52 protein-coding genes and 2 pseudogenes (2 of these 54 only partly in view) are annotated in these 57,013 nt (G+C 58.0%); 29 read left to right on the forward strand and 25 right to left on the reverse strand.

Annotation, left to right across the window (positions count from 1 at the left end; translation table 11 throughout):
- From Q6A51_RS18630 to gap, 8 genes are all read right to left on the reverse strand, one after another.
- A protein-coding gene (locus Q6A51_RS18630) for a sigma-54-dependent transcriptional regulator (RefSeq protein ID WP_304575446.1) crosses the window boundary here: on the reverse strand, window positions 1-670 show its 5' portion. It extends 833 nt beyond the left edge of the window; the window shows 670 of its 1,503 coding nt (coding positions 1-670); it begins with the start codon at window positions 668-670; its stop codon lies off the left edge, out of view.
- A gap of 97 nt (window positions 671-767) precedes the next feature.
- Window positions 768-1,124 carry a DUF5064 family protein gene (locus tag Q6A51_RS18635; RefSeq protein ID WP_201006002.1) on the reverse strand — a complete coding sequence of 119 codons (357 nt, stop codon included), beginning with the start codon at window positions 1,122-1,124 and terminating at the stop codon, window positions 768-770.
- Window positions 1,125-1,234: 110 nt separating this feature from the next.
- Window positions 1,235-1,696: a YbaN family protein gene (locus Q6A51_RS18640; protein ID WP_201018050.1), complete on the reverse strand. Its 462-nt coding sequence runs from the start codon at window positions 1,694-1,696 to the stop codon at window positions 1,235-1,237.
- Window positions 1,693-2,307: a biliverdin-producing heme oxygenase gene (locus tag Q6A51_RS18645; RefSeq protein ID WP_201018049.1), complete on the reverse strand. Its 615-nt coding sequence runs from the start codon at window positions 2,305-2,307 to the stop codon at window positions 1,693-1,695. Before Q6A51_RS18645 ends, Q6A51_RS18640 begins: the two co-directional genes overlap by 4 nt.
- Window positions 2,308-2,435: 128 nt before the next feature.
- On the reverse strand, window positions 2,436-5,006 hold the full coding sequence (locus tag Q6A51_RS18650) for a TonB-dependent receptor (protein ID WP_201018048.1): 2,571 nt from the start codon (window positions 5,004-5,006) through the stop codon (window positions 2,436-2,438).
- A 125-nt stretch (window positions 5,007-5,131) separates the two neighbouring features.
- Window positions 5,132-6,097 carry a FecR family protein gene (locus Q6A51_RS18655; protein ID WP_304575447.1) on the reverse strand — a complete coding sequence of 322 codons (966 nt, stop codon included), beginning with the start codon at window positions 6,095-6,097 and terminating at the stop codon, window positions 5,132-5,134.
- 76 nt (window positions 6,098-6,173) lie between these two features.
- Window positions 6,174-6,692 carry an RNA polymerase sigma factor gene (locus Q6A51_RS18660; RefSeq protein ID WP_201018044.1) on the reverse strand — a complete coding sequence of 173 codons (519 nt, stop codon included), beginning with the start codon at window positions 6,690-6,692 and terminating at the stop codon, window positions 6,174-6,176.
- A 95-nt stretch (window positions 6,693-6,787) separates the two neighbouring features.
- The gene (gene gap / locus Q6A51_RS18665) at window positions 6,788-7,789 is read right to left on the reverse strand and encodes a type I glyceraldehyde-3-phosphate dehydrogenase (protein ID WP_201005990.1); all 1,002 of its coding nucleotides are present in this window, start codon (window positions 7,787-7,789) and stop codon (window positions 6,788-6,790) included.
- 218 nt (window positions 7,790-8,007) lie between these two features.
- On the opposite strand from gap, the gene edd reads away from it, so the two are divergent.
- From edd to Q6A51_RS18685, 4 genes are all read left to right on the forward strand, one after another.
- Window positions 8,008-9,834 carry a phosphogluconate dehydratase gene (gene edd / locus Q6A51_RS18670; RefSeq protein WP_201018043.1) on the forward strand — a complete coding sequence of 609 codons (1,827 nt, stop codon included), beginning with the start codon at window positions 8,008-8,010 and terminating at the stop codon, window positions 9,832-9,834.
- A complete protein-coding gene (locus Q6A51_RS18675; protein ID WP_201018041.1) occupies window positions 9,831-10,796 on the forward strand; it encodes a glucokinase in 966 nt (321 codons plus the stop codon). The genes edd and Q6A51_RS18675 overlap by 4 nt, the downstream gene beginning before the upstream one ends.
- A gap of 76 nt (window positions 10,797-10,872) precedes the next feature.
- Window positions 10,873-11,610: a response regulator gene (locus Q6A51_RS18680; protein WP_201018040.1), complete on the forward strand. Its 738-nt coding sequence runs from the start codon at window positions 10,873-10,875 to the stop codon at window positions 11,608-11,610.
- Entirely contained in the window at window positions 11,600-13,063 is a 1,464-nt protein-coding gene (locus Q6A51_RS18685) for an ATP-binding protein (RefSeq protein ID WP_304575448.1), read from the forward strand. Before Q6A51_RS18680 ends, Q6A51_RS18685 begins: the two co-directional genes overlap by 11 nt.
- A 93-nt stretch (window positions 13,064-13,156) precedes the next feature.
- Here Q6A51_RS18685 and Q6A51_RS18690 read toward each other — a convergent pair whose 3' ends face one another.
- Window positions 13,157-14,479 carry a hypothetical protein gene (locus Q6A51_RS18690; protein ID WP_304575449.1) on the reverse strand — a complete coding sequence of 441 codons (1,323 nt, stop codon included), beginning with the start codon at window positions 14,477-14,479 and terminating at the stop codon, window positions 13,157-13,159.
- Between the two features lie 415 nt (window positions 14,480-14,894).
- Between Q6A51_RS18690 and Q6A51_RS18695 the strand changes: the two genes are divergently transcribed.
- The 6 genes from Q6A51_RS18695 to Q6A51_RS18720 all read left to right on the forward strand — a co-directional run bounded on the left by Q6A51_RS18695 (window position 14,895) and on the right by Q6A51_RS18720 (window position 21,641).
- On the forward strand, window positions 14,895-16,181 hold the full coding sequence (locus tag Q6A51_RS18695; RefSeq protein WP_304575450.1) for an ABC transporter substrate-binding protein: 1,287 nt from the start codon (window positions 14,895-14,897) through the stop codon (window positions 16,179-16,181).
- Between the two features lie 104 nt (window positions 16,182-16,285).
- Window positions 16,286-17,194 carry a carbohydrate ABC transporter permease gene (locus Q6A51_RS18700; RefSeq protein WP_201005981.1) on the forward strand — a complete coding sequence of 303 codons (909 nt, stop codon included), beginning with the start codon at window positions 16,286-16,288 and terminating at the stop codon, window positions 17,192-17,194.
- Complete coding sequence (locus Q6A51_RS18705; protein WP_201018037.1) at window positions 17,187-18,032, forward strand: carbohydrate ABC transporter permease; 846 nt, start codon at window positions 17,187-17,189, stop codon at window positions 18,030-18,032. Before Q6A51_RS18700 ends, Q6A51_RS18705 begins: the two co-directional genes overlap by 8 nt.
- Before the next feature lie 2 nt (window positions 18,033-18,034).
- A complete protein-coding gene (locus Q6A51_RS18710) occupies window positions 18,035-19,192 on the forward strand; it encodes an ABC transporter ATP-binding protein (RefSeq protein WP_201005977.1) in 1,158 nt (385 codons plus the stop codon).
- Between the two features lie 118 nt (window positions 19,193-19,310).
- A complete protein-coding gene (locus tag Q6A51_RS18715; RefSeq protein ID WP_201018036.1) occupies window positions 19,311-20,669 on the forward strand; it encodes a carbohydrate porin in 1,359 nt (452 codons plus the stop codon).
- 120 nt (window positions 20,670-20,789) lie between these two features.
- Window positions 20,790-21,641: a D-hexose-6-phosphate mutarotase gene (locus Q6A51_RS18720; RefSeq protein ID WP_405046163.1), complete on the forward strand. Its 852-nt coding sequence runs from the start codon at window positions 20,790-20,792 to the stop codon at window positions 21,639-21,641.
- Between the two features lie 131 nt (window positions 21,642-21,772).
- Here Q6A51_RS18720 and Q6A51_RS18725 read toward each other — a convergent pair whose 3' ends face one another.
- Window positions 21,773-22,639: a MurR/RpiR family transcriptional regulator gene (locus tag Q6A51_RS18725; RefSeq protein ID WP_201005971.1), complete on the reverse strand. Its 867-nt coding sequence runs from the start codon at window positions 22,637-22,639 to the stop codon at window positions 21,773-21,775.
- 207 nt (window positions 22,640-22,846) lie between these two features.
- Between Q6A51_RS18725 and zwf the strand changes: the two genes are divergently transcribed.
- The 3 genes from zwf to Q6A51_RS18740 are packed head-to-tail and all read left to right on the forward strand — an operon-like array spanning window position 22,847 to window position 25,708.
- Window positions 22,847-24,316, forward strand: coding sequence for a glucose-6-phosphate dehydrogenase (gene zwf / locus Q6A51_RS18730; RefSeq protein ID WP_201005968.1), 1,470 nt, complete (start codon window positions 22,847-22,849; stop codon window positions 24,314-24,316).
- Complete coding sequence (pgl, locus tag Q6A51_RS18735; protein WP_201018034.1) at window positions 24,303-25,016, forward strand: 6-phosphogluconolactonase; 714 nt, start codon at window positions 24,303-24,305, stop codon at window positions 25,014-25,016. Before zwf ends, pgl begins: the two co-directional genes overlap by 14 nt.
- A 17-nt stretch (window positions 25,017-25,033) precedes the next feature.
- Window positions 25,034-25,708, forward strand: a complete 675-nt coding sequence (locus Q6A51_RS18740; protein ID WP_117164408.1) for a bifunctional 4-hydroxy-2-oxoglutarate aldolase/2-dehydro-3-deoxy-phosphogluconate aldolase — start codon at window positions 25,034-25,036, stop codon at window positions 25,706-25,708.
- 161 nt (window positions 25,709-25,869) lie between these two features.
- On the opposite strand, the gene Q6A51_RS18745 is transcribed toward Q6A51_RS18740, so the two are convergent.
- The gene (locus Q6A51_RS18745; protein WP_025258777.1) at window positions 25,870-26,103 is read right to left on the reverse strand and encodes a DUF3820 family protein; all 234 of its coding nucleotides are present in this window, start codon (window positions 26,101-26,103) and stop codon (window positions 25,870-25,872) included.
- A gap of 218 nt (window positions 26,104-26,321) precedes the next feature.
- On the opposite strand from Q6A51_RS18745, the gene Q6A51_RS18750 reads away from it, so the two are divergent.
- Window positions 26,322-26,792 (forward strand): ferritin-like domain-containing protein, encoded by a 471-nt coding sequence (locus Q6A51_RS18750; RefSeq protein ID WP_304575452.1) that lies wholly within the window; start codon window positions 26,322-26,324, stop codon window positions 26,790-26,792.
- A 56-nt stretch (window positions 26,793-26,848) separates the two neighbouring features.
- On the opposite strand, the gene Q6A51_RS18755 is transcribed toward Q6A51_RS18750, so the two are convergent.
- The 5 genes from Q6A51_RS18755 to Q6A51_RS18775 form a co-directional block, all read right to left on the reverse strand.
- Window positions 26,849-28,360: a sensor domain-containing diguanylate cyclase gene (locus Q6A51_RS18755; RefSeq protein ID WP_304575453.1), complete on the reverse strand. Its 1,512-nt coding sequence runs from the start codon at window positions 28,358-28,360 to the stop codon at window positions 26,849-26,851.
- 170 nt (window positions 28,361-28,530) lie between these two features.
- Window positions 28,531-29,895 (reverse strand): heavy metal sensor histidine kinase, encoded by a 1,365-nt coding sequence (locus Q6A51_RS18760; RefSeq protein ID WP_304575454.1) that lies wholly within the window; start codon window positions 29,893-29,895, stop codon window positions 28,531-28,533.
- Window positions 29,885-30,562, reverse strand: coding sequence for a heavy metal response regulator transcription factor (locus Q6A51_RS18765; protein WP_201005960.1), 678 nt, complete (start codon window positions 30,560-30,562; stop codon window positions 29,885-29,887). The genes Q6A51_RS18760 and Q6A51_RS18765 overlap by 11 nt, the downstream gene beginning before the upstream one ends.
- Window positions 30,563-30,572: 10 nt before the next feature.
- On the reverse strand, window positions 30,573-33,674 hold the full coding sequence (locus Q6A51_RS18770; protein ID WP_304575455.1) for a multidrug efflux RND transporter permease subunit: 3,102 nt from the start codon (window positions 33,672-33,674) through the stop codon (window positions 30,573-30,575).
- Entirely contained in the window at window positions 33,671-34,831 is a 1,161-nt protein-coding gene (locus Q6A51_RS18775; protein WP_304575456.1) for an efflux RND transporter periplasmic adaptor subunit, read from the reverse strand. Before Q6A51_RS18775 ends, Q6A51_RS18770 begins: the two co-directional genes overlap by 4 nt.
- Window positions 34,832-34,947: 116 nt before the next feature.
- Here Q6A51_RS18775 and Q6A51_RS18780 point away from each other — a divergent pair, with 116 nt between their 5' ends.
- The 7 genes from Q6A51_RS18780 to Q6A51_RS18810 all read left to right on the forward strand — a co-directional run bounded on the left by Q6A51_RS18780 (window position 34,948) and on the right by Q6A51_RS18810 (window position 42,040).
- On the forward strand, window positions 34,948-35,559 hold the full coding sequence (locus Q6A51_RS18780; RefSeq protein ID WP_201018028.1) for a hypothetical protein: 612 nt from the start codon (window positions 34,948-34,950) through the stop codon (window positions 35,557-35,559).
- Window positions 35,560-35,867: 308 nt separating this feature from the next.
- Window positions 35,868-36,452: a fimbrial protein gene (locus Q6A51_RS18785; protein ID WP_201005956.1), complete on the forward strand. Its 585-nt coding sequence runs from the start codon at window positions 35,868-35,870 to the stop codon at window positions 36,450-36,452.
- A gap of 61 nt (window positions 36,453-36,513) precedes the next feature.
- Complete coding sequence (locus Q6A51_RS18790; RefSeq protein ID WP_201018027.1) at window positions 36,514-37,263, forward strand: fimbrial biogenesis chaperone; 750 nt, start codon at window positions 36,514-36,516, stop codon at window positions 37,261-37,263.
- Between the two features lie 145 nt (window positions 37,264-37,408).
- Window positions 37,409-39,973 (forward strand): fimbria/pilus outer membrane usher protein, encoded by a 2,565-nt coding sequence (locus Q6A51_RS18795; RefSeq protein WP_458296246.1) that lies wholly within the window; start codon window positions 37,409-37,411, stop codon window positions 39,971-39,973.
- Window positions 39,964-40,713 (forward strand): fimbrial biogenesis chaperone, encoded by a 750-nt coding sequence (locus tag Q6A51_RS18800; RefSeq protein WP_374063385.1) that lies wholly within the window; start codon window positions 39,964-39,966, stop codon window positions 40,711-40,713. The genes Q6A51_RS18795 and Q6A51_RS18800 overlap by 10 nt, the downstream gene beginning before the upstream one ends.
- Before the next feature lies 1 nt (window position 40,714).
- Window positions 40,715-41,713 carry a fimbrial protein gene (locus Q6A51_RS18805; RefSeq protein WP_201018024.1) on the forward strand — a complete coding sequence of 333 codons (999 nt, stop codon included), beginning with the start codon at window positions 40,715-40,717 and terminating at the stop codon, window positions 41,711-41,713.
- Window positions 41,714-41,815: 102 nt separating this feature from the next.
- Window positions 41,816-42,040 (forward strand): hypothetical protein, encoded by a 225-nt coding sequence (locus Q6A51_RS18810; RefSeq protein WP_201018023.1) that lies wholly within the window; start codon window positions 41,816-41,818, stop codon window positions 42,038-42,040.
- Between the two features lie 31 nt (window positions 42,041-42,071).
- Here Q6A51_RS18810 and Q6A51_RS18815 read toward each other — a convergent pair whose 3' ends face one another.
- The 4 genes from Q6A51_RS18815 to Q6A51_RS18830 all read right to left on the reverse strand — a co-directional run bounded on the left by Q6A51_RS18815 (window position 42,072) and on the right by Q6A51_RS18830 (window position 44,711).
- Complete coding sequence (locus tag Q6A51_RS18815; RefSeq protein ID WP_304575457.1) at window positions 42,072-42,824, reverse strand: YkgJ family cysteine cluster protein; 753 nt, start codon at window positions 42,822-42,824, stop codon at window positions 42,072-42,074.
- Between the two features lie 101 nt (window positions 42,825-42,925).
- Window positions 42,926-43,240 (reverse strand): hypothetical protein, encoded by a 315-nt coding sequence (locus tag Q6A51_RS18820; protein ID WP_201005948.1) that lies wholly within the window; start codon window positions 43,238-43,240, stop codon window positions 42,926-42,928.
- Window positions 43,241-43,284: 44 nt separating this feature from the next.
- Window positions 43,285-43,746 (reverse strand): GNAT family N-acetyltransferase, encoded by a 462-nt coding sequence (locus tag Q6A51_RS18825; protein WP_201018098.1) that lies wholly within the window; start codon window positions 43,744-43,746, stop codon window positions 43,285-43,287.
- 65 nt (window positions 43,747-43,811) lie between these two features.
- Window positions 43,812-44,711, reverse strand: coding sequence for a chemotaxis protein (locus tag Q6A51_RS18830; protein WP_201018020.1), 900 nt, complete (start codon window positions 44,709-44,711; stop codon window positions 43,812-43,814).
- 603 nt (window positions 44,712-45,314) lie between these two features.
- Here Q6A51_RS18830 and Q6A51_RS18835 point away from each other — a divergent pair.
- From Q6A51_RS18835 to cyoE, 6 genes are all read left to right on the forward strand, one after another.
- Complete coding sequence (locus Q6A51_RS18835) at window positions 45,315-45,824, forward strand: disulfide bond formation protein B (RefSeq protein ID WP_201005946.1); 510 nt, start codon at window positions 45,315-45,317, stop codon at window positions 45,822-45,824.
- Between the two features lie 466 nt (window positions 45,825-46,290).
- Complete coding sequence (gene cyoA, locus Q6A51_RS18840; protein WP_201005945.1) at window positions 46,291-47,232, forward strand: ubiquinol oxidase subunit II; 942 nt, start codon at window positions 46,291-46,293, stop codon at window positions 47,230-47,232.
- Between the two features lie 3 nt (window positions 47,233-47,235).
- Window positions 47,236-49,248: a cytochrome o ubiquinol oxidase subunit I gene (cyoB, locus tag Q6A51_RS18845; RefSeq protein WP_201005943.1), complete on the forward strand. Its 2,013-nt coding sequence runs from the start codon at window positions 47,236-47,238 to the stop codon at window positions 49,246-49,248.
- A gap of 2 nt (window positions 49,249-49,250) precedes the next feature.
- Window positions 49,251-49,880 carry a cytochrome o ubiquinol oxidase subunit III gene (gene cyoC, locus Q6A51_RS18850; protein WP_201005941.1) on the forward strand — a complete coding sequence of 210 codons (630 nt, stop codon included), beginning with the start codon at window positions 49,251-49,253 and terminating at the stop codon, window positions 49,878-49,880.
- Window positions 49,881-50,213: a cytochrome o ubiquinol oxidase subunit IV gene (gene cyoD / locus Q6A51_RS18855; RefSeq protein ID WP_025258799.1), complete on the forward strand. Its 333-nt coding sequence runs from the start codon at window positions 49,881-49,883 to the stop codon at window positions 50,211-50,213.
- A 10-nt stretch (window positions 50,214-50,223) separates the two neighbouring features.
- Window positions 50,224-51,111: a heme o synthase gene (cyoE, locus tag Q6A51_RS18860; RefSeq protein WP_201005939.1), complete on the forward strand. Its 888-nt coding sequence runs from the start codon at window positions 50,224-50,226 to the stop codon at window positions 51,109-51,111.
- 64 nt (window positions 51,112-51,175) lie between these two features.
- Here cyoE and Q6A51_RS18865 read toward each other — a convergent pair whose 3' ends face one another.
- A complete protein-coding gene (locus tag Q6A51_RS18865) occupies window positions 51,176-51,400 on the reverse strand; it encodes a hypothetical protein (protein ID WP_304575458.1) in 225 nt (74 codons plus the stop codon).
- 282 nt (window positions 51,401-51,682) lie between these two features.
- Here Q6A51_RS18865 and Q6A51_RS18870 point away from each other — a divergent pair, with 282 nt between their 5' ends.
- Complete coding sequence (locus tag Q6A51_RS18870) at window positions 51,683-52,702, forward strand: branched-chain amino acid aminotransferase (protein WP_201018018.1); 1,020 nt, start codon at window positions 51,683-51,685, stop codon at window positions 52,700-52,702.
- 57 nt (window positions 52,703-52,759) lie between these two features.
- On the opposite strand, the gene Q6A51_RS18875 is transcribed toward Q6A51_RS18870, so the two are convergent.
- The 4 genes and pseudogenes from Q6A51_RS18875 to Q6A51_RS18885 all read right to left on the reverse strand — a co-directional run bounded on the left by Q6A51_RS18875 (window position 52,760) and on the right by Q6A51_RS18885 (window position 56,393).
- Window positions 52,760-53,722, reverse strand: coding sequence for an ATPase (locus Q6A51_RS18875; protein ID WP_304575459.1), 963 nt, complete (start codon window positions 53,720-53,722; stop codon window positions 52,760-52,762).
- 118 nt (window positions 53,723-53,840) lie between these two features.
- Window positions 53,841-54,542 (reverse strand): annotated as a pseudogene (locus tag Q6A51_RS27575) (methyl-accepting chemotaxis protein); the annotation flags it as partial.
- 414 nt (window positions 54,543-54,956) lie between these two features.
- Window positions 54,957-55,496 (reverse strand): annotated as a pseudogene (locus Q6A51_RS27580) (MCP four helix bundle domain-containing protein); the annotation flags it as partial.
- Window positions 55,497-55,604: 108 nt separating this feature from the next.
- Entirely contained in the window at window positions 55,605-56,393 is a 789-nt protein-coding gene (locus tag Q6A51_RS18885) for a transporter substrate-binding domain-containing protein (RefSeq protein WP_304575461.1), read from the reverse strand.
- 162 nt (window positions 56,394-56,555) lie between these two features.
- On the opposite strand from Q6A51_RS18885, the gene Q6A51_RS18890 reads away from it, so the two are divergent.
- Window positions 56,556-57,013, forward strand: the beginning of a protein-coding gene (locus Q6A51_RS18890; RefSeq protein WP_304575462.1) for a zinc-dependent alcohol dehydrogenase family protein. Its footprint extends 553 nt past the window's final position; only the first 458 of its 1,011 coding nucleotides appear in the window; it begins with the start codon at window positions 56,556-56,558; the stop codon falls past the right edge of the window.

Raw genomic sequence — 57,013 nt, forward strand, 5'->3', positions numbered from 1 at the left:
CGGTTTCGCCCTGAATCAACAAGGGCGCATCCAGCGCGGCGACTCGCTGGGCGCGGGCCTTGAGGATGCGGATGGCGGGGGATTCTCCCAGCAGGGCATCGAAGCCTTCTGCATGGTCATGATGCAATGCCGACAGGCGCTCACCGATCCGGCTGGGCAGGTACAGCGTCAGCAAGGCACCTGCTTCGGTAATGGGCGTTGCGTCCAGCAGCAGGGCTTCGCCATTGAGCGTGACCTCGCGCATGGGCAGGCGAAAACCGTTTTCCAGCAGCGTGGCTTGCAGGCTTGGGTCGGCGAACAGTTCGCCTATGGGCTCGCCTTCAGGTTCACGGCCAATCAGCGCGATCAGCGCCGGGTTGGCCAGCAGCACGTGCCCGGCACTGTCGAGCGCCAGCACCGGGTCGGTCATGGCGGCGAGCAGGGCATCGAGTTGCAGGTGGCGTCGCTGGCCGGGAAGGATATCCACGACGGTGATCGCTTCGACACCGCGTACCCGGAACAACGCATCCTTGAGCTCTTCGAGCATCTGAAGGCTCAGGGTCGGCGCATCGATGTAAACGTTGGGCGGCACCATCTCAACAGCATCGAGATTCAGATTGCGTCCACCCAGAATGGCCAGCACTTCCTGGGTGATACCGACGCGGTCGATGAAGCAGACATGGATGCGCATGAGGCGTTATGGGTTCTGGGCTGCGAGGGTGGCCAGTATGCCTTGCCGGGGTGTTTGTTGATACGCCGTCGCGGCCAAGGCCCCTCCCACAAAATCGTTATTCCAGATGCTCAGGCTTCACAGGCTCACCCGGTTTGGCATTCAGCTTTTCGCGCACGTCCTTGAACATCCTGTCGTAGTCCTTGTGCAAGTCGATGGGCATTGCGGCGAGGTTGGGCAGGCCGTGTTTCATGCCGATGCGCCCTGCGTCATGGGCGAAATTGAAGGCCAGATCCCTTGGTAACTGAAACTCTTCAGAGAAGGCCTTGCCGTTGATCTCGCCTTGCATGGTGAAGTGCATGCAGGTTCCTTCCTCGGGATCTTCGCGCACTTCGTAATGGACATGAATGTCGTAGCTGAACCCTGAGCGTTGCAGGGCCGCGTGGGTGATGTGCAGATGACCTGGCTCAAACATTGAGGTCGCTCCGTCAGAAATTGAAAGTGTACGGGTAGACCCCGGCATGTGTTCCGGGGTTCAGCACCATGAACAAACACCTGACAGGATAGCCGGGCTGTTCTTTTTGGTTACTGATTCAGATCACGGGCAGGCTCGGGCCTGGACCAGAGCCACATATTGCCCATCGCCATGCCCGCGATGGCGAGGTAGAGCCACCAGACATGGGTGAGCAGGCTCAGCATCAGGATGGCGCAGACCAGCATGCTGATGGTCGCGCTGATTTTGGCGCGGCGTGCGACCAACCGGCCATTACGCCAGTTGTGCAGGATCGGGCCGAACACGCGATGGTTTTCCAGCCAGGCGTTCAGGCGCGGCGAACTGCGGGTCGCGGCCCAGGCGGCCAGCAGAATGAATTCCGTGGTCGGCAGGCCGGGGATGAATATGGCGGCAATGCCTATACCCAGGCTGACATAAGCGAGGATGCCAAACAGAAAGCGCGAAAGTCTGGAGCCGGGCGGTTTATAGGTCATGGTCACTACGGGCTGGTTCAAAAAGCCCGGCCAGCTTAACAGCACCGGGCGCTTTTTCATGCTTGAACCTGTTCGATCTCAGGCGCATGGGCGTAAGCGTGTTGCAGCAGAACCGTGAAACGCTCGAAAGCCTCGATGGCGCCCTGATCGGCCTGTGCTTCCTCTTCGGCGCTGAACTCCAGGCCATCCAGGATTCTGATAAAGGTTTTCCAGCCTTCGGCGCGGCCACCGGCGGGTTCGCCCAGATGCCGTGCGCCAAAGCTTTCGCTGAGGTTCAGGGCGGCAGCGCGCTTGATCAGAAAGGCCGCACCCAGTTTTGAGCCTTCGGAGACGAACAGCCAGCCCAGGGCCTTGGCCTTGCTCGGATTCTGCACGGCACCGGCGATGGATCGAGGAATGTCGGTGTTCAGGTCTGCGAGATCGGCCTTGGCTTGCTCGGCGCGGCAACGGGCGGGCAGGTCGGCGATGATCTCGATCAGTTCAGGATCGTTGTAGAGGCTTTGCAGTTCGGCCTGAAACAGATATTGGGCGACGACGAAACGCTTGTAGCTGTCGAGGGTTTCAAAAGGCGCATTGGCCTTGACCGCCTTGTCGAGCTGTTCGTGGGGCGCATGGGTAATCTGGTTGAGCCGCTGGGAACGCAGGGCAGGACGAGTCTGCTCGGTTGTCATCAGGTTCTTCCTTGCAAAAGTAAGAGGGCGTTGTTGAATAGACGAATGGCCAACCCCCGGAGCGTAAAAAAACACGCCGCCGATCACTGTCGATGGCGTGTTTTTCACAGGGCTTGTTGCGCCAGGAATCAGATGTCCCAGACCAGATTGACGCTGAAGTTGCGTCCTGGCTGAGTCAGGCGATCCATGTTGGCCGGAGCAGTAGCACTTGCCTCGCCTACGCCGTCGTATCCGCGCACGTCATCCCACAGCCAGTACTTTTTGTCGGCCAGGTTGTAGAGGCCCGCATTGACGGTGACGTCGTCGGTGACCTTGTAGTAGCCGGTCAGGTCCAGAATGCCGAAGCCCGGTGTGCGGAACTGTGATGAAGAACCGTCCGGCTCATGGAATTCACTGTCATCCACACGTGTCTTGCGTTTGACCAGCGTCCAGCTCAGCAGGCCGCCGTAGCTGTCCTGCTCATAACCCAGGCCGAAAACGCCGGTCAGAGGGTTGACGCTGTTGAGTGGTTCGCCGGTGTCGTTGTTGCGGCCTTGCGCGTAGGCAATCGAGCCCTGAGTGTAGAGACCTTGCGGTGCGCCGAAGCTGTCCAGGTTCAGACGACCCTTGATCTCCGCACCTTTGATGGTGGCGTGCTTGATGTTGTAGGACTGGAAGGTAAGTTCGTCATAGCCGGCAGCCAGACCGTCTTCGTTGATGAAGTCGCGGTACTTGTTATAGAACACGGCAACGTCGAACGAGCCCGACTCGAAGCGGCCACGCAGACCGGTTTCATAGCTTTTGCTCTTTTCGGGCTCCAGGTTCGGGTTGGGTTCGACCAGATAACCGGTTGTGGTGTTTTCAAAGCTGCCATACAAGGCCTTGGCCGACGGAGTCCGGAAACCTTCGGCGTACTGGCCATACCAGGTGTATTCGTTGCTCAGGGCGTAGGTCACGCCGAACTTGGGCGATACGCGATCCCAGGTCTTGTCCTTGTTATTGCCGCCACTCGGATCGTTCAGGCCTTCGGAGTTGAGGAACTCTTCGGTCATTTTCGGGCTCAGGCGGGTGTAGCTGTAGCGCACGCCAGGAATGAAGGTCCATTTGTTCCAGCTGATCTGGTCTTGAGCGAACAGCGCATAGCTGGTGATGGTCGGGTCGGGGAAGTCGCTGGCTGGCACAGGGTTATCACTGGCTACAGGACTGATGGCACCGGCCACGGTACAGGCGCCGAACACCCGCGCACAGGTTGCACTGCCGGTACGCAGGCCTGTGACTTTCTGCCGTTTTACAGTGGTGCCGTAGGTCAGCTCATGGTCGGTGCTGGCAATCGAAAACGCCTTGTCGAACTGGGCATCGAATATCCACTGTTTTTCCTGATAGGTCGTATCGCGATTACGGTACAAGTCACGGACGAACGGGAAGTAGCGTTCGCGGGTGCTTTGCTCGGTCTTGGCATTCTGGTAATTCAGGCTCCACTTGACGTTGTCGACCAGCAGGCTATCGAGAGCAAAGGTGTGTTCGATGCCGAAGCGTTCGCGAGTGACGGTGTCATTGGTGGTACGGCCCCGATACATGCCAACCCCGACGCCGTTGCCGAACGGCCCGCCGACGGCGCTGAGCTGATTGGTGTCGCGATCATCCTTGTACTTTTCGTAGGTCAGCGCCAGACGCGAGTCTTCGGCGTAGTTCCAGCCCAGTTTGGCCAGCACATTGGTTGCGCGCTGGTCTTCAGGGTTGGCCTCGGTACGGGTCAGGCCGGTGCCGCTGGTGCTGCCGTAGGATTCGGTTTCATGGCCTTCGCGCTGGCTCAAATGCAGCAAGGCGTCGAAATCGCCATGGCGGCCAGCAACGGTGCCTGAGGTCAGCCAGCTTTCATCGGCCGAGCTGTAACCGGTTTTCAGGCGGGCGCCGACGTCTTTTCCGGGCTTGATGATGTCGCTCGGGTCCAGGGTGTAGTAACTGACTACGCCACCGATGGCGCTGCTGCCGTAAAGCGCCGAAGCCGGGCCGCGCAGTATCTCGACGCGCTTGACGATTTCCGGGTCGACGTAATTGCGGCGGGTCTGGGCGAAAGGACCGGTGAAGAAGCTGTCCGGGATTTCGACGCCGTCCACCTGGGTCAGGATCCGGTTGTTGTCGATACCACGGATGTTGTAGCCAGTGGTGCCGCCGCGCTGACCGGCACCACCGACCGAAACGCCCGGCTCGTTGCGTACCAGATCGCGGATGTCATTGACGTTGCGACGGTCCAGTTCTGCGCGTGTGTGTACGCTGACGGTATTGGGAACCGAGGAGATATCCTGTTCCTGGCGCGTGGCACTGACGGTGGTCTGCTCAAGGGCGATGACGCCAGAGACGCGCTTTTCCAGTACGACGTTGTTGTCGCCCAGGTTGCGATAGCTCAACTGGCTGCCCGACAGCAGGCGCTCCAGGGCCTGGGCGGGTTGCAGGTTGCCATTGGCGCCAGGGGAGACAACGTTTTGCGCCAGGTCCGACGACACGCCCACCTGCCAGCCGGTGACACGGCTGAATTCATTGAGTGCCGATACCAGCGGTTGTCTGGCGATCGAGAACGTGTAAGTGCCGGCAGCGCGTGCCTGTGGAGCGCTTTCTGTTGCTGCGACGGCGGGCATCGCTTGCATGCCGGCGCTGAAAATCGCCACGGTCAGCAGCGAAAGTGTGAATCGCTTGCGTGAGTGAGTGAACGAGGATGACATACGGTGGCGCTCCCTGACGAACTGCTGGTTATAGTGTTGTGCTGTCGATTCTTAATGCGAATCAGTTGCATTGGCTATGACTAGACGAACGAGGGACGGGGAGTGCGTAAAAAAAGTTTTACCGATCAGTTGATGAGCACTAGCGCAGGTATTTCCTGCACATTGGCCGAAGTGATCTGCGCCAGTGAACGTATCACGTTCAAGGGGTTATCCAGCTTGTAGTTGCCTGTGACGGTGACGCGATCCAGTGCGGGGTTGGTGTTGATGATCCAGCCGGGATAATAGCGACGCAGCTCGGCCAGAACTTCGCTGAGCGGGCTGTTATCGAAGATCAGTCGACCCTGGACCCAGGCCAGGTCCCTGGCCGGATCGAGCCTTTCCCGATGGCCAAAACCCGATGGACCTACGCGAACGCTGTCGCCCGCGCCAAGGCTGACTCTGGAGTCGCCGCGTATGGCGCTGACGTCTACCGCGCCACGCTGAACCTGAACCCGCGCTTCGCCATCAAGGTAACGCACCGAAAACTCGGTGCTGTTGGCGCTCATGCGGATCGGGCCGGCTTCGATCTCCATCGGCACGTTCGGATCGAGGGCTACATTGAAATAGGCTTCCCCTTGATACAGGCGTGCCACCCGTTGCTTGTCATCAAGGTGGCTGGAAAAGGCCGAGTTGGTATTGAGCAGGACTTTCGAGCCGTCGCTCAGTTGCAGGCGCTGGCGTTCGCCGACTACCGTCAGGTGGTCGGCCTGGATGCGCAAGGGCAGGTTGCTGAAGTTGAACAGCCCCAACAGCAGAACAGCCGCTGTGGCCAAGGGTTTCCAGTGCGGTCGGATGCGTTGCCAGCGCGAAGGCTTGTGCGGTTGTTGCAAGGCCGCTGCCGCGTGCTGAACGGTTTGCGAGTCCCATATCGCCCGGGCCTTGGTGAAAGCTTGCGCATGGGCAGGGTCGGCCTGCAGCCAGGCCTCGAAGTGTGCCTGCTGCTGAGGATCTGCGCCTTCCAGTTCGATCAGCCAGGTCAGGGCTTGATCCATTGCGCTGTCGCTCAGTACATCCTGCGCAAGCGACTGCGGGCGTTCTGTTCCTGGGGTCACGGTGTTCCTCGGCAAACTCGGTTTGATCGATGTGCGTGCAATGGGAGTGGCAGCCTGCGACAGTGTCCAGGTCTGGTCAAGCCTGGTCGAGTCTCGCCAGCACTCCCACACAGATCGCCATGATCAGTTTCAGTTCTTTTTGTACGGTGCTTGCAGAGATGTCCAGTTGCTCGGCGATCTCCAGATAACTGCATCCGTTGAGGCGACTCAGGGTGAATATGTTCTGTTGGCGCGTGCTGAGTTTACCCACAGTGGTGCTGAGGCTTTCAAGCAGGCGTTTGGCGTGGGTGGCCTCTTCCGGTGTGCTGAGCTGTGCGACCACACTTTCGATCTGCTCGGCGGGCGCATCTTCGACCAGGGTCCGGCCATGGATGCGGCGCGAGCGCAAATGATCCAGCGCCAGGTTGCGGGCGGTCTGGTAGACGAAGGGTTCCAGGTGATCTATCGGGCGTTCGGTCAGGGCGCGGGTGACGCGCAACCAGGTTTCCTGCAGCAGGTCTTCAGCGGTGCTGTGGTTGCCCACCATGCCTTGCAAGGTTCGCAACAACACTTCGCGTTGAGCGACAAATACGTCATTGAAGTGCGCCTGCGACACAGAAGTACCTGACCGGAAAAATCAGTGGATGATAATGCTTATCATCCACATATTCGGTCAAGTCGGCTTTCTGTATTTTTCTTAATACTTCGCTGTCACTGTGCGTTATGCAGCGCCAGGCAGTTGTCGAGCATGCGGTTGGAGAACGCCCACTCGTTGTCATACCAGGCCAGCACCTTGAGCAGCTTGCCGCTGACTTTGGTGTGGTTGGCGTCGAAGATCGACGACAGCGGGTTGTGGTTGAAGTCGTGGGAAACCAGCGGCAGGGTGTTGTAGCCCAGAATCCTGGAGTGCTGGCTGGCTTCCTTGAGCAGCGCGTTGACTTCGTCTGCGGTGGTTTCGCGCTTGATGTTGACGGTCAGGTCCACCAGCGAAACGTTGATCACCGGCACCCGGACGGCCATGCCGGTCAGTTTGCCCGCCAGTTCCGGCAATACCAGGCCCACGGCTTCGGCGGCGCCGGTCTTGCTCGGGATCATCGAATGAGTGGCCGAACGGGCGCGGTACGGATCGGTGTGATACACATCGATCAGGTTCTGGTCATTGGTGTAGGCATGGATGGTGGTCATCAGACCGCTTTCGATGCCCAGTTCGCGATGCAGTACCTGCGCGACAGGTGCCAGGCAGTTGGTGGTGCAGGAGGCGCTGGAGATGATCTGGTGCGACTGGCGCAGGGTGTCGTGGTTGACGCCATAGACGATGGTAGCGTCCGCGCCTTTGGCCGGAGCTGAAATAATGACCTTCTTTGCCCCGGCGGTGATATGCGCGGCGGCTTTTTCACGGTCGGTGAACAGACCGGTGCATTCAAAGACGACATCGATGTTCTGGGCTTTCCATGGCAACTCGGCAGGGTTGCGTATGGCGCTGACAGCGATACGGTCACCATTGACTGTCAGGCTTTCGCTGTCGCACTCGACGGTGCCGCTGAAAGGGCCGTGAACGGTGTCGAAACGCAGCAGATGAGCATTCATCTCGCTGTTGCCCAGATCGTTGATGGCGACGACCTGCAGGTCTTGTCGGTAGCCTTGGGTATACAGTGCGCGTAGGACGTTACGGCCGATGCGGCCAAAACCGTTGATTGCAATGCGAATAGTCATACAGTCGTCCTTCAAGAATTGTTGTTGGAATTACAAGATTATTCTCATAAAAATAGAAAACAAGCCTTTTTAGTGGCAATATTTTGTTTTATCTACAACTACAAGCCTGAAAGGCTGGTTCAGTTGATCGAGATCAGGCTTTTGCGCCTTGGCGCCGGGTCCCGATAACTGGCATGGTCTTTACGGGTGACCATAGACGTTAGCCTGGAGTTCATCACATGCATCCCCGCATTCTTGAGGTAACCGAGCGTCTTATCGCTCGTAGTCGCGAAACCCGTCAGCGCTACCTGCAACTGATTCGCGGCGCAGCGAGCGACGGCCCGATGCGTGGCCAACTGCAATGCGCCAACTTCGCCCACGGCGTTGCCGGATGCGCACCCGAGGACAAGCAGAACCTGCGCCTGATGAACGCCGCCAACGTGGCAATTATTTCTTCATATAACGACATGCTTTCGGCGCATCAGCCGTACGAAGTCTTTCCTGCCCAGATCAAAAAGGCTTTACGTGACATTGGTTCGGTCGGCCAGTTCGCGGGCGGCGTGCCGGCCATGTGCGATGGCGTGACCCAGGGCGAGCCGGGCATGGAACTGGCCATCGCCAGCCGTGAAGTGATCGCCATGTCCACGGCGGTGGCGCTGTCCCACAACATGTTCGATGCCGCATTGATGCTGGGCATCTGCGACAAGATCGTGCCGGGCCTGATGATGGGCTCGCTGCGTTTCGGTCACTTGCCAACCATCTTCGTGCCCGGCGGGCCGATGGTTTCCGGTATTTCCAACAAGGAAAAGGCCGATGTGCGCCAGCGCTACGCCGAAGGCAAGGCGACCCGCGAAGAGTTGCTGGATTCGGAGATGAAGTCCTACCACGGTCCGGGCACCTGCACGTTCTACGGCACAGCCAATACCAACCAGTTGTTGATGGAAGTCATGGGCTTGCACCTGCCGGGCGCTTCGTTCGTCAATCCGGGCACGCCGTTGCGTGAGGCGCTGACAGCCGAGGCGGCGCAGCAGGTCACTCGCCTGACCAAGCAAAGCGGCGACTTCATGCCAATTGGTGAAATCGTCGATGAGCGAGTGCTGGTCAACTCCATCGTCGCCCTGCACGCCACGGGCGGTTCGACCAACCACACCTTGCACATGCCAGCGATTGCTCAGGCCGCAGGCATCCAGTTGACCTGGCAGGACATGGCCGACCTCTCGGAAGTCGTGCCGACCCTGAGCCACGTCTATCCAAACGGCAAGGCCGACATCAACCACTTCCAGGCAGCGGGCGGCATGTCGTTCCTGATCCGTGAACTGCTGGCTGCCGGTCTGCTTCACGAAGACGTCAATACCGTGGCCGGTCATGGCTTGAGCCGCTACACCAAGGAACCTTTCCTGGAAGATGGCAAGCTGGTCTGGCGCGAAGGTCCACTGCAAAGCCTGGACGAAAACATTCTGCGCCCGGTGGCGCGTCCGTTCTCGCCGGAAGGCGGCCTGCGGGTCATGGAGGGCAACCTGGGGCGTGGCGTGATGAAAGTCTCCGCCGTGGCGCCCGAGCATCAGATCGTCGAAGCACCGGCCAGGGTTTTCCAGGATCAGCAGGATCTGGCCGATGCGTTCAAGGCCGGTGAGCTGGAGCGTGATTTCGTGGCGGTGATGCGCTTCCAGGGGCCGCGCTCCAACGGCATGCCTGAACTGCACAAGATGACGCCATTCCTGGGCGTGCTTCAGGATCGTGGCTTCAAGGTTGCCCTGGTGACTGACGGGCGCATGTCCGGAGCCTCGGGCAAGATTCCGGCGGCGATTCATGTCTGCCCGGAAGCCTTTGATGGTGGCCCTTTGGCTCTTGTGCGAGATGGTGACGTGATTCGCGTCGATGGCGTAAAAGGCACGTTGCAAGTTCTGGTCGAAGCGTCAGAATTGGGAGCCAGACAACCGGCAGTCGGTCAGCTCGACAACGGTGTCGGCTGTGGCCGGGAACTGTTCGGTTTCATGCGCATGGCCTTCAGCTCGGCGGAGCAGGGCGCCAGCGCCTTTACTTCAAATCTGGAGACGCTCAAGTGAAATTGGCTCTGGTCGGTGATATTGGCGGCACCAATGCACGTTTTGCCATTTGGGAAGACGACAAACTGCATTCGATTCGGGTATTCCCGACCATCGATTACGCCGGGCCGGAACAAGCCATCGAGATCTACTTGCAGGATCTTGAGTTGCAACGTGGCGATGTCGGCTTCGTCTGTCTGGCCGTGGCCGGGCCGGTGGATGGCGATGAGTTCTATTTCACCAACAGCCACTGGCAATTGAGCCGGTCGAAGTTCTGCGAAAACCTGAAAGTCGATGAGCTGCTGCTGATCAACGACTTCACGGCCATGGCGCTGGGCATGACCCGCCTGCGTGATGACGAATACCTGACCATCTGCCACGGTCTCGGCAAGCCGGATCGCCCGCGTGTGGTGATCGGGCCGGGGACCGGGCTTGGGGTCGGAACCTTGATCAGCGTCGGCGAAGACCGCTGGACGGCCTTGCCCGGCGAGGGTGGTCATGTGGATCTGCCGATCGGCACCGCCCGTGAAGCCTTGCTGTGGACACGTCTGATGGCCGAGCACGAGCATGTCAGTGCCGAGACGGTATTGAGTGGCGCGGGCCTGTTGCAGTTGTATCAGGTCAGTTGTGCGCTGGACGATATCGAGCCAGTGCTCAAGTCGCCGGCTGCCATTACCTCGGCGGCTGTGGCGGGTGACCCGGTGGCGGCAGGGGTTCTGGATCAGTTCTGTGTATTTCTGGGCCGGGTGGTGGGCAACAACGTGCTCACTCTGGGTGGCCTGGGTGGGGTCTATATCGTTGGCGGCGTGGTGCCACGTTTCGTCGACTTCTTCAGCAACAGCGGTTTCAAGCGCGCACTCGCTGAAAAGGGCGTGATGAGCGATTACTTCAAGGGCCTGCCGGTCTGGCTGGTCACTGCCGAATACCCCGGTTTGATGGGGGCAGGCGTAGCATTGCAACAGGCATTTGGAAAGGATCTCTGATTCGTTTTTCACACGCTGCGTGTCATGGATGGCAACCCAATAACAACAACGTCACTGCTAACAAGGACGATTCAATTTGAGCTCAGTCAGTAAATCGATTCTGTTGGTCGATGATGACCAGGAGATCCGCGAGTTGCTGGATACCTACCTCAGCCGTGCCGGTTTTCAGGTGCGTACTGTTGGGGACGGCGCGGATTTTCGACAGGCGTTCAACGAGGCTCCCAGCGACCTGCTGATCCTCGACGTCATGCTGCCCGATGAAGACGGCTTCAGCCTGTGCCGCTGGGTGCGCCAGCATCCGCGCCAGCCCCATGTGCCGATCATCATGCTTACCGCCAGTTCCGATGAGGCCGACCGTGTCATCGGCCTGGAACTCGGGGCTGACGATTATCTGGGTAAACCTTTCAGCCCCCGTGAATTGCAGGCCCGGATCAAGGCCTTGTTGCGTCGTGCCCAGTTTGGTCAGGAACGCAGCGGCAATGACGTGATGGTGTTCGATGAGTGGCGTCTGGACATGGTCAGCCACCGGCTGTTTCACAACGATGGCGAGGAAGTGATTCTTTCGGGGGCGGACTTTGCGCTGCTCAAGCTGTTTCTCGATAACCCGCAGCAGATCCTGGATCGCGACACCATCGGCAACGCCACTCGCGGGCGTGAACTGATGCCGCTGGAGCGCATTGTCGACATGGCCGTCAGTCGTCTGCGCCAGCGTTTGCGCGACACTGGCAAGGCGCCGCGCCTGATACGCACGATACGCGGCAGTGGTTACCTTCTGGCGACGAACGTTAGCGTGCACGCCAGCAATGGCTACTGAAACGACCCTCTTGAAGTTGCGCCGCCCAAGGCTGCCGCGTTCACTGTTGGGGCGGATGCTGTTGCTGACGCTGCTGGCGGTCTTGATGGCTCAGGCCTTGTCCAGCGTCATCTGGCTTTCCCAGTTGCGGGCCACGCAAATGGTCGGGCTGGTGACCAGTGCGCGCAGCCTGGCGTATTCCATGGCGGCCAGTGTCAGCTACTTTCGCTCGTTGCCTCTGGCCTACCGTCCGCTGGTGCTGGATCAATTGCGCAGCATGGGCGGTACGCGCTTTGTCGTATCGCTCAATGACCGTCCGCTGGACATGCAGATATTGCCGCCCACGCCTCGCAAGCAGGCGGTGTTGCAGGTTGTCGATGAAGTATTGCGCCAACACCTGGGCAATGATCCCGACATTGCCGTGTGGTTCGTGCGCCCGGATGACCTGCGGATTTTCAACAGCGGCCTGAAGCTCGATGAGTTGCCACGCTCCTGGGCGCATTACGCGCTGACCCTTGAGCCGCTGAACCCTCCTGTTCTGGTGACCCAGATTGAACTGGCTCCCGGCGAATGGCTGTATATCGCGTCACTGCTGCCTGAGCCCTATACCTCTCTGGAAGAGCAGGAGCTTCCTTTGCAGCAGGTCTGGTTCATTGCCCTGACCAGTGTTTTTCTGCTGTTCTTCATCGGCCTGCTGGTGCATTGGCAAAGCCGGCCCCTCAAGCGTCTGGCGCGTGCGGCGCGTGACATGTCCCTGGGCGCCGATGTCGAGCCGGTGGTCGAGGGCGGTGGCAGTGAAGTGGTTGAGGTCAGCCGCGCCTTCAATGCCATGCGCAACCGGATCAGTCGTTATCTGACGGAGCGCGGCCAGTTGTTCAGCGCCATTTCTCATGACTTGCGCACGCCCATCACCCGCTTGCGGTTGCGTGTCGAGTTGCTGGAAGACGAAATGATGCAGACCAAGTTCAGCCGCGATCTCGATGAGCTTGAGCTGCTGGTCAAAGGCGCGTTGCAATGCGTGAAGGACACCGACATTCACGAGAACATCGAGCAGGTGGACCTCAATCACTTGCTTGAATGCCTGATCGAGCCCTATCTGCGTGACGGGCGTGTCACGCAGAAGGGGGTTGCCGAAGCGGCTTATCCCGGCAAGCCGCTGGCGCTCAAGCGTTGCATCGGCAACCTGATCGATAACGCCATCAAGTACGGGCATCGCGCGCATTTGAAGGTCGAAGACAACGACCTGGCTTTCGTCCTGCACGTGGATGACGAAGGGCCGGGGGTGCCGGAAAAGCGACTGGAACATGTGTTCGAGCCGCATTTTCGTCTGGCTGGCAGCCAGCAACAGGGCTACGGTCTTGGCCTGGGCATCGCTCGCAATATCGCCCACAGCCATGGAGGCGAAGTGAGCCTGCAGAATCTGCGCGAGGGCGGATTGCGGGTGACACTGTTTTTGCCTCGGTCAGTGGATTGAGGCAGATCATCATCGGCGGTGCCTGGACACCGCCTCGGTACAAGCGAATTTATTCGCGAATGAATTCGTTTCTATGTGTGGTCTGTGTCTGTTTCAACTGATGAATCGATATATGGCATTGGGTGAAAAACCCGTTATAACACTGGAATAATAGGCCCCGGTGTCCGGATCTTCGCTCAGATAGTTCAACCCCTCGATTTCTTCGTAGTAACACACGCCGTCTGCTCCCAGGCTGGTGTCTGGCTGCCCGTTTTCGAGCAGACGGGCCATGAAGCCTGTCAGTTTCGGTATCGCGTTTATGTGTCTGCCAGCCACTACAATCCGCCCGGAGCGGTCGACAATAGCCGTGAAGTTTACCGGTACGACATTGTCGGGTTCTCTTGATTCGATCAGTACGGTTTCTCCCTGATTGAACTCTGGAATACGTTGACCATTCATGTCTAACTTGCAAATGGCCAGAACGCCTCTGCCGCGAACGATGTTTACACTGCCTCTGTTTCCTGCGCAGACAATATTGCCATCAGCGTCCTGTATAAGCGAATTCCAGCTTGAATAAGCGTAATTGCCAAAGTCTGTAAAATATCCATCTGAGGCGAATGTGGTATCGAGAGCCCCGTTTTCATGAAATCTGGCAATAAAGGGAACACCTGGATGTTCGCCGCCGATGACAAACATTCCATTGTCTTGCACGATTAAACGATAAGGCTTGAACCACACATAACTTTCAGGCTCCATCAGGCCATCGGTATTGAAGGTCGGGTCCGGTTCTCCGTCCGGGGTGAGTCTCAGGACATAAGTGCGATGAACATATTCAACCATGTCTCTTACCGTGGTGAGGACGAGCAGTTTTCCATCGCTCAATACCTTGAGGTCACCGTATTGTTCATCGGGGAATCGCAGGGATTGAGGCTGGGGAATACGGCTGGCAAGCTTGCGCAATGGCGACGGCCATTGTCCCGGGTTGCCGGGGAGTGGATACAGGCGCAGCCCGTTGTTGCCAAAGGCCGGGTCTTTCTGGCCATCCGCTGTAAAACAGGCCAGTACCAGGCTACTGACCCGCTGGCCCTTGATCGTTATTGTGGTATCCAGCCTGGCCAGATACCGGCCGTCTGGCAATAGATCCACATTCAGCAGATAACCGTCGTTCTCGGCCAGAGGGGCGCTACGTACATTAACGAAGGCGTAGCCATTCTGGCCGAAGGTTGTATCAAGGCTGTTATCAGGTTTTATTCTGACCAGGCAGGGAAGTTGTCGATAGTTCTCATCCTGGCAGCCAGCAATGAAAGAGCCATCGGCCAGCCTGAGCAAGGTGTCGACAGAAAAAAGTCTTTGGCCTTCAACCGGGTTGGGAACGACGACGGGTTGAAAGCCCGGATCAATTTCACCGGACTTGGGCGAAACAGGAGTGTTGTTCATTGTGTTATTCCTTGTGAATGAAAATGCACGTCCGTTTATGCTCTTTTAATAAGAGTTGAAGTAAGGGGGCGTGATGAAAGGCGTCCTGCCTTTTAATTCTAGGTAATCAAGTGTGCGGCAATCGTTTCAAGTTATATTCATTTGCACTATGAAGTAGAGGGTTTCACGTAATCCGAGTGATGGTATGAAGTCAATGATGTCGTTGTGATTGAATTTTCGTTGGATGACCGGTTCTGGAAAAATGAACTAACCTGCCTTGAGGTTGGGTGTTGCTGTCCAGAGGACGGGTGGTGAATGTAACCATCCTGTGACTTTTGCGCGTCCCTTCGTTACCGTGCTTGAAAAACCCTTGGTTAAACTGCTTTGAGCGCAAGCACAGACTTGCTCATGCATAACAACAAGAAAGGTCAAATCGATGAATTCAATCTCACGTCTCGCTGTTGTCATTTCCCTCGCCTCGTTGTTCCCTCTGAGCGTTACTGCTGCTGATTCCAAAGGCACTATCGAAGTCGTGCACTGGTGGACGTCCGGTGGCGAAAAGGCCGCTGTCGATGTTTTGAAAGCGCAGGTTGAAAAAGACGGTTTTACCTGGAAGGACGGCGCGATTGCCGGCGGTGGCGGTGCGACGGCAATGACCGTGCTCAAGAGCCGCGCAGTAGCGGGTAACCCGCCTGGCGTAGCACAGATCAAAGGCCCGGACATTCAGGAATGGGGTTCCACCGGCCTGCTCGATACCGATGCGTTGAAGGATGTTGCCAAGGAAGAGAAGTGGGATTCTCTTCTGGACAAGAAAGTCTCCGACACCGTGAAATTCGAGAACGAATACGTTGCCGTGCCGGTGAACATCCACCGCGTCAACTGGCTGTGGATCAACCCGGAAGTCTTCAAGAAAGCCGGTATCGACAAGCCCCCGACCACCCTCGAAGAATTCTATGCCGCTGGCGACAAGCTCAAGGCCGCCGGTTTCATTGCACTGGCCCATGGCGGTCAGCCATGGCAGGACAGCACCGTATTCGAGGCTGTAGTCCTCTCGGTCATGGGCGCAGAAGGCTACAAGAAGGCCCTCGTCGATCTTGACCAGAAAGCCCTGACCGGTCCGGAAATGGCCAAGTCCTTCGCCGAACTCAAGAAAGTCGCCACCTACATGGACGCCAACCGCGCCGGTCGTGACTGGAATATCGCGGCAGCCAGTGTCATCAGCGGCAAGGCTGGCATGCAGATCATGGGCGACTGGGCCAAGAGCGAGTGGACTGCCGCCAAGAAAGTCGCAGGCAAGGATTACGAGTGCGTAGCCTTCCCGGGCACTGAAAAGGCGTTCACCTACAACATCGATTCGCTGGCCGTGTTCAAGCAGAAAGACAAGGGCACCACCGCTGCGCAACAGGACCTGGCCAAGGTCGCGCTGGGTGAAAACTTCCAGCAGGTCTTCAGCATCAACAAAGGCTCCATTCCGGTTCGTAACGACATGCTGGCCAATATGGAGAAGCACGGTTTCGATTCCTGCGCCCAGGCTGCTGCAAAAGATTTCCTGGCTGACTCGAAAACCGGCGGTCTGCAGCCAAGCATGGCTCACAACATGGCGACTACGCTGGCGGTACAAGGCGCATTCTTCGATGTCGTGACCAACTACATCAACGATAAAGATGCCGACCCTGCCGCAGCAGCCAGGAAACTGGGCGCGGCAATCATGTCAGCCCAGTAATTATCGTTACCTGAACCCCAGCCGCAGTTCGTGCTGATGAACCCGTACCCCGGTTTCACACACGCCTGCGGCCTGGATTCGATATTCCGGATTGGATACTCCCGATGAGCTCTGTCGCTGTGTTCAGCAAAGCCTCGCCTCTGGATGCGCTGCAACGCTGGTTGCCCAAGTTGGTACTGGCACCCAGCATGTTCGTCGTGCTGGTTGGTTTTTACGGTTACATCCTGTGGACCTTCGTCCTCTCCTTTACCAACTCGACTTTCCTGCCGACCTACAAATGGGTCGGGCTGGCGCAATACATGCGCCTTATGGACAACGACCGCTGGTGGGTGGCGAGCAAGAACCTGCTCATGTTCGGCGGTATGTTCATCGCCATCAGTCTGGTGGTCGGCGTGGTGCTGGCGGTGCTGCTGGATCAGCGCATTCGCCGTGAAGGTGCGATTCGCACCATTTATCTCTACCCGATGGCGCTGTCGATGATCGTCACCGGTACGGCCTGGAAATGGCTGCTCAACCCGGGCCTTGGTCTGGACAAGATGCTGCGCGACTGGGGCTGGGAAGGCTTTCGCCTGGACTGGCTGGTCGATCCCGACCGGGTTGTGTACTGCCTGGTCATCGCGGCGGTCTGGCAGTCTTCCGGGTTTGTCATGGCGCTGTTTCTGGCGGGCCTGCGTGGTGTCGACCAATCGATCATTCGCGCTGCACAGATGGATGGCGCGAGCTTGCCGCTCATCTACTGGCGCGTGATATTGCCCAGCCTGCGTCCGGTGTTCTTCAGTGCCGTGATGATTCTGGCGCACATCGCCATCAAGAGCTTCGACCTGGTGGCGGCAATGACGGCCGGCGGTCCCGGTTACTCGTCGGACCTGCCAGCGATGTTCATGTATTCCTTCACCTTCAGTCGTGGCCAGATGGGCATGGGCTCGGCCAGTGCGATTCTGATGCTCGGCGCGATCCTGGCGATTCTGGTGCCGTACCTGTATTCCGAGCTGAGGACAAAACGCCATGAGTAGTCATGTTGGCAAACCTTCCATCAGCTTCAGCCGGATTCTGATTCATGCCGTGCTGCTGCTGGCCTGTCTTCTGTATCTGGTGCCGTTGGTGGTCATGCTCCTGACCAGCTTCAAGGCACCTGAAGATATCGGCAGCGGTAACCTGCTGAGCTGGCCAAGCGTGGTCACGGCTATCGGCTGGATCAAGGCCTGGGATATCGTCGATGGCTATTTCTGGAACTCGATCAAGATCACCATCCCGGCAGTGATCATCTCCACAGCCATCGGTGCGCTGAACGGCTATGTGCTGTCGATGTGGCGCTTTCGCGGTTCGCAGCTGTTCTTCGGCCTGTTGCTCTTCGGTTGCTTCCTGCCGTTCCAGACCGTGCTGCTGCCAGCGTCCTTTACCCTCGGCAAGATGGGGCTGGCCAGTACCACCACCGGCCTGGTGTTCGTGCATGTGGTCTACGGGCTGGCATTCACCACACTGTTCTTTCGCAACTACTACGTCAGTATCCCGGATGCGCTGGTCAGAGCGGCACGTCTTGACGGTGCGGGTTTCTTCACGATTTTCTGGCGGATCATCCTGCCGATGTCCACGCCCATCATCATGGTCTGCCTGATCTGGCAGTTCACCCAGATCTGGAATGACTTCCTGTTTGGCGTGGTGTTTTCCAGTGGCGAATCCCAGCCCGTCACCGTGGCGCTGAACAACCTGGTCAACACCAGCACCGGGGCCAAGGAATACAACGTTGATATGGCGGCGGCGATGATCGCCGGGCTGCCGACACTGCTGGTCTATGTGCTGGCTGGCAAGTATTTCCTGCGTGGGCTCACGGCCGGCGCGGTCAAGGGGTAATCATGGCGACTCTCGAACTACGTAACGTAAACAAGACCTACGGCGCCAACCTGCCGGACACGCTCAAGAACATTGAGCTGAAAATCAATGATGGCGAGTTCCTGATCCTGGTCGGCCCGTCCGGTTGCGGCAAGTCGACGCTGATGAACTGCATTGCTGGCCTTGAGAGCATCAGTGGCGGCGCGATCCTGATCGATGGCGAAGACGTCAGCGGCACCAGCCCGAAGGATCGTGATATCGCGATGGTGTTCCAGTCCTACGCGCTGTATCCGACCATGAACGTGCGGGAGAACATCGAATTCGGCCTGAAAATCCGCAAGATGCCGCAGGCTGCCATCGACGAAGAAGTGAGTCGGGTTGCCAAGCTGTTGCAGATCGAACACCTGCTCAATCGCAAGCCGGGCCAGTTGTCCGGTGGTCAGCAGCAGCGGGTCGCCATGGGGCGTGCCCTGGCGCGGCGTCCGAAGATCTACCTGTTCGACGAACCGCTGTCCAACCTCGACGCCAAGCTGCGGGTCGAGATGCGCACCGAAATGAAACTGATGCACCAGCGCCTGAAAACCACCACCGTCTACGTCACCCACGACCAGATCGAGGCGATGACCCTGGGCGACAAGGTGGCCGTCATGAAGGACGGGATCGTTCAGCAGTTCGGTACGCCCAAGCAGATCTACAACGATCCGGCCAACCTGTTCGTCGCCAGTTTCATCGGTTCGCCGCCCATGAACTTCATTCCGTTGCGTCTGCAACGCAAGGAAGGCCGCCTGCTGGCGGTACTCGACAGCGGTCAGGCCCGATGCGAGCTGCCATTGGGGCTGAGCGATGCAGGGCTGGAGGACCGCGAAGTGATTCTGGGCATTCGTCCGGAGCAGATCACCCTGGCGTCTGGCGAGCCCAACGGGTTGCCGACCATTCGTGCTGAAGTGCAGGTCACCGAGCCGACCGGGCCGGACACACTGGTTTTTGTCACCCTGAATCAGAGTAAAGTCTGCTGTCGTCTGGCGCCGGATGTCGCGCCTCAGGTGAGCGAAAGCCTGACCCTGCAATTCGACCCGTCCAGGGTCCTGCTTTTCGATGCCCAGAGCGGCGAGCGTCTGGGTGTTTTGGGAAAGCAGCAAACGGCTGAGCGCGTGGGCAATGTCACGCAGATGATTCGTTAGACGTACCGAGCACAGCTGGCTGGTCAAGTGCTGCCATACCGCATGACCCGCCAGTGAACACGAAGCAGTAAGTAAAACGTGCACCAAAGCTAATAACAATAAAACGAGGATTGATGGGATGAAGAAGATAAAGGCTAAATCGCTTTCCCGGTTCCAGTTGGTACGCAAGCTTTCGGTTGTGGGTGCGATGAGTCTGGCGGGCGGCGCTCATGCTGCCGATGCGTTCGATGCCAACTCACCGTGGATGACAGGTGACTGGGGCGGTACGCGCACCGAGTTGCTCGACAAGGGTTACGACTTTTCTCTGGAGTACGTCTCCGAGATGGCCAGCAACCTCAAGGGTGGCTATAACGACGACACCACGGGCCGTTACAGTGACCAGTTCGCTTTTGGCTTGAAAGTCGATCTGGAGAAGGCCTTTGGCCTGAAGGATGCCGAGTTCAAGCTGGCGATTACCGAACGTAGTGGTCGCAACATTTCCAATGACCGGATCGGTGATCCTCGTGCCGGCACGCTCAGTTCCTCGCAGGAAGTCTGGGGTCGTGGTCAGACCTGGCGTCTGACCCAGTTGTGGGTCAAGCAGAAGTATTTCGATGGCGTGCTGGACGTCAAGGCTGGCCGTTTCGGGCCGGGCGAAGACTTCAACTCCTTCCCGTGCGACTTCCAGAACCTGTCGTTCTGCGGCTCGCAGGTGGGTAACTACGTCAACACCTGGTACAACTGGCCAATCAGCCAGTGGGCCTTGCGCATCAAGTACAACATCACGCCTGAGGTCTATGCCCAGGTCGGTGTGTACGAACAGAACCCGTCTAACCTCGAAACCGGCAACGGCTTCAAGCTCAGCGGTAGCGGCACCAAGGGCATGATCCTGCCGGTTGAACTGGTCTGGACTCCGACCGTCAACTCGCTGCCTGGCGAATACCGTGTCGGTTTCTACAAGAGCACGCCTAATGCCGACGACGTCTATGAAGGTGCCGACGGTCAGGCTCAGCCGATCTCCGGTGGCGCGTTCAAATCTCATGACAGCAAACATGGCTGGTGGATCGTGGCCCAGCAGCAGTTGACGTCGCACAATGGCGATGCCTCCCGTGGTCTGAGCATCTTTGCCAACGCTACCGTGCATGACAAGGAAACCAACTTCGTCGATAACTACCAGCAGATCGGCCTGACCTACAAAGGTCCGTTCGATTCGCGTCCAAAGGATGACATCGGTATCGGTATCGCCCGTATCCACGTCAACGACGATGTGCAGGACCGTGTTCGTCTGGCCAACCAGCTTAGTGGCATCAACGACTACGACAACCCGGGCTACCTGCCGGTACAGGACACCGAGTACAACTCGGAAATCTACTACGGCTTCCACGTCACCAACTGGCTGACCGTGCGTCCCAACCTGCAATACATCAAGCATCCTGGCGGCGTGAGCCAGGTCGACGATGCCATTGTTGCGGGTCTGAAAATTCAGTCGAAGTTCTGATTTCATAAACCGATCAAGGTCGTGTGTGCTTTGCGGGCAGCCTGGCTGCCCGTTTTTTTATGGTCATGAATTATTTTATTTTCAGAGGTGCGATTGGCGATGTCCCTCACGAACGCGCAGATGCTTGAGCACCCCTTGCAACGCTTTTTCACATCCCGACGTACCCGCCCGACTTTCGAGTGGGAGCGCTATCAGCTACGCGATGTGCTGGTGATCGATCATCCCCAGTGCCAGGCCGTGTTCAGCCGCCAGGGCGGGCAGTTATTGCATTTCCAGCCTCGGGGTCAGAAACCCTGGCTCTGGTGTGCTGCGCAATGGCCGCAGGTCGGCGCCATTCGTGGTGGCGTGCCGGTCTGCTGGCCCTGGTATGGCCGTCATCCCAGTGAAAGCGGCTGGCCTGCCCATGGCTGGGCGCGTCTGCTCAACTGGAAGCTGATCGACAGCGCTGAAAGCGAAGTGGGCGTGACCCTGCACTGGCAATTGCAGCTCTGGGACTGGCAGGTCGATCTGCATGCCGAGCTGGGGCAGGGCATGGAGCTGCGTTTGAGTACCCGGCATGAGGACAGCGAACCTTGTCATTTCAGTCATGGGCTACATGCCTACTGGCGCATCAGCGATGTGTCGGGCGTGGCGCTGGAGGGGCTCGATGGCGTTCAAGGGTATGACAAGCTGAGTCGGCAGGCTTGCCAGCAGGAAGGCGACTTGCGGGTTGTCGGCGGTTGCCAGCGTGTCTTCGAGCATGCCGGAGCCTTGCAGCTTCAGGACCGGGCCTGGAAGCGGCGTTTGCACATCGACACCAGCGACAGCCCGAGCACGGTGGTCTGGCATCCTGGCAGCAGGCCGTTATTGGGCGTCTGTGGCAGCGAAGCCAGCGGATTCGTCCGTGTTGAAGCGACTTCATGTGAGAGCGAACACGGAAGCCTGGAGCCGGGAGAGCAGGCGCAGATCAGGTTGCAGGCCTGTCTGGCTTGATGGGCCTGTGCCACCGGATGTGGGAGGAGCCTTGGCCGCGACGGCAATTTGAAGTGCGCCCCAAAAGTTTTTTCTGAACTCACCGGCCCTGTCGCGAGCAAGCTCCCTCCCACATAGAGGCAGGATTGGGCTTAGCCCTGATCCTCTGCCGGATACCGGCTGTCATTCAGGCTTTCCTTGATCTTGCGCAGGTGTGGCTGGAAGTCCACGCCACGGCGCAGGGTCATGCCGGTGGCCAGCACGTCGAGGACGGTGAGCTGGATGATCCGCGACGTCATCGGCATGTAGATATCGGTGTCTTCTGGCAGCGGGATATTCAGGCTGACGGTGCTGGCCTTGGCCAGGGGAGAGCCGGCAGCGGTGAGGCCCAGTACCGAGGCGCCATTGGCCCGCGCAATGCGTGCCACTTCCACCAGTTCACGGGTGCGACCGGTGTAGGAAATGATCACGAATAACTCACCGGTATGCGCCACCGAGGCGATCATGCGCTGCATCAGCACGTCGGCATGGGCGGTGACCGCCAGGTTGAAGCGGAAGAACTTGTGCTGTGCGTCCAGCGCCACGGGGGCCGAGGCGCCCAGGCCGAAGAAATGGATCTGGCGGGCCTGGATCAGCATGTCCACCGACTTGCTGATCAGGTTCGGGTCCAGTTGCTGGCAGGCGCTGTCCAGTGACGCGATGGCGCTACCAAAAATCTTCTGAGTGTAGGCCTCGGGGTTGTCGTCGGCTTCCACGGCGCGGCTGACATAGGCCGCACCGCTGGCCAGGCTTTGCGCCAGTTGCAGTTTCAGCTCGGGATAACCGCTGACGTTGAACGAGCGGCAAAAGCGGTTGACCGTCGGCTCGCTGACCTTTGCCGCCTGGGCGAGGGCCGCGATGCTGAGCCGCGTAGCCATCTGCGGGTTGAGCAGGATCACCTCGGCGACCTTGCGTTCAGCCTTGTTCAGCTCTTCGAGCCGACCCTGGATCTGCTCCAGGAGATTTCTTGCGCGGTCCATTAAAAGTCCTTGTCGCGGCTGATTAACCAACGGTTTTGTATTAGCTCTTTAGCCTGTAGCAAAGGTGGCCTATCGTACTGGTGGCCTGTGTTGATCACCACTGGAATATGGTTTTAGACAAAATGTTGTGGTTATTACTACATTCGGCCTTGAGTAACGCCTTTAAAAAAGGTATTTGTAGCCTAACTTGATAAAAGAACCAACATTATGCCCTCGATTACGGTTGAACCGTGCACTTTTGCCTTGTTTGGCGCCTTGGGTGACCTGGCAGTGCGCAAGCTGTTCCCGGCTCTTTACCAACTCGACCGCGCCGGATTACTGCATGAAGACACCCGGATTCTTGCCCTGGCGCGTGAACCTGGCACCGAGCAGTCGCATCTGGCGTACATCGAAAAATCCATGCGCCGCTTCATTCCCGAGGCTGAACTGGAGACGGATAACGTTGAGCGTTTCAAGTCGCGCCTGAGCTATCTGCACGTGGACTTCCTCAAAGGCGAGGATTATGTCGCGCTGGCCGAGCGTGTCGGTAATGCTGAAACGCTTATTGCCTACTTCGCGACACCTGCATCGGTCTACGGCGCCATCTGCGAGAACCTGGCCTCGGTCGGTCTGGCCGATCGTACCCGTGCCGTGCTGGAAAAGCCCATCGGTCATGATCTGGCGTCCTCGCGACGGGTCAATGATGCCGTCGCGCAGTTCTTCCCGGAAAACCGCGTCTACCGGATCGACCACTATCTGGGCAAGGACACGGTGCAAAACCTCATTGCCCTGCGTTTCGCCAATAGCCTGTTCGAGACTCAGTGGAACCAGAATCACATCTCCCACGTTGAAATCACCGTGGCCGAGAAGGTCGGCATCGAAGGCCGCTGGGGCTATTTCGATCAGGCCGGCCAGCTGCGCGACATGATTCAGAACCACTTGCTGCAACTGCTCTGCCTGATTGCCATGGACCCGCCCAGCGACCTGTCGGCCGACAGCATCCGCGACGAGAAGGTCAAGGTGCTCAAGGCGCTGGCACCCTTCACGCCCGAGCGTCTGGCGACCCAGGTGGTGCGTGGGCAATACACCGCCGGTTACAGCGAAGGCAAATCGGTGCCCGGCTATCTGGAGGAAGAAAACTCCAATACCCAGAGCGACACCGAAACCTTTGTGGCCCTGCGCGCCGACATCCGCAACTGGCGCTGGTCGGGTACGCCGTTCTACCTGCGTACCGGCAAGCGCATGCCGCAGAAGCTGTCGCAGATCGTGATCCACTTCAAAGAGCCGCCGCACTACATCTTTGCGCCTGAACAGCGCTTGCAGATCAGCAACCGCCTGATTATCCGCCTGCAGCCCGATGAGGGCATTTCCCTGCAAGTGATGACCAAGGATCAGGGGCTGGATAAAGGCATGCAGTTGCGCAGCGGCCCGTTGCAATTGAATTTTTCCGACACCTACCGCAGCGCCCGGGTCCCGGATGCCTATGAGCGGTTGTTGCTGGAAGTGATGCGCGGCAATCAGAACCTGTTTGTTCGCAAAGATGAGATCGAGTATGCGTGGCAATGGTGCGATCAGTTGATCGCTGGCTGGAAGAAGGCAGGCGATGCGCCCAAGCCTTATGCCGCCGGTTCCTGGGGACCTATGAGCTCCATTGCCCTGATTACTCGTGACGGGAGGTCGTGGTATGGCGATATGTGATCTTGAGCTGCCAGCAGGGCTGGTGGCACGCGAATTCGATAGCCCGCAACAGTTGGCCAGTGCGCTGGCAGGCAATGTGGCCGAGCGCCTGAAAGCGGCTATCGCCGCCAATGGCGTGGCGACCCTGGTGGTGTCCGGTGGACGCAGCCCGGTGGCGTTTTTCCAGAGCCTGGCTGAGCAGCCTGTTGACTGGTCCAAAGTGGTCATCAGCCTGGCTGACGAGCGCTGGGTTCCTGTCGAGCATGCCGACAGCAATGCTGGCCTGTTGCAGCGCCACTTGCTGCAAGGCCCGGTGGCCGAGGCGAAGTTCATTGGCCTGTACACGCCGGCCGCGAGCCTGGAAGAAGCGGCTCTGGCAGCCGATGAGATTCTGGCGCAGTTGCCAGCCATCGATGTGCTGATCCTCGGGATGGGCGACGACGGGCACACCGCGTCCCTGTTCCCCGGCAGCCCGAACCTTGCCCAGGCACTGGACCTGAATGACGAGCGCCGCTGCCTGCCGATGCTGGCCCCCAGCGTGCCGCATCAGCGCCTGACCCTGACTCGCCGCCTGCTGGCTTCGGCGCGTCACCCGATTCTTTCCGTGTCCGGCCAGGCCAAGCTCGACACTTTGCGCACGGCGCTGGCGGGCGATGACATTGCTCAACTGCCGGTCCGTGCCTTCCTCAACTCAACACTTGAGATTTACTGGTGCCCATAAGCAAAGGAACCGTCGCCATGACAACGAACGAAAATAATCAGCCGCGAAACAGCATGGCGAACAAGATTGCCCAGATCGACGAACTCTGCGCCAAGGCCAGAATCCTGCCGGTCATTACCATTGCCCGCGACGAGGATGTCCTGCCGCTGGCCGATGCCCTGGCGGCCGGTGGCCTGACAGCCCTGGAAATCACCTTGCGTTCAGCGTTTGGCCTGAGTGCGATCCGTATCCTGCGCGAGCAGCGCCCCGAATTGTGCGTGGGCGCGGGCACCGTGCTGGATCGCAAGATGCTGGCCGATGCCGAAGCGGCTGGCTCGCAATTCATCGTGACGCCCGGCAGCACTCACGACCTGCTGCAAGCGGCGGTCGATAGCCCGCTGCCGATGCTGCCCGGTATCAGCAGTGCCTCGGAAATCATGATCGGTTATGCCTTGGGCTATCGCCGTTTCAAACTGTTCCCGGCTGAAATCAGCGGCGGCGTGGCGGCGATCAAGGCCTTGGGCGGCCCGTTCAACGAAGTGCGTTTCTGCCCGACTGGCGGCGTGAATGCCGAGAACCTCAAAAGCTACATCGCACAGCCTAACGTGATGTGCGTGGGCGGGACCTGGATGATCGATAACGCGTGGGTCAAGAATGGCGACTGGGGTCGCATTCAGGAAGCCACGGCAGAGGCGCTTGCGTTGTTTGACTGAACACTTGGCCTCGGGCATCAGGCGCGAGGCCTTTAAAGAAGTTGTTGTTGGTTTGTATGGTTTTGCGGTGCCCCCTGGTCCGGGGCGCCGCTTTTTTTTGCCTGCGTTATCGGAGCCCATTCGCGAATGAATTCGCTCCTGCAGCGTCCGGGTAGGAGACTTCAGTCGCGAAGAGACTGGCGAGGCCTTGTCCGCAGCGGGTCCAGCAGCGCGCTCAGGCCGTTATGGTCGATTTCCTGCATCAGGGCCAGCAGCCCACCCAGCTCGCCCTGTGGGAAACCTTCACGAGCGAACCAGTTCAGGTAATGGCCTGGCAGGTCGGCAATCAGCCGGCCCTTGTATTTGCCGAACGGCATTTCACGGGTGACCAGCAGTTTTAGTTTTTCCGGGTTCATGTGTAAGCCATCAGTAACGTAATGCAAATGAGAACCTGCCTGCATTCTGCATGCAGGCAAAACGACAGTTCATGCAGAAAGAGCGGGTGATGTATTGGCTGTTTTTTCTAAGTCATTGAAAAATATCTATAAAAAATAATAAAAGAAGCTGGCATGGGCTCTGCAATCACTAAGGTCAGCAACATTACTTTTCCACACTGCCTAGTAAGGATATTGAAATGACCGACGTCAATAAAGAATCCATTGACCTGCTCAACGATTTGATCGAAACCAGCAAAGACGGTCAAAAGGGCTTTGAAACCAGCGCTGAGGATCTGAAAAACCCTTTGCTCAAGAACTTTTTCCAGACCCGTGCTACCGAGTGCGGTGTCGCTGTCAGCGAGTTGCAGGCTGAAGTCCGGGCGCTGGGTGGCAAGCCGGAAACCAGTTCCAGCGCTGCTGGCTCTCTGCACCGCGTCTGGGTTGACCTCAAGTCAGCGCTGACCGGCAAGAGCGACGAAGCCATTCTCAATGAAGTGGAGCGTGGCGAGGACCATGCTCTGGACGCCTACAAGAAGGCCCTGCAAAAGGCTCAGGAGAAATCCTTGCCTACCAACGTGGTTGCCCTTGTGCGCAAGCAGCTTGATGGCACCCAGCGCAATCACGATCAGGTCAAGGCCTTGCGTGATCAGGTGCGTCGCGCTTCCTGATAGCGGTTTGCCGCAGGCTTGAAGAAAAACGCCAGCCAGTCTGGCGTTTTTTGCGTTCAGCTCCGGGCGAACAGCCTCTGTTCCACTCTGTTGCGTCCATTGTTCTTGGCCTGATACAGCGCCTTGTCGGCCAGCCCGAACAGGGCTTCGAGTTTATTGTCCTGATGGACGATCTGTGAGGCGACACCAATGCTGACCGTGATCGATTGTGTGTCGTCGGTAAACGGAGGAATGGATTCGACTGCCAGACGGATCGACTCAGCCAATACCATCGCGCCCTGCAGATCGGTTTCAGGCAGCACCACGACAAACTCCTCGCCACCATAGCGTGCGGCTATATCGCCAGGGCGACGGATATTGCGTGAAATGGTGTAGGCGACCTTGCGCAGTGCCTCATCTCCGCCTTGATGGCCATGACTTTCGTTGAAGGCCTTGAAATGGTCCACATCGATCATCAACAGCGACAGTGGCTTGCCGGAGCGCAGCGCTCGCGCCCATTCGATCTCCAGCGCATCATCGAGCTGACGCCGGTTTGCCAGCCCGGTCAGGCCATCGGTCGCGGCGAGGCTGGCCAGTTTGTCTTCAGCCATGTGGCGGCGGCGCAGTTCACGGCACAGCAGCAAGGTCAGCCAGACAATCCCGATGCACAGCACACCAGTGGCGCTGCCCACCAGCCAGGCATTGCGTCTCCAGACCGCATACACCTCTTCCTCGGCCTGACCGATCACAACAATCAGTTGTAAATCGCCGACACGGGAAAAGGTATAGAAGCGCATGGCCTTGAGCTGGGATGACATGGCGGTGAAGCTGCCGGTGCCTTCCTGCACGATACGCTTGAAGTTTTCCGAGGCACTGTAATCCTTCCCCGTCAGGTCCTGGCCCTCAATATCGGGGTAGCGGACCAGCATGGTGCCCTGTGCCGTGATCAGGCTGATGCTGCTGCCTTTTTCCAGCACCTGGCTCTTGAACAGTTGCTTGAAGTAAATCAGCCGTATGACGCCACTGGCGACGCCTTCGAATTCGCCATTGGGGCCAGACATGCGACGGCTGAGGCTGATGCACCAATCCGGATTGCCCCAGCGTGTCTTGAACGGACCGCTTACGTGCAGGCCCTGGGACGGGTTTTTCAGGTGGCTCTGGAAATAGGCACGATCTGAAAAGTTATCGTTACGCGGCGTCACCGACAAAGAGTCCGCAATAATCTTTCCGGTTTTATCCAGCAGCACCATATCGCCCTTGAACGGCGCTATTGTGGAGCGATCAAACAGGACAAGTTGTCGCAGTTCCGGCGAAATGTCTGGCAGGTCCGGACGCTTCCACGACTTGAGGATGCCTTGTAATGAAGTGTCATACAGCTCGGCATTGCGCAGTACATCGGCATTGATCAATTGAACGATATTGGAGGCTGTACGGGCCGCTGACAATGTTGCGTCGGAACGCTCACGGGCCAGCAGGAACGCGACAATGAGCAGTATGGCCAGCATTGACAGCGAGCTTCCACAGATCAGCACGTTCTCGGAACGAGTCCATTTATATTTTGCAGATTGCACGGGCACAGGAGAATTCATCGCAGCCGTTGTACGTCCAAAACAGGGCGGTTCGGGCCGGGATATATATCACGCTCTTTATGAAAACATATGAATTAATTCAAGTAAGGACGGGTTTTTCGGGGGCAGCACAGTGAATAAGAATATTTCATTAGTGTGCTGTTTGTTGGCGTGGTTTTTATGACGCTGAGTTAGAGCGGTAAATGGATTCCGAACGTATTGAAACCCTGCTCGCTTTTCACAAAGACGGTACCTCCGTGCATCAGCGCAATGGCTTTGACGATCGCCAGCCCCAGGCCATGATTGGCGCCGCTGTTGCTGCGTGATGCATCTACCCGATAGAACCGCTCGAACAGCCGGGGCAGATGTTCTCCCGGTATCTGGGGGCCGGGGTTGGCGACGCCGATAATGACATGCCCGCTGCCTGGCTGAATGTCCACGCGAATCACTTCACCCGGCTCGGTATGTTGCACCGCATTGTGCAGCAGATTGATCAGGGCCCGGCGAAGATGGGCTTTTTCGATAGGCACGCTGGCGTCACCTTGCACATCGACTTTGACCTGAGCGTCTTCAAGGATGAAATCCAGGTAATCGAGGGTAGTGGCGACTTCCTGAGCAAGAGAGGAGCAGGTCAGCTCAGTGACTTTACTGCCCTGATCGGCACTGGCCAGGAACAGCATGTCGTTGATGATCGAGCGCAGCCGCTCCAGTTCTTCAAGGTTCGATTGCAGCACCTCGAAATAATGCTCGGCCGAGCGACCGCGAGTCAGTGCTACCTGAGTCTGGCCGATGAGGTTGGTCAGCGGTGAGCGCAGTTCATGGGCCACATCGGCGTTGAACGACTCAAGCCGCGAATAGGCCTGTTCGACACGCTCCAGCGTCGAGTTGAAAGAGGTGACGAACTGTTCCAGCTCTGGAGGCAATGGCGACATTTGCAGGCGACCGGACAAATGCGGCGGTGACAGTTTCTGGGCCTCCCACGAAAGGCTGGCCAGCGGCCGCAAGCCAATGCGCGCCACCCAGTAGCCCAGCACTGAAGCCAGGGCAATCCCGACGACTGCCAGGCTGACCAGCGCAATCAGCAGCGAGTGCTGTGTATGCCAAAACGTTTCCGTGTCGATGGCTGTCATGAAGCGCAGCGTGGGGCGCTGGTCCTTGGCTGGAAACTCGCTGACCAGTACCTTGAAAGGATACGGGTGATCGGCCAGTTTCAGATCGCGCATGCCCAGCGGACCGTGGGCAAAATTGCGGATCTCGGTGCTCGGGCGACCATACTCATAGACCGGATCGTCGCTGACGACCCAGAAGCGGATACGCTTGTCTTCTTCGCTCAGCAAGGTGAGCTTGTTCTTGATCTTGCCCCAGTGCTCGGGGTTGCCGAAGCGACTGACTGCCGACTCCAGCACACTGTAGCGCGCATCCACTTCGGCTTTGGGCAGCAGGTCCAGGCTCTTGTCGACTTGCAGGTACAAGGCCCAGCCGATCAGCAGAAACACCCCGAAGGCGACCAGCGCGAACAGGCCGCTCAGGCGCAAGGCGATGGAGTCAGTCCGCACCACGGTTCTCCAGCACGTAGCCCATGCCGCGAATGGTGTGCAGCAGTTTCTGTTCGTGGGGGCCGTCCAGCTTGGCGCGCAGACGCTTGATCGCGACTTCCACGACATTGGCGTCGCTGTCGAAATTGATGTCCCAGACCATCTCGGCAATGGCGGTCTTGGACAGAATCTCGCCCTGACGCCGAGCCAGCACACTGAGCAGCGAGAACTCCTTGGCGGTCAGTTCCAGGCGTACGCCGGAGCGCGTGGCCTTGCGGCTGATCAGGTCGATCCACAGGTCGGCGATGCTGATCTGCACCGGTTCATGGCCGCCGCTGCGCCGGGTCAGCGCTTGCAGGCGTGCGACCAGTTCCAGGAAGGAAAACGGTTTGCCCAGATAATCGTCTGCACCTTCGCGCAGGCCGCGAATCCGGTCATCGACCTGCTCGCGTGCGGTCAGCATGATCACTGGCGTCTGCTTCTTTGCCCGCAATGCGCGCAGCACGCCAAAGCCATCAAGGCCTGGCAGCATGACATCGAGGATGATGACTTCGTATTCGTTTTCCAGGGCCTGGTGCAGCCCTTCGATACCGTCCCGGGCCAGATCCACGGTATAGCCTTGTTCGGTCAGGCCGCGATGCAGGTAATCCGCTGTTTTCTCTTCGTCTTCGATAATCAGCACGCGCATGGGACGACTCTCACTTGTGGATGGCCAGCGCTGGCGCAGGCTCTGGCTGGCGGCGATGGAACAGCCGCTCCAGTTGCAGATAGATGACCGGCGTGGTGAACAGCGTCAGCATCTGGCTGACCAGCAGGCCGCCGACCACTGCAATCCCCAGTGGCTGGCGCAGTTCGGCACCGACCCCGAAGCCGAGCATCAACGGCAGCGCGCCGAGCAGGGCGGCGAGGGTGGTCATGATAATCGGACGAAAGCGTGTCATGCAGGCTTCATAGATTGCTTCCCGTGGCGTCAGACCTTGTTCACGCTGGGCTTCAAGTGCGAAGTCCACCAGCAGGATGCCGTTTTTCTTGACGATGCCGATCAGCAGCACCACTCCGATCAGCGCCATGATCGAGAAGTCCTGGCCCATCATCCACAGCAACAACAGCGCGCCGATGCCCGCCGAGGGCAGGGTGGAAATGATGGTCAGCGGGTGGACGAAACTCTCGTAAAGCACACCCAGAATGATATACACCGCCACCAGCGCCGCCAGAATCAGCCATGGCTGGTTGGCCAGTGAACTCTGGAATGCCTGGGCTGCGCCCTGGAAGTTGCCGATGATCGCCGCCGGCATGGCGATTTCTTTCTTGGCTTCATCCAGCATGCGTACTGCATCGCCCAACGCCACGCCCGAGGCCAGGTTGAAGGACAGGTTGGCGGCCGGGAACATGCCGTCATGGCTGATGGACAGCGGCCCCATGGTCGGCGCACTGACCTTGGCCAGTGCCGACAGCGGCACCATCTCGTTGGTCAACGGCGAGCGCAGGTAGAAGTAGTTCAGGCTCTCGGCCTTGCCGCGCTGTTGTGCGTCCAGCTCCAGCACGACCTTGTACTGGTTGACCTCGGTCTGGAATTCACTGATCTGCCGCTGGCCGAAGGCGTCGTAGAGCGCCTGATCGACATCGGCGGTGGTCAGCCCGAAACGCGAGGCGGCGCTGCGGTCGATTTCGATATGGGTCACGCTGCCGCCCAGTTGCAGGTCGTTGGACAGGTCGCGGAATGCCGGATTGCTGCGCAGTTTTTCGGTCAGGCGCTGGGTCCAGGTATTGAGCAGGTCGCCATCGTTGCTCTTGAGCACATATTGATACTGGCTACGGCTGGGGCCGGAACTGAGGTTGATGTCCTGGCCGGCGCGCAGGTAAAGAACGATGCCGGGGACCTTGGCCAGTTTCGGACGCAGGCGGTCGATGAACTCATTGACCGACACATCGCGCTGGGCTCGGGGCTTGAGAGAAATCCAGAAGCGGCCGTTGGCGATGGTCTGGTTGTTGCCGCTGACCCCGACCGAATGCGAGAACGCCAGCACCGCCGGGTCGGCCCCGACGATCTTTGCCAGCTCCAGGTGTTTTTTCACCATGTCCGGATAGGAAATATCGGCTGCGGCTTCGGTGGTCCCCAGAGCGAATGCGGTGTCCTGGACCGGGAAGAAACCCTTGGGAATGACCACATAACCGACAACCGCGAGGACCAGCGTCAGGCCGAAGACCCCGAGCGTCAGACGCTGGTGAGCCAGAGCCTTGCGCAAGCCGCGCTCATAGAGCGCCAGCAGCCGCTCGCCAAAGCCCGGTTTCTGATGCTGGCTGTGCTTGGGGGCGCGCATGAACATGGCGGCGAGCGTTGGAGCCAGTGTCAGGGAAACCACGACGGAAATCAGAATGGTCGCCGTGGCTGTCAGGGCGAACTCCTTGAACAGTCGCCCGACCACGCCGCCCATGAACAACAGCGGAATGAAGGCAGCCACCAGAGAGAAACTGATCGATACCACCGTGAAGCCGATTTCCCCCGAGCCCTTGATCGCCGCCTCACGCATGCCTTGGCCTGCTTCAAGATGGCGATGGATGTTTTCCACCACGACAATCGCATCGTCCACCACGAAGCCGACGGCCACCACAATCGCAACCAGCGTCAGGTTGTTCAGGCTGAAGCCCATGACGTACATCATCGCAAAGCTGGCAACCAGCGACACGCCCAGTACGCTGCTGACGATTAGCGTGGCCGACAGCTGGCGCAGGAACAGTGCCATGACTGCGATCACCAGCAACACGGCGATCAGCAGGGTCAGCTCGACTTCATGCAGCGAGGCGCGGATGGTGCGGGTCCGGTCGTTGAGGACCGAGACGTCTACTGACGCGGGCAGCATTTCCTGCAAGCGTGGCAGTTCGCGTTGAATGCGGTCCACGGTATCCACAATGTTGGCGCCGGGCTGGCGGAAAATCGCGATGTTGACGCCCTGCTGGTCGCCGGACCAGGTCTTGACGTAAGCGTTTTCCGAACCGTTGATGACTCTCGCCACATCCTTGAGGTGGACGGGGGCGCCGTCCTTGTAGGAAACGATCAACTGCGCGTAGTCCTGCGGCTTGAACAACTGATCGTTGGAGGACAGCGTGGAAATACTGTCCTTGCCATACAAGGCACCTTTGGCCAGGTTCAGGCTGGTCTGTTGCACGGACTGGCGTATATCCGCCAGGGTCAGGCCCAGTGCGGCGAGTTTTTCCGGTGCAGCCTGGATACGGATCGCCGGGCGTTGCTGACCGGCGATGGCAACTTGTCCCACGCCTTCTATCTGGCTGAGCTGGCGGGCCAGAAGGGTTTCGGTGATGTCACTCAGTTCGGTGCCGGGCATCAGGTTGGAGCTGACACTCAGGATCAGCACCGGGCTGTCGGCCGGGTTGACCTTGCGCCAGGTCGGCAGGTTCGGCAGGTCGGCGGGCAAGCGGCCAGCGGCCGTATTGATGGCGGCCTGGACTTCCTGGGCGGCGGTATCGATGCTTTTGTTGAGTGTGAATTGCAGCGTCAGGTTGGTCGACCCCAGCGCACTGCTGGAGGTCATTTGTGTCATGCCCGGTATCGCGCTGAACTGCACTTCAAGGGGCGTGGCGACCGAAGAAGCCATGGTTTCCGGGCTGGCGCCGGGAAGCTGCGCGTTGACCTGGATCGTCGGAAATTCCGCTTCGGGCAGCGGGGCAATGGGCAGGCGCGGGAAGGCGATGACACCCAGCAGCACCAGAGCGAACGTCAGCAGTAGAGTGGCGACCGGATGATCGATGCACCAGGCCGAAATGGAACCCTGGCCCTTCATTTCGTACTCCCCACTTTGAGCAGAGGAGGCTGAGGCGACTCATTCACGACTTCGATCCGCACGCCCGGCTTGAGTCGGGATTGACCGTCGCTGACCAGTACATCACCGGCACTTGGCCCGCTGATCAGAGTCAGGTCGCTATCCTGATAAAGCACGGTGACGGGCACGACTTCGACTTTCTGTTCGCTCGTCACCCTGTAGACATAATGCTGATCGATACCGCGCTGCACGACTTGAGGCGGAACCTTGAGCGAGTTGCGTTCGATGCCGGTCTGGATTTTTACCGTGACCAGTTGCCCGGGCCAGAGTTTTTCCTCGGCGTTGTCGAACTGTGCCTTGGCGCGAATGGTGCCGGTGGTGGCCGAGACCTGGTTATCGATCAAGGCCAGTTTGCCTTCACCCAGCAGCGTGCCGTTGGCGCCATCGCCCAGATAAGCCTTGACCGTCGCCGAGGTGGTGTTCGCGGTCAGGCTCTGCAAAGTGGGCAGCATCTGTTGCGGCAGGGAGAACTCGACCGCTACCGGGTTTATCTGGGTAACGGAAAACATTCCGGCGGTATCGCTGACGCGCAGGAAGTTGCCTTCATCCACATTGCGAATCCCGACCCGGCCTGTCACTGGCGAGCGAATCTGAGTGTGGGAAAGCTGGACCTGTGCGGCATTGATCGTTGCCTGATTACCCAGCACGGTGGCACTGAGCTGGCGAACCAGGGCCTTTTGCTGATCGAAGGTCTGCCTGGAAATGCCATTGTCGTCAGTGAGCTGGCGGTAGCGCTTGAGGTCCACTTGCGCCACATCCAGTTGCGCCTGGCTCTGGGCCAGTTGTGCCTTGGCCTGTTCGAGTGCGGCCCGAATCGATCGATCATCCAGGGTTGCCAGCAGGTCGCCGGCCTTGACCGATTGCCCTTCCTTGACCAGCAGGCGGGTGAGGATGCCGTCTACCTGCGGGCGAATCACTACGCTTTGCAAGGACAGCACCGAACCTATTCCGGTTACGAAGCGCGGTACGTCTTCGGCACTGACACTGATCACTTTGACCGGCACGGCGACCGGGGTGCTTATCTTGGCAGCAGCAGGGCGAGTCAGGTTCCAGGCGGCAATCGCGGCAAGCGTTGCAAGGGTGGCCACAATAATGACGATTCTGGTCTGTTTACGCATGTGAAGGAGGCGCCGGGAGGGTCAAGTGAGAAACCGCAATGTCAGGTGTTCCTTATAACGGGTAAATCCGGTCAGTAGAATGACTTTTAGCTGTCAGAAATGTCAGCAAGCGTCATATGACAGGCACAGCATCAAGAAAAGCCCGCTTCGGGCGATATCTGGTTTATAGGTTGAACTGGAAAACGCTTGAATCGCTCATGGTACGTGTGCGGAAAGTTATTGCAGATACGGTGCAGGCATTTCGCACTTCTATGAGAAAAGTCCTACGTGTGCGTGTGATTTTTCTGGCGGTTAATCCTTTCGTCGACTTAACTGAAATCTGTCAGATGATCAAACGGAGTGTTGCCATGAAGAGCGAGGCGTCGGTTTGTAGATGTTTTCTGGAAGCTCTGTCCAAAGCTCGAAGAGTGGCTGCCGCGATGGTTATTCCCGGGCTGTTCCTGGCTGTTCCTGTAACGGTGCAGGCGGAGGCGCTGAGGTTTCACGGCAAAGTTGTCAATACCGGCTGTGATATCGTGCAGGCCGCTGCCGTCGGGCCTGGCAATGATGTCCGGTATGTCCAGGTTTCCGGTATCACGTTCCAGATGAGTACCTCGCGCAATGCATGCAGCGATAAAGCCATTCCGTTCAGCACGCAGTACCAAGTGTTGTCATCCACTTCATTGCAGGCAACCCTACAGAATCAGAGTAAAAACCAGACAGGGTTGTTAATAATTACCTACCAGTAACTATTTCCCTTCTCTCCAACCGTCACGTTTGCCAATGTGACGGTTTTTTTATGCCTGAAAAACAGAAAAGTGTTTTTATCCAAATGCAATCTTTGGTTGACTCTTTTAGTGGGTTTTTCTGCGACATCCTTGAATTATATGGCGTGTAGGCTGTTTTTTACTTTTCCTACAGAAAAGTACTTCACGTTAAATCTTTTTATCTCGCGTTTCAAAGTCATTGGCCTGACAGCGGCGAAAAAGTCCGGGACCTATAGTGCTCGCCGTCCGATAGTGGGCACACACGAAATAACACAAGGAATGTCGTTGGTATGAAAAAGTTTTCTCTCACGTTGGCTGTAATGGGTGTACTGGGTTTGGGTACCGCAAACATGGCTAATGCGGCCAACAACGGTAAGTTGATATTCAATGGAACATTGACCAATATTTCCTGTGATGTTGCTCCGGGTACCGGTGTCAGCCCTGGCACCAACCCTGGTGAGATCAATGTCGATCTTGGAAATGTTTCGTTTTCCGATATCGGTCTTTCGAGTGAAAGCAAGCTTGAAACGGCGATGCCCATTCAGTTGCTGGTCAACTGCAGCGCGGGTGCCGATCAATACAACATGGTGAAGATGCGCTTTACCGCCCGTAATGGCAGTGGTCTGGATAACAATGATTCAAAACTGTTGCGCACTACCGGTGCAGCGGACGGTGTCGGCATTGGTTTGCTTAACGCATCCAATGTACTTATGGATCTGAGCGGTAACGAAACTATCGACAACACCCTGATCAAGGACGGCGCGGGTGGTGCGACGGCAGAAATCAACTTCGGTGCTGTCTATGTCCTCAATGGCACGCCAACCAATCCGGGTAATGCCGATGGTTTCATGCCTTTCGTGCTGGACTACGAGTGATGAAACGGCAGGGTGAGCGTTGCTCGCCCTGCCTCATGCCGAACTCAAAGCGAATGCTCCCATGTCTTTTACCTATTTTCGCTCTGCCGTACTTCTTGCGGTGGGGTTATGGATGTCCGTCGTCGAGGCGGGCATTGTGCTCAACACTACACGGGTCGTTTATCAGGGCGGTGACAAGGAAGCCAGTTTTGGCGTACACAACAGCGGCGGAGGGGAGATTCTCCTGCAATCCTGGCTTGAGGCTCCGGCTACGGAGTCCGTTGCGGCCAATACCGTGGCTGCAAAACTGCCTTTTGTCGTGACGCCGACCCTTGCCCGGATGGCCGGTGGCAGCAAGCAATTGCTGCGTATCATCTATGCCGGTTCCGGTTTGCCGCAAGACCGCGAATCAGTGCTCTGGCTCAATGTGCAGGAGATTCCCCAGACGGCATCGGAAAACACATTGCAGATCGCGATACGCCAGCGCATCAAGGTTTTCTTCCGGCCCCAGGGCCTGCCGGGCGACCCGACGGTTGCCCCGGAGACGTTGCGCTGGCGGCTACTCAAGGGGGATATCCTGGAGGTGGAAAATCCGGGTCCTTACCATGTATCGATGCTCAAACTGTCCACCCGCCAGGGCGGCAAGGAACTGGCCAGCCTTGAAAGCCAGATGCTTTCGCCGGGCCAGAGCCTGCGTCTGACGTTGATGCACAGGTCCGCTGGCGGGCCAGTGTCGCTAAGTTTTATCAGCATCAACGACTTCGGTGGGCAAGTTCCTTATCAAGCGACCTTGAAGGGGGAACAAATCACTCTGGCCAGTAAAGCCCGATAGCGATAACTCTCCCAATATTAGCCTGGACGCTTTTATTGATTCTTAACCCTTTGAGTCCTGACGATAACAGTGGCTCGGTAGCCGTGCATCTGCGTGAAAGGATTCCGCTGCACGTTAAATCTGCGAAGTAGAGTGAAAACAGCTAATGGAATGGCACAACCAGAACAACAAGAAAGTCATGTCGGGCTTTGACCTTTATGACACAGCACACTGGATGAACTGCAATACCCGAAGGTCATTGCGGCGTTGTCGGCTGGCAATGGTGGGGATGAGTTTATGCATGACCGCGCTCACCAGCGCATCGGCGGACACGCGAAGTGTCCAGGCCGTCAAGTTCAATACCGCTTTCATTCAAGGCAGTGACCAGCCTCCTGATCTTCAGGAGTTTCTGCGCGCCAACAGCGTATTACCCGGTACTTATCGGGTGGATGTGTATGTCAACCGGGCATTGAGCGGCCGCCGGGATATTACGTTCATTCCTGACAGCCAGTCAGGTCTGATCGAGCCCTGCCTGAGCCCGGATATGCTTCAGAACTTCGGGCTGGACCCAAAGTATCTGACGGGGGCTGCGCAGCAAGAGTGTTTCGATCTGGCAGCCAGTATTGAATTTGCCCGCGTCGATTATCGCCCCGATGCCTTGCGGCTCGATATCAGTGTTCCCCAGGCTGTTATGGCGCGCAGCAGGCGAGGCTATGTGTCGCCGGAGCTTTGGGACCAAGGCGAAACGGCAGGCTTCGTCAATTACAACTTCAATGGCGCAAGGCGCCGTCAACGCGGGCTGCAAACGGATCAGTATTATCTGGGGCTGCGCAATGGATTCAACATCGGTGCCTGGCGATTGCGCAATGAGTCTTCGCTGGTCCATGGCGATAATCAGTCCTATCGTTTTCGCAGCAACCGTACTTTCGCCCAGCGCGATATCACGGCTCTCAAGAGCCAGTTGACCCTGGGTGAAACCTTCACCGATTCCCAGGTCTTCGACAGTGTGCGTTTCAAGGGCGCTGCGATGGCGTCTGACGATGGAATGCTGTCCGACAGCGAGCGCACTTATGCGCCCGTGATTCGTGGCACCGCCGAAACCAATGCCACGGTCGAGGTTCGGCAAAACGGTTTCATGCTTTACAGCGGCAACGTCTCGCCGGGGCCGTTCGAGATCACCGACATCTATCCCAGCGGTTCCAATGGCGATCTGTTGGTGACCATTATCGAGGCTGATGGCCGGCGGCGTACTTTCACTCAGGCGTATGCATCCTTGCCAATCATGGTGCCTGCCGGTTCGTTTCGCTACAGCCTCGCCGCAGGGCAGGTGGACAGCAATGACGATCATCAGGCCTCGCCCGACTTCACCAGTGCTGCCGTGATATATGGCCTTTCCGAGCGGGTCACCGGCTTTGGTGGTCTGCAACTGGCCGAAGACTACAACGCCGCCAATGTCGGGGCGGGGGTCAATACCGGGCTGGGGGCGGTCTCTCTCGATATCACCCATTCGATCAGCGAGTTGAAGGAGCAAACCCGTAGCGGCCAGAGCATACGGGTACGTTATGCCAATACGCTGGATGTGACCAACACCACACTGGCTGTGGCTGGCTATCGCTATTCGACCGAGCAGTATCGAACCCTCAACCAGCATGTCAGTGAAACGGACGAGCGGCCTGCCCTGATTCCAAACGGGCGAGCGAGGGACCGGCTGGAGCTTAACGTCACTCAGGTATTGCCGAGCCAGACGGGCTCGCTGAGCCTGACCGCTTCCGAGCAGCGTTACTGGAACCTGCCCGGCAAGACCCGGCAGCTTTATCTGTCCTACAACGCCGTCTGGCGCACCTTGAATTACAGCCTGTCCCTCGAACGCAACCAGGAGTCCGGTACTGACAGGAGGGGAGAAACCGATAACCGCATTGCCCTGAGCATGACCTTGCCACTGGGCGACAAGCCGGGGTCTTCGCGTCTCTCGTTCAATGCCGTGCGTGATGACTCCGGCGAATACTCCATGCAGACCGGGCTCAACGGTCAGGTGCTGGATCAGCGCGACCTGTTCTATTCCGTCCAGGCCGGTCATGACAGCAACTCGGGCAGTTTTGGTGCCGGCAAACTCAATGTCACGACGCCTTTCGGTCGTTTCGAGACGGGCTACAGCCAGGGTCGAGACTATGACGCCTTGACCCTGGCCGCGTCCGGTTCATTGGTGGCCCATGGTGCAGGGATCAACCTGGGTCAGCCGCTGGGGGAAACCTTCGCGCTGGTGCAGGTGCCTGATGTCGGTGGTGCAAAGCTGAAGTCCTACAACAATGTGGAAACTTCGGACAATGGCTTTGCGGTCCTGCCTTATGCCCAGCCTTATCGTTCCAACTGGGTTTCGCTGGACACCCGTCAACTGGGTGCCGATATCGATCTGGATAACGCGATCACCCAGATCGTGCCGCGTCGTGGCGCAATACCATTGGTGGTTTTCAAGGCCTCGCAAGGTCGGCGTGTGCAGTTCGAGCTGGTACGTGCCGATGCCACGCAGATTCCACTGGGCGCCACGGTCGAAGACGAACAGGGTAAAACCCTTGCCGTTGTCGATCCGAACAGTCAGGCATTGGTGCTTAGCGAGAAGGACAGCGGCGTGTTGCGCGTGCAGTGGTCCGGGCAAGGTTGCCGGGCTCCGTTCACTTTGCCACCCAAAGACCCCAGGCATGCGTATGAACGGCTCAAGGTGGTTTGCCAATGAGTCGGGCATTTCGTAACGGGCTGGTTGTGTTGCTCTGCTGGGCGTGCGGCAGTGTGCAGGCAGCAGTGTCGCTGGCGGGCACCCGACTGATTTTTGATGGTGCCTTCCGGGAAGCCACTATCCAGACCAGCAACCCCGGTGAGCATGAGGTGCTGGTTCAGGCCTGGCTGAGCGCTCCGCAGGACAGCGATGAAACCCCAAGGGAGCAGCGCACTGTTCTGCCATTTGCCATCACCCCGCATTTTTTCCATCTGCCATCGGCTGGAAAGCAGGAGCTGCGGGTGCTGTATCAGGGCGCAGGCATGCCTGAGGACCGTGAGTCCCTGTTGCACCTGTATGTTCTGGAGGTGCCCAGGCGTCGTGAGGGCAGCAACCAGCTCAATATTGCTGTGCGCCAGCGTATCAACGTGTTCTATCGGCCTCCCGGTTTGCAGGGCGATCCGGCTGAAACCGCACAGCGCCTGAGCTGGAATCTGGCTGATGAAGAGGTGCAGGTCCGCAATCCCACGCCTTACCACGTCACGTTGCAAACCGTGAGGCTCGGTGACCTTCTGCTCAGTGATTATCTGTTGCTGGAGCCGGGGGCTCGCCTTGAACTGCCAGTGCCTCGACGCATCCAGCCGCAGATATTTTCATTCAAGGCGCTGACCGACTACGGCGCTCAGCGCGCCTATTGCACGCGGTTGAAAGGGCGGATGCCCTTCACGCCCGACTCCATCAAACTTCAAGAAGAATGCTGACATGACCTGTTTCCCTGCCAATCGCTGGTTGAAAACCCTCGTTCTTTCAGTGGCACTGAGCCCGGCCACCGGTTTTGCTCTGGTGTGCAAGACACAGGGGACGGGTGAGTCCGCCATTCATGGTGACTTGAGCAGCACGGTCGCCATACCTGCCTCGGTCCCCGATGGGGACGTGGTATGGCGTTCCGAGCGGCTGAACATTCAGGTCGAATGCGCTCGGGAAGGGCAGCAGTCCGTGCAGCAGGAAGTCTTCATCTACCTCAACCCGGACAATCGGGTGATCGGCCAGGGTATTCGGGCCGGTTTGACCCTCGATGGCGTGGACTACCTGCAAACCAGCGGGCGTATCAGTACCCGGCAGTACGTGCCGGTGTGCCATGAAGGGGATTCCAATATCGGCGCTTGTCCCAAGGTGCGTTTCAATATGGCGTTTTCGGTGTTCGTGCAAAAGCATGGGCCGACTCCGCCTTCGGGAGTGGCCAGCGACCTGCTGGATTACCGGATGTTCCAGCTTGACGATGCCGCTGGCCTGGACCCGGTGCCGGGCCGCAGCCTGAGTTATGTCATCAACAACCTGTCGGGTTTGCGTTTCATTGCCTGTGAGGCCCAGTTGCAGGTCTTGCCCGAAACACTGGAGTTCGGTTCGCTGGGCATTCAGCGTGTAGAGGTCGGGAAGGTTTTTGCCAGGCGTCCGTTTTCGCTCCTGGCCAACCGCAGCTGTGAATCACCGTTCAGTCTCAATGCGCGTTTCAGGCCCGTGACGGGACGCCTGTCCGGCGATGTTCTGGTGCCGGGCAACAACAATTCATTGGGCATTCGCATCGTGAGCGAACGGACTAATGCGCCACTGCGTTATAACGAGCTGTTTCATCTGGCCGATCTGCTGGGTGAAAACCAGGCGGCGAGGGTGGACTTCAATGCCGAGCTGCTTTGGCAGACTACCCGACCCAAGGCCGGGCCGTTCGAGGCAGAGGTCATGGTGGATCTGTTCTACAAATGATGACGACTCACGGCTGATGTCTGGCCGGGCAAGCGTTCAGCGATTGAGGTATGCTGCGCGCCCACGGGCATGTGCCCGGCCATTTCGACTTTTGGTGTCGCCATGACAACCCCTGAACAAACACCAGCTCCAGAAGCCGTCACCGACTCAGTGCCGGAGACTGACAAGAAACCCGCGATTGCACCGTTCAGCTTTCCGTTCAAGCCTTCTGAATTCGCTCAAGCCAAGAAAGATCAGGCCTGGTATCAGAAAGCGGGCAAATCTTCGCACCACAAGACTCCCGGCGCTGCGCCTGCCGGAACCCGTCGTTCGATGGGCAAGCGCTGATTCGGGCGGCCTGCGTTCAGGCTGCCTGCACTCAGGTGGCTTGCAGGGGAATGAACATATAGGACAGCGGGTCGCGGGTTGTCACTTCGGCACCTGCCAGGCTCAGCGTGCTGATGACCTCTTGCCCGGCCACGTGAAATTCCCAGCCTGTATCACCCGCAACCAGCTCTGTGCCGTGGGTGACCTGTTCGATGGCGGCTGCAAAAGCCTGCATGTCCGGCAGGTAAGCCACAAATCCGTTGCCCTTGAGCGCCGTGGTGCGAATCCCCAATAGCTGGCAGATCGACTGTTTGGTAGCGATTTCATCCCTGTCGGCCTGACGTGATTGCTCGATCAGCGCCATCAGTTGGGTATCGACCAGCTTGTTGCCAACGATCAAGTCCGGACCCTGCTCCCAGGATTCCGGCGGGCAGTCCTTGGCTTCGGGGCGCAGCGGAATGTGCGGGTTGATCTCCATCGGATAGATACGGCACACCAGCGGGCGGCGTTCGTAGATGCGGCAGAGGTTTTCTGCGTCAAGATTCCGGCAACGACCGACGTTGTAGGCTGCAAAGGTGATCGCCACATAGGCTTGTGCAGAGCCACTGTTCACCACTGTCGAGCGGCGTGTGGCGTGAGTCAGTTGTGCTTCGGGCACACCGTAGCCATTACTCAGGAACGCCTCGGTCAGAATGATCACCGCACCGCCGTCAGCCGCCCATTGCGTGGCTTCGACCAGAGTCAGGGGAACATGGTGATCGGTGCAGCAACCACCGCAACCTACGCAGGAAAACTGAGTGTTCATTGTTTCGGTAACCCGTTCAGAGTAGCTGCCGCGACTGCCAGCGAGTTGCTGTCATTCGCGGCCTGGACAGGTTGCGAAGCAAATTGTGCGCCAGCGCTGCTTCACTTGAGGGGGAGGCTGTCCCATTCGGTCACGCTGGCTTGCCGGTTTTTACGGCTGTACAGGCACAGCTCGGTGCCCTTGCGGTTGTTCATGTGCTTTTGGGGGTAGCGTCCTTGCAGGAGCAGGGCGCTGTAGCCAACCCGGTCATCGAACTGTGCGTTGGTGCCGACGGGTTTGCTGTCCTTGAGCTGGCTGGCCTTGAGGCAGGCGTCGAGCATGGCCTTGTCCAGGGCATCCCATGCTTGCGGGGTGGCCGCATTGGCCTGGCAGGCAAGAGCCGAGAGGATTATCGGCAGTGCGAGGAATGGTTTCATGATCGACCTCCAGGGGCAGTGCTTCGGGCCTGGATTATGGCAGATCACTCCTGTTCGATTGCTGAGCGTCGGATGTAGGACATATCTGATTTTTCATACAGTCGCCGGGCCGATAGATTGTTCTCCATCACCAACAGGTCGACACACGCTTCGCCGCGTTGGCGCAAGTGCCCGAACAGATGAGTCAGCAGCGCCATCGCGACGCCTTTGCGGCGAGCCCGTGGGTGAACCACAAGATCCTTGATGAAGGCGCTGGTCCAGCAGGTAATCACACCGACCGGTCCTTGATCGTCCTGAGCGACGAAACACAGGTCGGTGTCGAACTCGGGGTCATGCTCGAAAGCCATTAGCCAGTGGCGATAGTCCGGCACGCTTCCGCTGCCACCCCGATAACCCAGGGTCAGCAGGCAATGGATGTCCGGGGCTTGATCAAGCGTAAAGGGCAGGGGGCGCACAGGCGCGGGCCAATGCTGCAAAGGCACTGGCTGCCCGAGATCCCGACGCATCAGCCAGCAATGTCGGGCTGATGCGTCGGTACTGGATGGGCCTGCTGGACGTGGCGGGTTGCGGGTCAGATATCCTGAGCCACGACCGAGTGTGCCGCCGTGATCAGACATTTGGTCAACTCGGGGGACGAGAACTTGGTCAGTACCGCATTGGCGCCTGCCAACTGAGCCTTTTCGCCATTCATCGCGCTGTCCAGAGAAGTGTGCAGCAGGATGTACAGCTTCTGGAAGTCCGGGGTTTCGCGAAGGGTCCGGGTCAGGGCATAGCCATCCATTTCGGACATTTCGATGTCTGAAACCACGATGTTGATTTGCGCCGGGGTGCCTTGCAGTTCAAGCAAGACATCGATGGCTTCCTTGGCGCTACGGGCTGTGTGGCACTCCAGACCAAGATTGCGCAAGGTGATGATCGATTGCTGCAGGGCGACCTGGCTGTCGTCGACGACCAGAATCCGGGCCTGGGACAGAACCATGACGTCTTCGGCAGGCAACTCGTCGGACTGGACAACGATTTGTGCCGGAGCGATGCCGTGAATCACTTTTTCGATATCCAGCACTTGTACCAGGACGCCATCGACCTGGGTCACGCCGGTGATGAACGAGCGGCCGCTCGAACCGAAAGGCGGAGGACGGATATCGGTGGTCAGGCAATGGACAATCTTGCTCACCGCCTGCACATGCAGACCCTGCTTGGAGCGGCTTACGTCGGTGACGATCAGGCACCCGCCATCGGGATCGGCCAGCGGACGCTCGCCGATGGCTCGGCTGAGATCGATCACCGACAGAGAGGCACCGCGCAGTGTCGCAACACCTTTGACGTGCGGATGGGATTCGGGCAGGTGAGTCAGGGGCGGGCAGGGGATGATTTCACTGACCTTGAGCAAGTTGATCGCCATCAGCTTGCCGCTGCGTAAAGTGAACAGCAGCAGCGAAAGTGAATCTGCTCGGACGTTGGTGGGTGACATAAAAACCTTCTGGCTATAGGTGTTCGTCGCTACAGGGCGCAAAACAACTTTCAGTGACAGGTTATCGACATGCGACAGGCTGGCTTTAGGCTAACTGGCCGCAGCGTTGAAGGCCTGTGTGTTCAGTCACTCTTCTTGAAAAGTGATTTTCACTTCGTGCAGGATTGTTTTCGGCCGCAAGAGCCGGGGCCGCAATACTGGCAGTTTGATTTGTTTGACGTCAAACGGTTGATTGCGTCACAGAACGAAAGAGAATTACCGATTGTGTCTTTCAGGAGCCGGTAGCTGTGTCCCGGGATTGCCCTGCGGTAAACTGTCGCACTTCGGCTTGCAGAGGGTCGGGTGCGACAAAAAGACGCATCCTTCTATATATAAGGAAGAGATCTGTTTTTTCACCTCGGTCCTCCACTTCGCCTTTCGGCCCTCGGGAACCATCCGGTTGGTAAATACATCCGTATGGCGGGTGGGTGCTTGAGTTGGCGGGGACGAGAGATGAATATCGCGCACGCCCCGACAGAGGGTGTTTACACTCGCGGGTCAGCCCTCCTGCAAGTGCCAGTGCTGGCCCTGCGCACCTGCACACCATTTCGATAAGGTATGTGAATGAGCGACAACACGTTGTACCTGAGGCGTGAAAAGCGTTTTCTGGTCTTGCTGGGAATTATCTGCCTGTCCCTGATCGGTGGCGCCCTGTACATGCAGATCGTGCTGGGCGAGGCGCCTTGCCCGCTGTGCATCCTGCAACGCTATGCATTGCTGTTCATCGCCATCTTCGCTTTCATCGGCGCGGCCATGCCTGGCCGCCGCAGCATCACGGTGCTGGAAACCCTGGTGACCTTCAGCGCCCTGGGCGGCATCGCAGCAGCCGGCCACCATGTCTACACCCTGGCGTATCCGGCCGTCAGTTGCGGCATCGACACCCTGCAACCTATCGTCGACGGCCTGCCTCTGGCATCGCTCTTCCCGCTGGTATTTCAGGTCAGTGGTTTCTGCTCCACTCCCTATCCGCCCGTCATGGGGTTGTCATTGGCTCAGTGGGCTCTGATAGCATTCGTTCTGACGGCCGTTCTGGTCCCGGCAGGGGTCATTCGTAACCGCCGTAGACCTTACTGATCACAAGGGCTTTGGTGGAAAAATGCCTCGTTTTGACGAGGCATTTTTTCTGGTTATGAAGATCAATGATTTGCGATTGTTGCAAGTTTTGATATTAACTGTTACAAAATTAGGCATAGTCAATAAAAATTTACATATCTACAATCGCCAGCACTCATCGTCCAGCCAGGCTTGGCGATCAGAAATTTTGAGGCTCGGAGCGCCCTGTGCAGGCTAAACAGGCAGCGCAATGCTTGCCTCTGAGCGCGCAGGAATGACCGCGTGCAAGGCGATTGAACTGCGAAAGCGGGGCAGTTTCCGGCGACTCAGAATAAGAATTCATAGCTAAACCCCCGGATTTGTCGTTTCGCAACAGAGCGTTCCGGCAGGTCCTTGTTCAATTTAAAAAAGATGCCGGCACTGGCAGGGTAAAGTGTTGGCGGTCGAAACCCACTGCACCGCGCAAGCTGCTTTTAGAGGTCGTGAGATGAGTAAAAAAAGGTACCCCAGGTTTTTTGGCTACTTGGCCCTGTTCAGCATGCTGTTGCTCAGCGGCTGTGACGGCGTCCCTCTGCTCGATCCGAAAGGGCAGGTGGGTATCGAGCAGCGGAACCTGATCATCATCGCCACGTTGCTGATGCTGATCGTGGTCATCCCGGTCATCGTCCTGACCTTCGTCTTCGCCTGGAAGTATCGCGCCTCCAACAAGGCTGCCAAGTACACGCCAGACTGGTCGCACTCGACCAAGATCGAAGTCGCGGTCTGGGGTATTCCCATGATCCTGCTGGTCTTCCTGGGCTACTTCACCTACATCTCCACTCACTCGCTGGACCCGTACCGTCCGCTTGAGTCAGACGTCAAGCCTGTGACCATCCAGGTTGTCGCACTCGACTGGAAATGGGTGTTCATCTATCCGGAACAAGGCATCGCCACGGTCAACAAGATCGTCTTCCCTGCCAATACCCCGATCAATTTCCAGGTTACATCCGACTCTGTAATGAACTCGTTCTTCATTCCAGGCCTGGGTGGCCAGATCTACGCAATGGCTGGCATGCACACCAAGCTGCATCTGATCGCCAATGAAAACCACGAGTTCAACGGTATCTCGGCCAACTACAGTGGCGCGGGTTTCACCGGCATGAAATTCAAGGCTATCGCCACCAGCCAGGCTGATTTCGATGCCTGGATCAACGAAGTCAAGAGTTCACCTAAACAGCTTGGTGCTGCTGAATACGCTGAACTGGCCAAACCTAGCGAACGCAATCCCGTCGAACTTTATTCCACGGTTACTCCGAACCTGTTCCAGATCATCATCGACAAGTATGAAGGTATGAATCCAGGCAAGAAGGTTATCCCTGGTGAGAAGGAAGTTGCCGGTACCGAAGGTGCGGAAAAGGGCAAAAATTCAGCTGCTGGGGCAGAGGAGTAAACGATGTTAGGTAAATTAAGTTGGGAATCGGTACCCTTCCACGAGCCGATAGTCATGGTGACCCTTGCCATGATCGCGCTCGGTGGTCTGGGCGTTGTCGGGGCAATCACTTACTTCAAGAAGTGGTCTTACCTGTGGACCGAGTGGTTGACGTCCGTCGACCACAAGAAAATCGGCGTGATGTACATCATCGTTGCCATGATCATGCTGCTGCGCGGTTTTGCCGACGCAATCATGATGCGTGCCCAGCTGGCCATGGCCCAGAATGGCGCCGAAGGCTTCCTGCCGCCTGAACACTATGACCAGATCTTCACCGCTCACGGTGTGATCATGATCATCTTCATGGCGATGCCGTTCTTCACCGGTCTGATGAACATCGTTCTGCCACTGCAGATCGGTGCTCGTGACGTAGCCTTCCCGTTCCTGAACTCCCTCAGCTTCTGGCTGCTGGTATCGGGCATGCTGCTGATCAACATCTCCCTGGGTGTCGGCGAGTTCGCCAAGACCGGCTGGGTTGCGTATCCGCCGTTGTCGGGTCTGCAATACAGTCCTGGAGTAGGTGTTGACTACTACATCTGGGCGCTACAGCTATCCGGGCTAGGTACGACCCTTACGGGCGTCAACTTCCTGGTGACCGTGCTGAAGATGCGTACCCCTGGCATGAAACTGATGGACATGCCGATCTTCACCTGGACCTGCACCTGGGCAAACATCCTGATCGTGGCTTCGTTCCCGATCCTGACCGCTACCCTGGCGTTGCTGACCCTTGACCGTTACCTGGACTTCCACATCTTCACGAACGAAATGGGCGGTAACCCCATGATGTACGTGAACCTGTTCTGGGCATGGGGTCACCCTGAGGTTTACATCCTGATTCTGCCTGCGTTCGGTGTCTTCTCCGAAGTCATCTCGACGTTCTCGGGCAAGCGTCTGTTCGGCCACAAGTCCATGATCTTCGCTTCCGGCGCGATCTGTGTACTGGGCTTCATGGTCTGGCTGCACCACTTCTTCACCATGGGTGCGGGTGCGAACGTCAACGCCTTCTTCGGTCTGGCGACGATGCTCATCGCGATACCGACGGGTGTGAAGCTATTCAACTGGCTGTTCACCATCTACCAGGGCCGCCTGCGCTTCACTGCGCCAGTACTCTGGACCCTGGGCTTCATGGTCACCTTCTCGATCGGCGGCATGACCGGCGTTCTGTTGGCGATTCCTGGTGCTGACTTCGTACTGCACAACAGCCTGTTCGTAATCGCTCACTTCCACAACGTCATCATCGGCGGTGCGGTATTCGGTTACATCGCCGGCTTCGCGTTCTGGTTCCCTAAAGCGTTCGGTTTCACCCTGAACGAGAAGTGGGGCAAGGCAGCGTTCTGGTTCTGGATCAGCGGTTTCTTCGTTGCATTCATGCCGCTGTACGCGCTGGGCTTCCTGGGTATGACCCGTCGCCTGAACGCTACCGACATGCCTGAGTGGAACATCTACCTGAACGTTGCTCTGTTCGGTGCGTTCCTGATCGCAGCCGGTATCGCTTCGCAGCTGATCCAGTTGTTCGTCAGTATCCGTGACCGCAACAAGAACCGCGATCTGACCGGTGACCCATGGAATGGCCACACGCTTGAGTGGTCCACTTCTTCGCCACCGCCGTTCTACAACTTTGCCGAGCTGCCTGAGGCAAAAGACATCGACGCATTCACGGATGCCAAGCGCGCAGGTACCGCCTACAAGGTTCCAGCTCACTACTCGGCTATCCACATGCCTAACAACACGGCCACCGGCCTGTACATGGGCCTGCTGTTGACCGTCTTCGGCTTCGCGTTCATCTGGCACATCTGGTGGCTGGTTGGCGTAAGTCTGGTAGCGACCATTGCTGTGTTCGTTGCTCACGCTGCACGTGACGATCAGGGCTACATGGTGCCTGCTGAAGATGTAGCGCGTATTGAAGGTGAGCATCACAAGGTCCTGGCGGCCAACGGTGCATACACTCCTGTCAAGTCCTCGCTGGAACAGGTTTAAACATGTCAAATATTGCTATCAACTCCGGAGCCCACGGTCATGACGCTCATGACCATGGGCATGACGATCACCACGACAGCGGTGGAATGACGGTCTACGGCTTCTGGCTGTACCTGATGACCGACTGCGTGTTGTTCGCATCGTTCTTCGCGGTCTACGCCGTGATGGTCAACAGTGTCGCGGGTGGCCCGTCGGGCCAGGACATCTTCCTGCTGCCTTTCGTGGCGGTCGAAACCGCGTTCCTGCTGATCAGTAGTATCACTTATGGCTTCGCCATGCTGGCGCTGTACAAAGGCAAGAAGAGTCAGGTCCTGGGCTGGTTGGCCCTGACCTTCCTCTGTGGTGCTGCCTTTATCGGTATGGAAATCTACGAGTTCCATCACCTGATCCACGAAGGCTACGGTCCTAGCCGCAGCGGCTTCCTGTCGGCGTTCTTCGCCCTGGTCGGCCTGCACGGTCTGCACGTAACCAGCGGTCTGATCTGGATGGGTATCATGATGTATCAGGTCCAGAAAAAGGGCCTGACCAACACCAACAAGACCCGCCTGAGCTGCCTGAGCCTGTTCTGGCACTTCCTGGACGTGGTCTGGATCGGTGTGTTCACTATCGTCTATCTGATGGGAGCCCTGTAAATGGCGAATTCACATCATCCAGCTGAAGACAATAGCCACGGTTCCGTGAAGTCCTACATCATCGGTTTCGTGCTGTCGATCATCCTGACCGCCATCCCGTTCGCCCTGGTCATGTCCCCGGTTCTGCCGAAAGACCTGACCATTGCGATCATCCTGGCCTTTGCGATCGTTCAGATCCTGGTGCATCTGCATTACTTCCTGCACCTGGACTTCACGAGTGCGCAACGTAACAACGTGCTGGCGTTTGCCTTCACCGCGTTGGTTATCGTTCTGCTGGTCGGCCTCTCGCTGTGGATCATTTTCAGTATCCATCGCGAAATGATGGCGCATTGAGGAATACCAGATGTCCCTGAAGCACTTTATCCAAATCACCAAGCCGGGGATCATTTTCGGTAACGTGCTTTCGGTGGCAGGTGGCTTTTTTCTGGCTTCCAAGGGGGATATCGATTTCATCGTGTTTCTTGCGGCGGTAATCGGTACCTCTCTGGTCGTAGCGTCAGGTTGCGTATTCAACAACTGCATCGATCGGGATATCGACCAGCGCATGGAGCGGACTCGCAACCGTGTGCTGGTGCAGGGTCTGGTGTCCATCAAGCTTGCACTGCTCTATGCCACGATTCTTGGCATCGTCGGTGTCAGCCTGCTGTACACCTATGCAAACCCGTTGGCTGCCTTGCTGGCAGTCATCGGTTTTGTGATTTACGTGGGCTTCTACAGCCTGTACTTCAAGCGTAAATCCGTGCATGGCACCCTGATAGGCAGCCTGTCGGGGGCCATGCCTCCGGTGATTGGCTACTGCGCAGTAAGCAACAGCTTCGACTTTGCTGCCTGGACGCTACTGGTGATGTTCAGCCTGTGGCAGATGCCGCATTCGTATGCGATCGCGATCTTCCGTTTCAACGACTATCGTGCAGCGAAAATTCCGGTATTGCCGGTCAAGCGCGGCATTCTGGTCACCAAGCGTCACATCCTGCTCTACATCCTGGCGTTCCTCGTGGCGACCCTGATGTTGACGTTCGGCGGTTACGCGGGTCTGAACTACCTCGCCGTTGCGGCGGGCATGGGCATGTACTGGTTGTACATGGCCTGGAAAGGCTACAAGGCTGCGGACGATACTGTCTGGGCCCGCAAGCTGTTCGTGTTCTCCATCTTCACCATCACTGCACTGAGCGTGATGATGTCGGTGGACTTTCAGGTGACCAAAGAGTTGCTGGTGACTTACGCCTTCTGACTTGCACCTGAGCCCGAAAATCAGAAACCCTGTTCTGAAAGGCACAGGGTTTTTTTTCGTCTGCTCATTTCACTTCGTCTTTTGTCACGTTGCCCGCCTTGAAGCGCTTGATGTCTTCAGGAGTGACAACCGTATTGTTTGTGGACGGCTGCGGGCTTCGGGGCTGTTGAGTCGTGGTGCTCTGGCTCGTTGTCGGCTTGCTTGAGTTGACAGGCTTGCTGTCAGCCGCACTGGCCACGCTGACGAGGCCGGTCAGGGTCAAGGCCAGCAGGATTTTTTCTACACCCATGGTTGTGCTCCGTCATTTCTGCGTGGGGGGTTGTAGTTTCGTTAGCTGAAGGTATAACAAAACAACGCTGAATGACTAAATGATCGCCAAGGAAAGGCAGTCATCGTTCACTAGATACTCAAGCTCCTGGTGGCCAGGGGCAAGAAAAATGACGGGGCTCTGGCAGCTACCGTTTCAAAACCCGCGGATTATGCTTATTTCAAGCCTCAGGGTCGAAATGATCTGGCAGAATACGGCATTGGCCTGACTCGTCCAGGCAGCGGCTAAATGATAGAGGGCGTTATGAGTCAAGAAAGCATTAACTGGGAAACCCTGGGTTTTGACTACATCAAAACCGACAAGCGCTACCTCTCTCACTGGCGTGACGGTGCCTGGGATGAAGGCTCGCTGACTGAAGACAACCTTCTGCATATCAGCGAAGGTTCTACCGCGCTTCATTACGGTCAGCAGTGCTTTGAGGGCCTGAAGGCCTATCGCTGCAAGGATGGCTCGATCAACCTGTTTCGTCCTGACCAGAACGCCCAGCGCATGCAGCGCAGTTGTTCGCGCCTGCTGATGCCCCATGTGCCGACCGAAGTCTTCATCGAGGCGTGCAAGAAGGTCGTCAAGGCCAACGAACGCTTCATCCCGCCTTATGGCTCGGGCGGTGCCCTGTACCTGCGTCCGTTCGTGATCGGCGTAGGCGACAACATCGGCGTGCGAAGCGCACCTGAATTCATCTTTTCGATCTTCTGCATTCCGGTCGGCGCCTATTTCAAGGGTGGCCTGAAGCCGAACAACTTCGTGATCTCCGGTTACGACCGTGCCGCACCGAACGGCACCGGCGCGGCCAAGGTGGGTGGCAACTATGCCGCCAGCCTGATGCCAGGCTCCGAAGCCAGAAAGCACAGCTTCGCTGACTGCATCTATCTGGACCCGCAGACTCACTCCAAGATCGAAGAGGTCGGTTCGGCCAACTTCTTCGCTATCACGGCCGACAACAAGTTCATCACACCCAAGTCGCCTTCGGTGCTGCCAGGTATTACACGCCTGTCGTTGATGGAACTGGCTCAAACCCGTCTGGGCCTGACCGTGGTGGAAGATGATGTGCTGATCGACAGGATCGGTGACTTCACGGAAGCTGGCGCCTGCGGCACGGCTGCTGTCATCACCCCGATCGGCGGCATTTCCTACAAGGAAAAACTGCACGTCTTCTATAGCGAAACAGACGTCGGCCCCGTGACCCGCAAGCTTTATGCTGAACTGACTGGCGTACAGTCCGGTGATGTTGAAGCGCCTGCTGGCTGGATCGTGAAGGTCTGATTTCCCACGATCGATGCAGGAGCGAATTCATTGGCGAATGAATTCGCTCCTGCCCAATCACTCCTTCGCTGGCCCCAGCACAATCGCCAGATGCCGCAGGTCGTCGACTTCGACGCTGAAGCTTTTCCCCGATGGGCTTTTGACGACATTCCCCAGCGCATAAACCGTGAAGAACTTCACTTCATCGGCATGGCTCAACAGTTCGGTGATGTAGCGACTGGACCGATAAGCCTGCATCTGCGCCGGTGACACGTACAGCGTCACCAGCTTGGCTTCAAGACGGTCGAAGAACTTGAACTTGAACCCCAGACCATAACGTTCCACCAGCCCGCCGCCATACAGCACGCGGCCGTTGTCGCCTGTCTGCGCATATTTGATATGGCGAAAGTACGAGCGCAGGGACAACTCGCCCTGGCCGGGAATCCTCAAGGTCAGCAGTTTGAAATCATCGGGCGGCAGTTGCGCCTTGGCCTGGCGATAGCTGTCCACCAGACGTTCAAGATTATTGGTGCGTGTTTCACTATAGCGCGGTGCTGCGGGCGTCGAAGCTTCTGCCGCTGGAGAGTCGTTCGTGGTCTGTGGTGCGCGAGGGCCGGACTTGTCTGCCCCGGCCTTTTCCTTGACCGGGTCTTTTATGACCGGATCGAAGACATCGATGTAGTCATCGAGCTTGCGCTTGGCCTTGCGGATACGGGCCTGTGGATCGGTCTCTTCAACCTCGGGTTCTTCCCTGGCTTGCCGGGCGTCTTCCTCGACCCACTCGCAGGTGGCGTGATGCTCGTAATGCGGGTTGGCGCGAAAGTGTGCGGCCACGAAGGTCGGGTTGTCCTGAGGCTTTACGTCATACCTGACGCCTGTCACCTTCGCACCCAGCGCACGGCAGGCTTCACTTGAGCACAGAAACTCGAATCGCGAGCGCGGTGGCTCCTGAGAGAAATACTCGCGGCGGGCGGCGGTAATGGACAGTTCCTGCTGCAACTCGACACAGAACGCACGAGTGATGGTTTTGCTGGGTTTCATGCGTCTTTCCTTGATCGTCCAAGGCAATACGCTATTTCAGGACGGACTGGCTTTCAACCGAATGTTTGGCTGGAAGACACTCTTTGCGCTGCTGGCAGCGCAAAGAGTGTGTCTTGGGTCAGGACAGGCGGAAACGTCCGACGATGCCGCTCAGATCCACAGCCAGTCGTGACAGCTCGCGGCTGGCCGTACTGGTTTGCTGTGCGCCGGAAGAAGACTGCGCCGACAGGTCGCGGATGTTCACCAGGTTACGGTCAACTTCCCGCGCAACATGCGCCTGCTCCTGTGCAGCGCTGGCGATCACCAGGTTGAGGTCGTTGATCTCGCTCACCGCCGCATTGATCTTGCTCAGCGCCTCGTTGGCACCTTCGGCGATGCCCAGCGTTTCGCTGGCCAGTTCGGTATTGCCGCGCATGGAACCTACCGCGCGTTCAGTGCCGCTCTGGATGTTGGTGACCAGACGTTCGATTTCGCTGGTCGATTGCTGCGTACGGTGGGCCAGGGCGCGGACTTCGTCGGCAACCACGGCAAAACCACGGCCGGCTTCACCCGCACGTGCTGCTTCGATGGCGGCGTTCAGTGCCAGCAGGTTGGTCTGCTCCGCCAGGCCTCGAATCACGTCCAGCACCTTGCCGATATCACGGGACTGATCTGCCAGCTCACCGATCAGGCTGGCTGTCTTCTGTACATCATTGCTCATGGTATCGATGGCGCTGACCGTCTTTTTGACCAGCCCGAGCCCGTCCTGCGCAGCACCTGTCGCACTGCTGGAAGAGCGTGCCGTGTTCTCGGCATTGCGGGCCACTTCTTCCACTGCGCTGGTCATTTGATTGACTGCCGTGGCGGCCTGATCGATCTCGTTGTTCTGTTTGTGCAGCCCCTTGACGCCATCTTCGGTAATGGCGGTCATTTCCTCGGCTGCCGAGGCGAGCTGGTTTGCCGAGCTGGAGATCTGCTGCAATGTCTCGCGAAGCTGCGCCTGCATGGCACCGACGGCAGCCACCACGCTGGACTTGTCATTGCTCGCAACGTTGATGGTGCTGCTCAAGTCCCCCTTGGCGATGGTGCGGGTGATACCAGCCACCATGTCGGGTTCTCCACCAATGGCGCCGAGAATGCTGCGAGTCGTCAGCAGCGTCGCGATGACACCCAGCAGAGCAATGACCAGCGTCGCGCCAATTGCCAGGCTATTGGCCTTGCTGGCGCTCGCTTCCTGCGCCTCGAAGCGTTTGCCAGCCTGTTGCTTGCCTTGCTCGCGCAGGGTTTGCAGGGTCTTGAAGACCTGCTCAGCGAAAGGCTTGACCTCGGTGCGGTTGATATTGGTCGCGCCTGCAATATCGCCGGTCTGGATCACGCTGGTCTGATGGCGCATGCCGTCACGCAACTTCGCATAGTCGCGCTGCAATTGCTGGGTCAGTTGAGCATCCAGAGTGCCAGCCGTTTCCTGGCTCAACTGACTCGTCAGCTTGTCCAGTTGAGTGAAGGCGTTTTCGTTCTCGGTTTTCCAGGCTGCTGTCTGCTCCGGGTTGCCAATGGCGATCATGCGCAGAATGTTGATGTCCACTCGAGTGAGGGTGCCATCAATATTGTTCACGGTCTCTGTCGCCAGAAAGTCGCGGTTATAGAGCGCATCGACGTTTTCGGTCGAGGTCTTGAGCGTCTGGATCATGAAAACCGACAAGACGAAAAACGCAACGATGATCGCGAAGGTCGAGAACATCAAACGCTGTTTTACGGTGAGGCCGGTTCTGGTGGCGACTTGAGCGTGTGCCATGACTTTCCCCTTGATGGAGCGTGTTTCGCAGATTGGAGATGCCGCGCTCTGAAGGCGCGTTATCTTTTATCGGCGTGTAACTCCTGAGCTAAAGCCATGGCCTGGAGTTTATTGGCCCGGTACCGCCAACCACTCACTCAGCGCCTGCTGGTAGGCGCCTGTAGCTTTACTCAAGTGCAACCACTGGTCGACATAGCTTTTCCAGGTCACGTCATCCCGTGGCAGCAGATAGGCTTTTTCACCGTATTGCATGTAACGGGTCGGGTTGACCGCACACAGGCCCGGCATGCGCTTCTGCTGATAGAGCGCTTCGGAGGCATCGGTGATCATCACGTCGGCCTTCTTGTCCAGCAACTCCTGGAAGATGGTCTTGTTGTCGTGGAAGGCAATCGGAGCCTTGGGCAGATAGGCGCGGGCGAAAGCTTCATTGGTGCCACCGGCCGGTTCGATCAGACGTACGGACGGCTGGTTGATTTGCTCGATGGTCTGATACAGCGCCTGGTCCTCGCAGCGGACCAGCGGGATCTTGCCGTCGACATCCAGCGTGTTGCTGAAGAAAGCTTTCTTCTGGCGCTCCAGGGTGACGGAGATGCCGCCCATGCCGATGTCGCATTTACCGGCGACCATGTCCGGCATCAGGGTCTTCCAGGTGGTGGGAACCCATGTCACCTTGACCCCCAGGCTTTTGGCCAGCGAGCGGGCCATGGTGATGTCGATGCCTTCGTACTCGCCGTCCTCGCGCAGGAAGGTGTAAGGCTTATAGTCGCCGGTGGTACACACTGACAGTTCACCGGCCTGAATCACCTTGTCCAGATGCGAGGCTGATTCCTGTGCCTGAGCCATGCCTGTCAGGCCCAGCAGAAGGGCGGCCGGTACGCTGTATTTCAGATTCATCATGGGGCTGGATACTCGCAGCGGTTTGATTGGTTTGGTCGGACGCGGCAGAGTGCTTCATTTGCCAGGGCGATGTGAAGCCGCAACAGAGCCATGCCCGTTCGTTGAACTAACGGGTAAGCATTTCGTCATTTCACAGGACGTTGAACAGACAGGAGATCGATCATGAGCAACACAACCATTTATGTACAGGCCGGTGGCGGTTACGAGCGCGTTATTGTCGGTGACAGCGAAGTGCTGGCGCCCAAGGCCGGGGAAATCACCGTGCGCCTGCATGCCAACTCCCTCAATTACCACGACTTCGCAGTGGTCAGCGGTATGTGGGGGCCTAGCGAGTCACGCATTCCCATGGCCGACGGCGCTGGCGTGGTCACGGCGGTGGGAGAGGGCGTCAGCGAGTTCAAGGCCGGGGATTCAGTCGTCAGCACCTTCTTCCCGGACTGGATCAGTGGTGAGCCACTGGTGGAAGGTTTTGTCACGGTGCCGGGCGATGGCATCGATGGCTATGCCCGCCAACAGGTCACGGCCCGTGCCACGTCCTTCACCCACGCCCCTATCGGCTACACCCATGCCGAAGCCTCGACCCTGACCACCGCCGGCCTGACTGCATGGCGTGCGTTGAT

This window comes from Pseudomonas serbiensis, from assembly GCF_030580745.1.
Lineage (GTDB): Bacteria > Pseudomonadota > Gammaproteobacteria > Pseudomonadales > Pseudomonadaceae > Aquipseudomonas > Aquipseudomonas serbiensis.

Coding starts and splice junctions, on each gene's coding strand:
- Q6A51_RS18635 (WP_201006002.1), bottom strand. CDS start 1,124: ATGTTTGAGCCAGGTCATCTGCACATCACCCACGCGGCCCTGCAACGC.
- Q6A51_RS18640 (WP_201018050.1), bottom strand. CDS start 1,696: ATGAAAAAGCGCCCGGTGCTGTTAAGCTGGCCGGGCTTTTTGAACCAG.
- Q6A51_RS18645 (WP_201018049.1), bottom strand. CDS start 2,307: ATGACAACCGAGCAGACTCGTCCTGCCCTGCGTTCCCAGCGGCTCAAC.
- Q6A51_RS18650 (WP_201018048.1), bottom strand. CDS start 5,006: ATGTCATCCTCGTTCACTCACTCACGCAAGCGATTCACACTTTCGCTG.
- gap (WP_201005990.1), bottom strand. CDS start 7,789: ATGACTATTCGCATTGCAATCAACGGTTTTGGCCGCATCGGCCGTAAC.
- edd (WP_201018043.1), top strand. CDS start 8,008: ATGCATCCCCGCATTCTTGAGGTAACCGAGCGTCTTATCGCTCGTAGT.
- Q6A51_RS18685 (WP_304575448.1), top strand. CDS start 11,600: ATGGCTACTGAAACGACCCTCTTGAAGTTGCGCCGCCCAAGGCTGCCG.
- Q6A51_RS18690 (WP_304575449.1), bottom strand. CDS start 14,479: ATGAACAACACTCCTGTTTCGCCCAAGTCCGGTGAAATTGATCCGGGC.
- Q6A51_RS18695 (WP_304575450.1), top strand. CDS start 14,895: ATGAATTCAATCTCACGTCTCGCTGTTGTCATTTCCCTCGCCTCGTTG.
- Q6A51_RS18700 (WP_201005981.1), top strand. CDS start 16,286: ATGAGCTCTGTCGCTGTGTTCAGCAAAGCCTCGCCTCTGGATGCGCTG.
- Q6A51_RS18705 (WP_201018037.1), top strand. CDS start 17,187: ATGAGTAGTCATGTTGGCAAACCTTCCATCAGCTTCAGCCGGATTCTG.
- Q6A51_RS18710 (WP_201005977.1), top strand. CDS start 18,035: ATGGCGACTCTCGAACTACGTAACGTAAACAAGACCTACGGCGCCAAC.
- Q6A51_RS18715 (WP_201018036.1), top strand. CDS start 19,311: ATGAAGAAGATAAAGGCTAAATCGCTTTCCCGGTTCCAGTTGGTACGC.
- Q6A51_RS18720 (WP_405046163.1), top strand. CDS start 20,790: ATGCTTGAGCACCCCTTGCAACGCTTTTTCACATCCCGACGTACCCGC.
- Q6A51_RS18725 (WP_201005971.1), bottom strand. CDS start 22,639: ATGGACCGCGCAAGAAATCTCCTGGAGCAGATCCAGGGTCGGCTCGAA.
- zwf (WP_201005968.1), top strand. CDS start 22,847: ATGCCCTCGATTACGGTTGAACCGTGCACTTTTGCCTTGTTTGGCGCC.
- pgl (WP_201018034.1), top strand. CDS start 24,303: ATGGCGATATGTGATCTTGAGCTGCCAGCAGGGCTGGTGGCACGCGAA.
- Q6A51_RS18740 (WP_117164408.1), top strand. CDS start 25,034: ATGACAACGAACGAAAATAATCAGCCGCGAAACAGCATGGCGAACAAG.
- Q6A51_RS18745 (WP_025258777.1), bottom strand. CDS start 26,103: ATGAACCCGGAAAAACTAAAACTGCTGGTCACCCGTGAAATGCCGTTC.
- Q6A51_RS18750 (WP_304575452.1), top strand. CDS start 26,322: ATGACCGACGTCAATAAAGAATCCATTGACCTGCTCAACGATTTGATC.
- Q6A51_RS18755 (WP_304575453.1), bottom strand. CDS start 28,360: ATGAATTCTCCTGTGCCCGTGCAATCTGCAAAATATAAATGGACTCGT.
- Q6A51_RS18765 (WP_201005960.1), bottom strand. CDS start 30,562: ATGCGCGTGCTGATTATCGAAGACGAAGAGAAAACAGCGGATTACCTG.
- Q6A51_RS18770 (WP_304575455.1), bottom strand. CDS start 33,674: ATGAAGGGCCAGGGTTCCATTTCGGCCTGGTGCATCGATCATCCGGTC.
- Q6A51_RS18775 (WP_304575456.1), bottom strand. CDS start 34,831: ATGCGTAAACAGACCAGAATCGTCATTATTGTGGCCACCCTTGCAACG.
- Q6A51_RS18780 (WP_201018028.1), top strand. CDS start 34,948: ATGACAGGCACAGCATCAAGAAAAGCCCGCTTCGGGCGATATCTGGTT.
- Q6A51_RS18785 (WP_201005956.1), top strand. CDS start 35,868: ATGAAAAAGTTTTCTCTCACGTTGGCTGTAATGGGTGTACTGGGTTTG.
- Q6A51_RS18790 (WP_201018027.1), top strand. CDS start 36,514: ATGTCTTTTACCTATTTTCGCTCTGCCGTACTTCTTGCGGTGGGGTTA.
- Q6A51_RS18795 (WP_458296246.1), top strand. CDS start 37,409: ATGGAATGGCACAACCAGAACAACAAGAAAGTCATGTCGGGCTTTGAC.
- Q6A51_RS18805 (WP_201018024.1), top strand. CDS start 40,715: ATGACCTGTTTCCCTGCCAATCGCTGGTTGAAAACCCTCGTTCTTTCA.
- Q6A51_RS18810 (WP_201018023.1), top strand. CDS start 41,816: ATGACAACCCCTGAACAAACACCAGCTCCAGAAGCCGTCACCGACTCA.
- Q6A51_RS18815 (WP_304575457.1), bottom strand. CDS start 42,824: ATGAACACTCAGTTTTCCTGCGTAGGTTGCGGTGGTTGCTGCACCGAT.
- Q6A51_RS18820 (WP_201005948.1), bottom strand. CDS start 43,240: ATGAAACCATTCCTCGCACTGCCGATAATCCTCTCGGCTCTTGCCTGC.
- Q6A51_RS18825 (WP_201018098.1), bottom strand. CDS start 43,746: ATGCGTCGGGATCTCGGGCAGCCAGTGCCTTTGCAGCATTGGCCCGCG.
- Q6A51_RS18830 (WP_201018020.1), bottom strand. CDS start 44,711: ATGTCACCCACCAACGTCCGAGCAGATTCACTTTCGCTGCTGCTGTTC.
- Q6A51_RS18835 (WP_201005946.1), top strand. CDS start 45,315: ATGAGCGACAACACGTTGTACCTGAGGCGTGAAAAGCGTTTTCTGGTC.
- cyoA (WP_201005945.1), top strand. CDS start 46,291: ATGAGTAAAAAAAGGTACCCCAGGTTTTTTGGCTACTTGGCCCTGTTC.
- cyoB (WP_201005943.1), top strand. CDS start 47,236: ATGTTAGGTAAATTAAGTTGGGAATCGGTACCCTTCCACGAGCCGATA.
- cyoC (WP_201005941.1), top strand. CDS start 49,251: ATGTCAAATATTGCTATCAACTCCGGAGCCCACGGTCATGACGCTCAT.
- cyoD (WP_025258799.1), top strand. CDS start 49,881: ATGGCGAATTCACATCATCCAGCTGAAGACAATAGCCACGGTTCCGTG.
- cyoE (WP_201005939.1), top strand. CDS start 50,224: ATGTCCCTGAAGCACTTTATCCAAATCACCAAGCCGGGGATCATTTTC.
- Q6A51_RS18865 (WP_304575458.1), bottom strand. CDS start 51,400: ATGGGTGTAGAAAAAATCCTGCTGGCCTTGACCCTGACCGGCCTCGTC.
- Q6A51_RS18870 (WP_201018018.1), top strand. CDS start 51,683: ATGAGTCAAGAAAGCATTAACTGGGAAACCCTGGGTTTTGACTACATC.
- Q6A51_RS18875 (WP_304575459.1), bottom strand. CDS start 53,722: ATGAAACCCAGCAAAACCATCACTCGTGCGTTCTGTGTCGAGTTGCAG.
- Q6A51_RS18885 (WP_304575461.1), bottom strand. CDS start 56,393: ATGATGAATCTGAAATACAGCGTACCGGCCGCCCTTCTGCTGGGCCTG.